We start from the raw sequence: 56212 nt of genomic DNA, 5'->3' as shown, positions 1-56212 counted from the left end.
TGATGGCACCGAGCCGGTGCGCTGAAGTGGCGGGGGAGAAGAAAGATTGGCCGGTTGGACGACGCCTGGAGGCGTCGCCCAACCAATGGCAGGTTGTGGCGGGAAACGGGGCGGGAGAATCAGTCCTGCGGGGTGTCGCGGAGGAATACCAGCTTGTCTGCCGAGGAGGCTTCGGCGTTGTAGCGGTAGCCTTGGTAGTCGAAGTCCTTGAGGCCTTGCGGGTCGGTCAGGCGCTCCTTGATCACGTAGCGGGCCATCAGGCCACGGGCCTTCTTGGCGTAGAAGCTGATGATCTTGTACTGGCCGTTCTTCAGGTCCTTGAATTCGGTGTCGATGATGCGGGCATTGAGGGCCTTGCGCTTCACCGAGCTGAAGTATTCGTTGGAGGCGAGGTTGAGCAGGATGTCGTCGCCCTGTTCGGCCAGCGCTGCGTTGAGCCAGCCGCTGATGCGCTCGCCCCAGAAGGCGTAGAGGTCCTTGCCGCGGGCGTTGGCCAGCTTGGTGCCCATCTCCAGGCGGTAGGGCTGCATCAGGTCCAGCGGGCGTAGCAGGCCGTAGAGGCCGGAGAGCATGCGCAGGTGGCGCTGGGCGAAGTCGAAGTCGGCCTCGGCGAAGCTCTCGGCATCGAGGCCGGTGTAGACGTCGCCCTTGAAGGCGAGCAGGGCCTGCTTGGCGTTCGCCGGGGTGAACTCCGGGTGCCAGCTGCCGTAGCGCGCGGCGTTGAGGCCGGCGAGCTTGTCGGACAGGTGCATCAGCTCGGCGATCTCGTTCGGCGCCAGGGTGCGCAGTTGCTGGATCAGCTCCTGGGCGTGGTCCAGGTGCTGGGGCTGGGTGTGGCGCGGAGTCACCGGCGGGGTTTCATAGTCCAGGGTCTTGGCGGGGGAAATCACCAGCAGCATGAGTCGTCTCCTTCAGGAATGCGGCGATTCTAGGGATTTGCACCGTTGGGCTCCACCTATGGGGACGATTGACGCTGTCAGGTGTTGCCTGGGCGGGCAGGGGGCCTGCCCCGTGAACGCCTTCTATATAGGGCTTCAGCCCACCGCTGCTGGAGCGATTCCCTCGCCCGGTTGCCACACATCACATTCGGCGCCTGGGGCGTTGCGCTATAGTGCGACGCCCGGCGCATCCGCCGGCCCCCTCTCATCCACTTTGACAAGGAGGTCGTAGTGAAGACCCTCTCGCGTATCGCCCTATCCCTGCTGTTGGCTTCCAGCGCCGCCCTGGCCCAAGCCGAACAGCTGCCCATCGAAGTGCTCAGCGCTGTGGTCAAGGACCAGAAGATCGCGGGTGCCGAGGTGCTGGTGCAGAAGAACGGCGCGCAGACCGCCGCCGGCAAGACCAACGCCCAGGGCCAGGTGACCCTGGACAGCGCCTTCGCCGATGATGCCGACGCGCTGCTGATCATCAAGAAGGACGGCTACTCCAACCTGGTCGCCAAGTGCCCGTGCAAGGGCATGACCTACGCGGTAAGCCCGGTGATGCAGGACCTGGACGGCATGCGCGTGGTGCTGAGCTGGGGCGAGACCCCGGCGGACCTGGACTCGCACATCGCCTTCCCCGGCAACCACATCTATTTCGACGCCAAGGAAGGCACCGACGCCGACCTGGACGTGGACGACACCGACAGCTTCGGCCCGGAAACCATCACCCTGCACAAGAAGCGCTTCGGCGAGACCTACGTGTACGCGGTGCATGACTTCACCAATATCAACAACCCGTCCTCCAAGGCGCTGTCCCTCAGCCAGGCCAAGGTCTTCGTCTATGTCGGCCAGTCCCTGGTGCGTACCTACTACGTGCCGAAGGACCAGCGCGGCAACCTGTGGAAGGTGTTCCGCCTTTCCGGCAACGGCGACTTCCAGGACATCAACACCCTCGAAGGCAGCAAGGCCCAGGACGCCAACTACGTGCTCGGCGACATCGAGCCGCTGCTGGGCAATGGCCAGGACGTGGCTGCCCAGGCCGTGACCCAGGCCGCCCAGGGCGATGCCAAGGCACTGAACAAGCAGGGCGAGGCGGCGTACCACGACGGCAAGCTGGACCAGGCCATCGACCTCTACCGCCAGGCCATCGAGCTCAATGCCAACTTCGGCCAGGCGTACAGCAACCTCGGCCTGGCCTACCAGAAGGCCGGCCGCACCGCCGAGGCGATCTGGGCCAACCGCAAGGCCATCGCCCTGGCCAGCGGCGCCAATGCCGCCACCGTGCGCGCGAGCTCCTACTACAACATCGCGCGCATCTATGAAGAGGCCGAGCAGTTCGACGACGCCCTGCGCCACTACCACCTGGCCAAGGAGCAGAAGGCCAACCCGGTGTACGACAAGGCGATCCAACGGGTTCAGGACCGCCACTGATCCACTATCGGTAACCAGCGCGCCCTTCGGGGCGCGTTTTTCATTGGAGTACGCATTCATGTTCAGAGCCATTTCCCTGGGGCTCGTCCTGGCCCTTGGAGCCGGCAAGGCACAGGCCGCCGGCCCCCGTGCGGTCGCCTTGCTCGACCGCAGCACCTGGCCCGCCGCGCTGGACAGCCCGGCACGTTTCGATGACGCCTCGCGGGCGGAGATCCTGGTGTTCGCCCAGACCCTGCTGCAGAGCGAGACGCTGGATGCCGGCGCCTGGCAGCAGCGCCTGGACCTGAAGGCAGCCAACCTCGATGGCATCGAGACCACGCGCAAGCACTTCTGGGCGCGCCTTGTGGATAACTACCGCCTGGCCAGCCAGGGCTGCACCGCCAGCAGCCCCTTCTGCCCGCCAGCGAACGATGAGGCGGCACTGCGCGAGCAGGCGAAGCGCTTCGATGTGGCACCGGATTCGCCCTTCTTCGCCTGGGTCGAGGCGAGCCGGCGCTTCCACCAGATCTACCTGGACGAAGAAATGCGCCTGGCGGCGCTGTTCCCCCGGGTCAGCAGCGAGATCGGAATGTTCTCCGCCCAGGAGCGCAACGGTGAGGAACTGGCGGACCGTCACTTCCTCCTGACCTTCGACGACGGCCCCACGCCGGTGGGTGGCCACAGTGATCGGCTGACCCCCTGGCTGCGGGCCAATGGCGTCAACGGCACCTTCTTTGTCCTCGGCCAGAGCCTGCAGGCGCGCTTGCAGAAGACCTCCGCCAAGGCCCTGGGCGAGCTGTATGCCGGCCAGTGCGTGGCCTCCCATGGCTGGGAGCACAAATCCCACGCCACTTGGGAGCAGTGGCAGGACTCGGTCACCCGCGTGCAGGCGCTGTTGGGCAAGACGCTGCCGGACAACGCCATGCCGCTGTTCCGCCCGCCCTATGGCCAGCGCAAGGCCGACAGCGCCGCCTTCTTCGCCGGGCAGGGGTTGCAGGTGGCGCTGTGGAACATCGACTCCCAGGACTGGAACGCTCGGGTCAGCGGCGATGCGGCCGGCCAGCGCGTGCTCAGCCTGATGCTGCTGTGGCGGCGCGGGGTGATTCTGTTCCACGACATCCACTCCAAGGCGCAGACGGCGGTGCCCTGGTTGCACGCACAGACGAGCGCGGCAGGGCTGACCTGGGAAGACTGTCGGAGCTATCGCTAGGAAGGGCTGACCGGGCGGTCGGAATGCAGGAAGTGAAGCAGGAGGACTTTCGACTTTAGCGATGGCAAGGGATGACGCCAAGGGTTATTCGTCGCATGGAAAAAAAATTGTCCGGGGGGAAAAAAGTTCTTTTTTCTGTCATCCGTATTGGGTTATTAACGAATCAGACCGCCGAATCCTGAAGACAGGTGGCGGCCACAAGGCCCTCACCTGCGCTTCTCGGGCTCCCCTGGCGACCGGCATGACCCGGCCAGAAGGGGACGGTAGTCCTTCCTCGGCGGAGAGCCGTCATGGCATTCCGTCGCCCGGACCGACAAGAAGGTGACCGAGTATGGATGATCACGGACGCGCCCGCCCCACCGCTCCAACCCTCTACGCCCTCGATACGAACGTTCTGATCCACGATCCCAACGCCATTCTCAACTTCGAAGAACACCACGTGGCCATCCCCATGACCGTGCTGGAGGAACTCGACAAGCTGAAGACGGGCAAGCAAGGCGTAGCCGCCGAATGCCGCCAGGCGATTCGGCTGATCGACAAGATCCTGGGCGGTGCCACGCCCGAGCAGGTTGAGCACGGCGTACCTATCCAGCGGGAAAAGAGCGGCCCCTGCGGCTTTCTCTCGATACTCATGAGCAAGAGCGCAGCCCCCATCACCTGGCTGCCGGAAGACCTCAACGACAACAAGATCATCAACCAGTTGGTGGAGCTGAAGACCCGGCGCCCGGGCATGTCCGTGGTGCTGGTGACCAAGGACATCAACATGCGCCTGAAGGCGCGCGCCTGTGGCATCGATTCGGAGGACTACCACACCGACCAGTTGGTCGACGACGTTTCGCTGCTGTCCCGTGGCTACCACACCATGGCCGGCTCCTTCTGGGACCGCGTCAGCAAGGTGGAAACCCGCCAGGACCACGGCCGCGCCTGGCACCGCGTGCAACTCACCGACAACCTGCCGGCCGTCCACGTCAACGAGTTCATCGTCGACGAACAGGGCTTCGTCGGCTGGATCAAGGGCATCAAGGCCGATGAGCTGCTGATCCTCGACCTGCACCAGGAACCCTTGCTGCACCAGGAAGCCTGGGGCCTGCGCCCGCGCGACATCTACCAGGCCCTGGCGCTGTTCGCCCTGCTCGACCCGGACATCCACCTGGTCAACCTCTCGGGTGCGGCGGGCTCCGGCAAGACCATCCTGGCGCTGGCGGCGGCCATCGAGCAGACCATGGTCAGCAAGCGCTACCGGCGCATCATCGCCACCCGCAGCGTGCAGGGGCTGGACCAGGAGATCGGCTTCCTGCCCGGCACCGAGGCCGAGAAGATGGAGCCCTGGCTGGGCGCCATCACCGACAACCTCGAAGCCCTGCACATGGATGACGAGAGTACCCACGGCAGCGTCGACTACATCCTCAGCAAGGTGCCGCTGCAGTTCAAATCCCTCAACTACATACGCGGGCGCAGCTTCCAGCAGAGCCTGATCCTGATCGACGAGTGCCAGAACCTGACGCCGCACCAGATGAAGACCATCATCACCCGTGCCGGCACCGGTTCGAAGGTGATCTGCCTGGGCAACCTGGCGCAGATCGACACCCCTTACCTGTCCGCGCCCAGCTCCGGCCTTACCTACCTCACCGAACGCTTCAAGGACTTCCCCCATGGTGTGCACATCACCCTGCAGGGCGTACCGCGTTCGGTGCTGGCGGAGTACGCCGAAGCCCACATGTGACGAACGGCCGCCGGGCGGAGCGATCCGCCCGGCGAAAGCCCTTCGATAATCCGCGTATTTGTATACAATCTGCTCCCTGCGGACCACTTCATGGTGACCGCCAGAGGAGCTAAGCAGTGTTGACCCATCTCGATTCCCAAGGCCGCGCCAACATGGTCGACGTCACCGAAAAAACGGTGACTTCCCGTGAGGCAACGGCCGAAGCGCGGGTGCGCATGCGCCCGGAAACCCTGGCCATGATCCAGGCCGGCGGCCACCCCAAGGGCGACGTGTTCGCCGTGGCGCGCATCGCCGGCATCCAGGCGGCGAAGAAGACTTCCGACCTGATTCCCCTGTGCCACCCGCTGATGCTCACCAGCGTCAAGGTCGAGCTCGCCGCCGAAGGCGACGACACGGTGCACATCGTCGCCCGCTGCAAGCTGGCCGGGCAGACCGGGGTGGAAATGGAGGCGCTGACCGCCGCCAGCGTCGCCGCCCTGACCCTCTACGACATGTGCAAGGCGGTGGACCGCGGCATGACCATCGAAAGCGTACGCCTGCTGGAAAAGCTCGGCGGCAAGAGCGGCCATTACCAGGCCGGGGAGTGAAGATGATTCGCGTGCAGTATTTCGCCCGTTACCGTGAAGCGCTCGGCCTCGAAGGCGAGCAGCTTGCCTGGGACCCGGCGTTCGCGAAGCTGGATGACCTGCGTCGCCGCCTGCTGGACCGTGGCGGCGTATGGGAAGTGCTCGACGAACAGAACCTGATGTGCGCCCGCAACCAGGAACTGTGCAGCCTCGACGAGGTGCTGGCCGACGGCGACGAAGTGGCCTTCTTCCCCACCGTGACCGGAGGCTGACATGGGCATTCGCGTACAGGCCAAGGCCTTCGACCCCGGCACCGAACTGAACGCTCTGCATGCGGCCAACGTCGGCGTTGGCGCGGTGGTCGGCTTCGTCGGCTATGTGCGCGATTTCAACGAGGGCCAGGATGTATCCGGGATGTTCCTCGAACACTACCCGGGGATGACCGAGAAGGCCCTGGAGAAGATCGCCGAGGAAGCCCGGCAGCGCTGGCCGCTGCTCAAGGTCGACATCCTCCACCGCATCGGCCGCCTGGAACCGGGCGAGCCGATCGTCTTCGTCGGCACCGCCAGCGCCCACCGCCAGGCGGCGTTCGACGCCTGCAACTTCATCATGGACTACCTCAAGACCCGCGCGCCCTTCTGGAAAAAGGAAGATACCGCCGAAGGCCCGCGCTGGGTAGAAGGGCGCTGCAGCGACCAGGCGGCGGCGCAGCGCTGGGAAGACGACAAGTGCAGCTGAGCCGGCGGCTCAGAGCTCGATGTACATCTTCAGCAGGATGGGCGCGAACATCGAGGCCGTGCCCAGGCCCGTGAGCCAGATGCCCCATTCCCGTTCGCGGTTGCTGAAGCCGATGCCGAGCAGGAGGAAGCCCGCGACCAGCAGGGCGATCATGATGTGCACGTTGTCCATGCCGTTCTCCATTCCATCCGGGTCTCTGCTTGCAGACTAGCCGGCACCTGGGCGCACAGGGCTGACCTGGGTCATGCTGCCTGGCAGGCCGGCTTTTGCGGCCCTGGAAATGAGGCGGACGGCAATTGACGATTTGTACGAATAAGTCCAGAGTGGACAAATAAGTACAAAACAGGGCCGCGTCCATGCACGCCAACCTTCGCCGAACACGCTCCATGCGCCCGCCGGAATCGCCCGGCTGCGTTTCTCTGCCCTCCATCAACGCTCACAAGAACCGGCCTGCCGCCCTGGCGGGCCCTGACATGCATCGCGGGAGTCGCACCATGAAGAAAATCGCACTGCTCGGCGGTATCGCCCTGAGCCTCGTGGCATCCAGCCTGTTCGCCGCCGACAAGCCCTTGCGCCTGGGCATCGAGGCGGCCTATCCGCCCTTCGCCTACAAGACACCGGCGGGGCAGATCGAAGGCTTCGACTACGACATCGGCAATGCGCTGTGCGAGGAGATGAAGGTCAAGTGCCAGTGGATCGAGCAGGAGTTCGACGGCCTGATCCCCTCGCTGAAGGTGAAGAAGGTGGATGCGATCCTGTCGTCCATGACCATCACCGACGAGCGCCGCAAGTCGGTGGATTTCACCCACAAGTACTATTACAGCCCCGCGCGCCTGGCGATGAAGAAGGGCAGTGCGGTGAGCGAGGACTTCTCCCAGCTGGTGGGCAAGACCGTCGGCACCCAGCGATCCACCACCACCGACCGCTTCGCCACCGAGGTGCTGGAGCCCAAGGGCGTGAAGGTGGTGCGCTACAGCACCCAGAACGAGATCTACCTGGACCTGCTCTCCGGGCGCCTGGACGCGGTGCTGGCGGATGCCTTCCCGCTCAACGAAGGCTTCCTCAAGACCGAGAACGGCAAGGGCTACGAGTTCGTCGGCCCGGTGCTGAAGGACCCGCAGTACTTCGGCGAGGGCGCCGGGATCGCCGTGCGCAAGGGCGATGCCGAGCTGCGTGACAAGCTGGACGCGGCCATCACTGCCCTGCGCACCAATGGCACCTACCAGAAGATCCAGGCGAAGTACTTCGACTTCGATATCTACGGGGATTGAAGGGGAGCGGGCGGTGCGATGCGCCGCCCGGGTTCCGGCGTGAGGAGCGTCCGTAGGTTGGCGCCGAGCGCAGCGAGGCCCAACGTTTGCCGGTGGGCCCGATCGCGAATGAATGTGCTCCTACGGGGGGCTACGGGGTGGGTCGGTGCGTAGGGTGGAGGTCGCTTTTTACCTCCACCATGCGGAGGTGGGGTTGGCGATTGGCAGCATGGGTTTCGCTGCGCTCTACGCCATCTTACGGGGCACCGGTGTGTGGGTGTGGGTGAATGAATTGGCCCTTACACCTCGTTGTCGGGTTCTTCCTTGAGTTCGCGCAGGTGCTTGTACACGGTGGCGCGGCCCATGTTGAGGACGTTGGCGACGTAGTTGGCGGCGCTCTTGCCCTTGAAGGCGCCTTCGGCGTGCAGGGCCAGGACCAGTTCGCGCTTGTGCTCGCGGCTGAGCAGGTTGAGGCCGAGCTGGCGCTGGCGCATCCAGTTGTGCAGGAAGGTGTTGATGCGCTCCTGCCAGTCGTCGCGGAACAGCGCGTCGGGCTGGGGGATCAGCTTGCCCGGGGCGAGGAACAGGTCCAGGGCCGCCTTGGCGCTTTCGAACAGCGAGATATTCAGGTTGATGCACAGCACCGCCAGCGGCTTGCCCTTGGCGTCCTGCAGCACGGTGCTGACGGAGCGGATCTTCTGCCCGTCCCAGTTGAGCTTCTCGTAGGGGCCGATATTCCGCGCCTCGCCGCCATCCTCGAGCATGTCCTCCAGCGCCGCGTCGTCGCCGATGCAGCGCTTGGAGATGTTGTTGGCGATGTAGGCGACCTTCTGCGTGCGCAGGTCGTGCACCACCACTTCGGCGTGGGGGAAGAACAGGGTGGCGATGCCGTCGGCTATGGCCCGGAAGTTGTCGAATGCCGGATCGGGACGAGGCGTCATGGAAGGCTCCGCAAAGGCTTGGCCGCGCCCCTTTGGCGCGGCCCGGCGAGTGTGGCGCAAAGCGCGCCGGGCGTCACCTGAGGCGGGCCGGGGAGAGCAGCGCTGCAGTCAGGCCAAAGCGGCCCAGGTGCTCCGGCAACGGCTGACGCAGGATCAGGCTGGCGCTGGCCTCGCCCATGGCGGCGGAGGTCTGGATGCCGTAGCCACCCTGGCCGGCGACCCAGAAGAAGCCCGGCGCCTGGTCGTCGTAGCCGGCGACAAGATCACCGTCGGCGAAGAACGAGCGCAGCCCGGCCCAGGTGCGGGCGGGGCGACGGATGCTCATGTGGGTGTGCTCCTCGATCTGGTGGATGCCCATGGCGATGTCCAGCTCTTCGGGTTGCACGTCGTGGGCGTCCACCGGGTCGGCATTGGCCGGCGAGCCCAGCAGCATGCCGGCGTCGGGCTTGAAGTAGAAGGATTCGTCCAGGCTCACCAGCGCCGGCCAGGCATGGCTGTCGACGCCTTCCGGCGCGGCGAAGATGAAGGCCGCGCGGCGTTTCGGCTGCAGGCCCAGGGGGCGCACGCCGGCGAGGGCGGCGAGGCCGTCGCACCAGGCACCGGCGGCGTTCACCAGCACCGGCGCGCTGAACTCGCCCTGACCGGTGGTGACGCGCCACAGGTCGCCCTCGCGAGCGATGGCCTGTACGTCATGGCCGGTGTGCACGGCGCCGCCGTTGCGGCGGATGCCGCGCAGGTAGCCCTGGTGCAGGGCATCGGTGTCGATGTCGGCGGCGCTGGGGTCGAGCATGGCGCCGAAGACCTTCTCGCGGCGCAGCACCGGCACCAGGGCGCAGGCCTGGTCGGCGTCCAGCAGTTGCACCTCGGCGACGCTCTCGCGGGCGCTGTCGAACTGGCGGCGCAGCTCGTCCGGGTCATCGCTGAAGTCCACCACCATCTCGCCACGGGGCGTGAGGATCGGGTGCTCGCTGAAGCCCTGGGGCGGGTTGTCGAAGAAGGCCCGGCTGGCGCCGGTCAGCGCGCGCACCTGGGGCGTGCCGTAGGCGACGGTGTAGAGCGCGGCGGAGCGACCGGTGGAGTGGTAGCCGGCGTGCTCTTCGCGCTCCAGCACCGCGACCTTGCCCTGGCGCGACAGCCAGTAGCCGGTGGAGGCGCCAGCGATGCCCGCGCCGATGATGATGAAGTCCAGCTGGTTCATGCCGACGCCTCGCATTTGAGGTGATAGAGCGCGTTGGCCAGGGCGACGTCTTCGAGGCCGAGGCCGATGGAGCGGAAGAATACCGGGCGGCGATAGTCGGGGCGCTGCGCGCGGTCGGCGAGCAGCTCGGGCAGGTCACCACGCAGGGCCTCCGCGCTCCAGCCATGCTGTTCGGCGGCGATGCGCATCTCGCCGGCGCTGCCGGGGGTGGTGGCGCGGTAGTCGCAGTAGACATCCATCTCCGCCAGGGCTGCCGGAGGCACTTCATGGGCGCGCGGGGCGTTGGTGCTGATGGAAGTGACCAGGGTGGCGTGGCCGAGTTGGCGTGGGTCCAGCACCGGGGTGGCGGCGGAGGTGCAGAGCAGGATCACCTCGGCGTCGGCCAGGGCGGCGTCCTGGCTGGCGCAGACCTCCACACGCGGGTCGAGGGCGCGCAGGGCGTCGGCCCGCTCGCTGTCGGGCTGCAGGCGTGGCGAATACACGCGCACCTGTTGCCAGGGGCGCAGCGCCAGGCAGTGGCGGATATGGGCGCGAGCCACGGCACCGCTGCCGATCACCGCCAGCTGCGTGACCGCTTCCGGGGCCAGGGCATCGACCGCCACGGCGGTGGTGGCGGCGGTGCGCTCGGTGGTCAGGGTGGCGGCATCGCAGAGCATCAGCGGCTGGCCGCTCTGCATGGACATCAGCAGGGTCCAGGCGGTGACCACGGCGCCGTCCGGGCGTGGCAGGTAGGGCGAGGTCTTGACCCCGTAGACCTGCTCGCGGGCGAGTACGCCGAGGTAGTTGATGAAGTCGCCGCCGCCGGGGAATTCCACCAGTTGCTGCGCGGGCTGCACCGCCTCGCCCGTGGCGAGGTCGAGGAACATGCGCCGCAGCGCCGCCTGCACATCGATGCGGGGCAGCAGGCGTTCGGCTTCAGCGGACGTGACGACCAGAGGGGGGACGCTGGACATGGCGGGGCTCCGATATAAACAATTTGTCCATATTGGAATTTATTGTCTTGATCGGCAATAGGCGGGCGACGGGGCGCAAGGAAATGACGCCTGGGTGAACATTCTTTGGGTGGGAGGAGGGTGGCTTGGGGGAAAGGAGAAGCGGTGGGCTGAAGCCCACCCTACTACTGCTCCAAGGGAGCGGAAATGAAAAAGGCGAAGCCCGGGGGCTTCGCCTTTTCTGTGCGCGGCAGCTGCGATCAGTGCTTGCGCGGCACCGACTTGAGCAGCTCGGCGGGCGGGGTTTCGCAGTTGATCTTGCGGCCCAGCAGTTCTTCGATCGGCGGCAGGGCGAAGGCATCGTCCTCGCCGGCAAAGCTGATGGAGGTGCCGCTGGTGCCGGCACGGCCGGTACGGCCGATGCGGTGCACGTAGTCGTCCGGGTCTTCCGGCAGGGTGAAGTTGATCACGTGGCTGATGGCGTCGACGTGGATGCCGCGGCCGGCGACGTCGGTGGCGACCAGTACGCGGATCTTGCCTTCGCGGAAGCCTTCCAGGGTCTTGATGCGCTTGTGCTGGGGCACATCGCCGGACATCTGGGCGGCGCTGATGCCGTCCTTGGTCAGGCGCTCTTCGATGCGGCGCACCTCGTCCTTGCGGTTGGCGAAGACCATCACCCGTTCCCAGTTGTTCTGGGCGACCAGGTTGTAGAGCAGCTTGTACTTGTCGCTGCCGGCAACGGCGTAGACATGCTGCTCGACGGTCTCGCTGGCGACGTTCTCCGGCTCGATCTCGACGATGGCCGGGTCGACGGTCCACTGCTTGGCCAGGTTCATCACGTCGTCGGTGAAGGTGGCGGAGAACAGCAGGGTCTGGCGTTCGCCCTTGTGCGGGGTCTGGCGGATGATCTGGCGGACCTGGGGGATGAAGCCCATGTCGAGCATGCGGTCGGCTTCGTCCAGCACCATCACTTCGACCATGTCCAGGTGCACGTCACCGCGCTGGTTGAAGTCCAGCAGGCGGCCGGGGGTGGCCACGAGGATGTCGCAGAAGCGCGATTCCAGCTGCTTGAGCTGCTTGTCGAAGTCCATGCCGCCGACGAAGCTCATGACGTTCAGGCCGGTGTACTTGGTCAGGGCCTGGGCGTCCTTGGCGATCTGCACCACCAGCTCGCGGGTCGGCGCGATGATCAGCGCACGGGGCTCGCCCATGTAGCGCTCTTTCGGCGGCGGGGTCTGCTGCAGCTGGGTGATGATCGAGATGAGGAAGGCGGCGGTCTTGCCGGTGCCGGTCTGGGCGCGGCCGATGGCGTCCTGGCCCTTGAGGGTGAAGCCCAGTACGCCCGCCTGGATCGGCGTGCAGTAGGGGAAGCCCAGGTCATGGATGGCGTGCATCAGGGTCGGCGACAGCTTGAAGTCGTGGAAGCGGGTCTTGCCTTCCATGGGTTCGACGACGAAGTCTTCCAGCTTCCAGGTGTCTACCGGCTTGGGCGCGCGCTCACGGCGAGGCTTGTCGGACCTGGGTTTGTCGCTGCGGGGTTTCTTCTCGGCGCGGGGGGCCTGCTCGGTAGCAGTGGCGGCAGCAGCAGCGGCGGGTTTCTCAGCCGGGGCGCGCGGCGCCTTCTTGGGCTGGGCGGGGGTTCTCTCGCTAGCGGTGCGAGTCGGGGCCTGGGTGGCCGGGGCAGTCGGGGCGACGCCGGAAATGGGCTCTTCGCCCTTGCCAAAGATTTTCTTGAGTGCTTTGAGCACGGTCATCTCGTCGATTGGTTAAGGAATGAACGGGCGCCAGTGTAAAGCAAGATGTGATCGCGGCGAAGTGCCCTGGCGTTTTGCCGTGGGCAGCCGCTCTGTTCCGGGCGTTGCGCGGGGTAGGAGGGCGCCGCCCCGGTGTCGGGGCGGCGTGGGGCGGGGGTTATTCGCTGGGCAGGCTGGCCAGGAGCAGGCGCTGGACGTTGCCGCCCATGATCTTGGCGATGTCGCCTTCGCTGTAGCCGGCTTCCTGCAGGCCCTGGGTCAGCTGGGCCAGGCCGGTGGTGTCGAAGGGGGCGTGGATGGTGCCGTCGAAGTCCGAGCCCAGGGCCACGTGCTCGACGCCCACCAGGTCGCTGGTGTAGCGGATGGCTTTGACGATGGCCTTGACCGAGGTGTCGCACACGGCGGTTTCCCAGTAGCCGATGCCGATCACCCCGCCGGTGGCGGCGATGCGCTTGACGTGGTCGTCGCTGAGGTTGCGCGGGCCGGGGCAGGTGCCTTCGACGCCGCCATGGGAGACCAGCACCGGGCGCTCGGCCATTTCCAGCACGTCATCGATCAGCGCGCGGGAGGCGTGGGCCAGGTCGATGATCATCTTCTTCTCTTCCAGGTGGGCCACCACGCGGCGGCCGAAGCGGGTGAGGCCGCCCTTTTCCATGCCGTGGGCGGAACCGCCGACTTCGTTATCGAAGAAGTGGGTCAGGCCGGTGATGCGGAAGCCGGCGTCATACAGGCGGTCGACGTTCTCGATCTTGCCTTCCAGCGGGTGCAGGCCTTCGGTGGCGAGGATGGCGGCGACGCGATTGGGGTCTTTCTTCCAGGCGGCGATGAAGGTTTCGAAGTCGGCGCGGGTGCGCACTTGCACCAGCTTGCCGTCGCTGCCCTTGGCGGCTGCGGCGAGTTTTTCGCCCTGGTACAGCGCGCGCTCCAGCAGGCTGGTCCAGGTACGCGGCGGCCAGCGTTGGGCCATGGCGAGCACGGTGATGTTGTCGCTGTCGTCGTCGTTCCTGTCGTAGTTGATGCCGCGCGGGGTCTTGGTGACGGTGGAGAACACCTGCAGGGCGACCTTGCCTTCCAGCAGGCGCGGCAGGTCGCTGTGGCCGAAGTCATGGCGCTCCAGCAGGTCGCGTTGCCAGAGCAGGGCATCGTCGTGGAGGTCGGCGATGAAGAGTTTCTCGTGCAGCTTGTTGGCCGCTTCGCTGGCGATATAGGGCGCTGGGGATTCGACGCTGTTCATCTTCCGGTCGAGGACGCTGGGCAGGCTGAAGAACACCGCCAGGCCGATCACGACCAGTACCAGCAGGATCAGGAGTTTGCGCATTGAGGGAGCATCCGGGCTTCGTTGTTGTAGTGGCCGGGAACTCTAGCAAGGCCGCCGGCTCGCTGCAGCACGGCTCAGCCGTTAAGGCAGTTACGTCCCTGCATCTTGGCCTTATAGAGGGCAGCGTCGGCGCGGGCGATGAGGTCCTGCAGGTCGTCCTTGGGTTGCATCTGGGTCAGGCCGATGGACACCGTGACCCCCGGCAGTATCCCCACCGGTGAATAGAAGGAGGGCACCTGCTCCAGGCTTTGGCGCAGGCGCTCGCCGATGCTGCGCGCTTCCTCCACCGCGATTTCCGGCAGCAGGATGACGAATTCCTCGCCCCCGAAGCGGGCCATGCTGTCCTTCGGCCGCAACTGGTTGCGCAGGGTGTGGGCCACCAGGCAGAGGGCGTAGTCGCCGGCCAGGTGGCCGTGGCGGTCGTTGTAGGCCTTGAAGTGATCGACATCGAGCATCAGCAGGCACATGGGCTGGCCGTTGAAGGCGCAGCGGGTGTTTTCGCGCTCGTAGATATGTTCCAGCCAGCGCCGGTTGTAGAGCCCGGTGAGGGTGTCGACGTTGGCGTTCTGCTCGGTGTCGAGAATGATCCGGTTGCCCGTGCGCACTCGGTCGCAGAGCAGCTCCAGCAGGTTCTGCATCATCTGTGGCGATTGCTGGAACAGCTTCGACAGCGCCTCGCGGTGCAGGCGCAGTACGGTGCTCGGCTGGGTGGCGACCACGTAGGCGGAGGGGTGGTCGTTGTCGATGAAGCTGATTTCACCCGCGCAGTCGCCGGCTTCCAGGGTGGACATCGGCTGGTTGTCGAGGGAGCCCAGGTACACCTGCAACTGGCCGTCGAGCAGCAGGTAGAGGTACTGGTTGCGGTTGAAGGGCGAGAGCAGGATCTCGCCTTTTTCCAGGTCGCAGGCGGCGAACTCCTGCAGGACCTGCTGCAGGCTGTTGGCGGCGACGTTCTGGAACAGTCGCTGGCGTTTGAGCAGCTGCAGATCGGCCTGCCAGTGCGCATTCTTCATGGGCTACATCTGACCTGGATAGCAACTAGGGCAACTTGGGGAGGTGGCATCGCAAAACACTCCATGTCTTTGCGTTGAAAACCGTTATCGACCTTATGCCCGCCCCCAACGGCTTTCAATGCTTGCCGCAAGGTAGGCCGACCAGTGGTTTGGAAAACCATAGCGCGTCACATTCCCGGCCAATGTTGTCGGACAATGTGCATTTCTGCGGAGGTGGTCTCGTTCGAGGCGACGGCGAAGGCCCTGGAACGGGCCTTGCGGGGCGGGTCAGCTCCCGGCGCGAGGCCGGGAGCTGCGCGCCTCAGAGGTGCGGGTGCAGCTCGTAGCGCACGGCGAAACCGGCCAGGCGCTGCTCCAGGTCGGCACGGCGGTTCTCGTGCAGGTCGGGCACCCGGATATGGGCCAGTTGACCGTGGCGGTCGTCGGCACGCACTTCGACGCTCAGCCCCGGTGCCAGCGGCGCCAGCACGTCTTCGAAGACCCGACGGATGGCGTCGTGGCGCAGGGTCGGCTTGAAGGTCTTGCCCACCGCGGTGACCGGCAGCGCGTCGATGATCCACACGTCCTTGGGCACTGCCGCGCGCTCCGGCACATGGGCGCCGGCGTGGGCCAGCAGTTCGGCCTCGCTGGCCTGCATGCCGGGCTTGAGCTGGACGTAGGCCACCGGCAGTTCGCCGGCCTTCTCGTCGGGCTTGCCGACCGCAGCGGCCATGGCTACGGCGGGGTGGCCGTGCAGGGCTTCCTCGATCATCTGCGGGTCGATGTTGTGGCCGCCACGGATGATCAGGTCCTTGCTGCGCCCGGTGAGCCAGATGTAGCCGTCGGCGTCGATGCGGCCCAGGTCGCCGGTGTTGAACCAGTCGCCGTCTACCCAGATGCCGGCGTTCTTGCTGGCCTGCAGGTAGCCCTTGAACACGGTGATGCCGCGCAGGCAGACGTTGCCGATCTCGTTGGCCCGGGCATCGCGGAGGAAGCCGCCTTGCTCGTCCAGCACCTTGATCGCCACGTCGCAGTAGGGCATGCGCAGGCCGATGGAGCCCGGCCGGCGCTCGCCCGCGCTGGGGTTGCCGCAGCTGCCGCAGGTGCCTTCGGTGAGGCCGTAGCCCTCGATCAGGGTGAGGCCGGTCTTGGCCTCGAACTGGCGGATCAGCTCCACCGGCATCGGCGCCGCACCGCACAGGGCGTAGCGCAGGCTGGAGAGGTCGTAGCCCTCGCTGGGCACCTGCAGCAGGCCGGCATAGATAGTGGGCACGCCGCTGAAGAAGCTCACCTTGTAGCGCTCGATGATCGTCCAGAAGTTCTGGATCAGCGCGGTGTTGCGGTAGCCCTGGGGCGTGGCCAGCAGCACCTGGGCGCCGGCGAAGAACGGGGCGAGGCCGGTGACCATCACGCCGTTGACGTGGAACAGCGGCAGGCCGCAGAGGGTCACGTCACGGGGGCCGAGGTTGATGGTGTAGGCGAGGATCATCGCCATCGCCACTTCGTTGCGGTGCGTGTGCGGCGCGAGTTTGGGCGTACCGGTGGTGCCGCCGGTGTGGAAGTAGGAGGCGATGTCGTCGGGGGCGATCACCCGGCCGCTCTCCAGATGGTCGGCGGGGCAGCCGGCGATCAGTTCGTCGAAGTCCAGCACGCCTTCCGGCAGGGCGCCGCGCTGGGCCTTGAGGCCACTGCGCTGGGGCTCGGGCAGGTAGTTGGCGAGGTCGACCGTGACGATGGCCTTGAGGCCCGGCAGCTCATCGCGCAGGGACGCGACCTTGTCCCACAGGTCGGTGCCGGGGAAGGGCGCCAGGGTCACCAGCACTTCGGAATCCGACGCGCGCACCAGTTCGGCGATGTGCTCGGGATCGAGCAGCGGGTTGATGGCGTTGACGATGCCCGCCGCTTCGCCGCCCCACAGGGTGAAGTGGGTGTGCGGCAGGTTGGGCAGCAGGAAGGACACCGCTTTGCCCGGGCGCAGGCCCAGGCGGTGGAAGGCGTTGGCGGTGCGGGTGACCTGGGCCAGCAGCTCGGCGTAGCTCAGCTGCCAGGGGGCCTCGTCGGCGCTGCCCTGCATGAGGAAGGTCATGGCGATGGCGTCCGGCGTGCGCTGGGCGCTCTGGCGGATCAGCGCGTAGGTGCTGTCCGGCATGCCGCGTTGCTGCAGCGAGACCTGTTCGATCAGCTCGATATCGCGCAGGGAGGTAATGGGCGGTACGGGAGTCTGGGTCATGGCCAATTCTTGTTGTGGGTGGGCGGATCAACGGGTCAGCCGAGCGCTCAGCCAGGCGCCTATGTCACGGATTTCCTCCGGCAGCACCTCGTGGCCCATCGGGTAGTCCTGCCACTGCACCGGAACGCCGGCGGCGGCGAGTTTGTCGTGTGCGGCGCGGCCCATGGCCAGCGGCACCACGTCGTCGAAGGTGCCATGCAGGCAGAAAACCGGCAGTTGTAGTTTTGTATCCGGCAGCGCCAGGGTGTCGCCGAAGGTCGGCGCATAGGTGGACAGCGCCAGCACCCCGCCCAGCGGACCTTCCCAGCGCAGCAGGCCGGTGTGCAGCACCACCGCGCCGCCCTGGGAGAAGCCGGCGAGGACGATGCGCGCCGGGTCGATGCCGGCATCGCGCTGGGCTTCGATCAGGGCGATCACGCTTTGCGCCGACTGTTCCAGCTGGGCCTGGTCGATGGCCCGGGCCGGGCTCATGGCGAGGATGTCGTACCAGGAAGGCATGGCGTAGCCGCCATTGATGGTGACGGCGCGCGTGGGGGCCTGGGGCAGGATGAAGCGGGCGCTGTCGAGCACCTCCTGTAGCGCTTCGGCCACCGGCAGGAAGTCGTAGCGGTCCGCCCCCAATCCGTGCAACCAGATGACGCACGCATCGGCCGTCTGTGTGGGCTCCAGAATCAACGGATTACTCATGTGTGGCTCCAGTTCGGGGCGCTCGCACCAAAGTGGTGCTTGCGCGGGGCGATGATGGGGTCTATCAGTGAAAAATATGTCGCACCAATAAAACTTTCCCTATTGACCTGTCGGAAGCGGCGTACAGGCACTGTGCTGGTACGGCCTTTGCTAACCAGCAGCAGACTTACAGACGGCTTGCGCGGCGGTAACACTTCGCAAGTCGCTCAACGGGTTGGGCGTCGATGCAGATCGATACCTTGCAAACGATCGCTGGCACGTTTTCTTCGTGAAGGTGGTCGAAAATCCGTCTCCAGCCCATTCGACCAATGGGCGAGGAAGAGGGCAGCTGGCGCGCGGAGCGGCGCCAACTAGACTTCTTCCTTAGGTCCGATTCCCCGGTTGACCGACGCCTCGCGCGGTTGAACCTGCCTCACGAGGGTACGGCGGCAGGACCGAGACTCCAACACAAAAAAAAGCAACTGGAGGTTTTGATGAAGATGGTGAAATCCACCCTGGCCGTGCTGACTGCGGCAGCTGTTCTCGGTGTCAGCGGCTTCGCTCAGGCGGGCGCCACCCTGGATGCGGTCAAGAAGAAAGGCTACGTGCAGTGCGGCATCAGTGACGGCCTCCCGGGCTTTTCCTACGCCGACTCCAAGGGCGAATACAAAGGTATCGACGTCGACATCTGCCGCGCTGTAGCAGCGGCTGTGTTCGGTGATGCGAGCAAGGTCAAGTTCAGCCCGCTCACCGCCAAGGAGCGCTTCACCGCGCTGCAGTCCGGCGAAGTGGACATCCTCTCCCGCAACACCACCTGGACCAGCTCCCGCGACGCGGCGATGGGCCTGAACTTCACCGGCGTGACCTACTACGACGGCCAGGGCTTCCTGGTGAACAAGAAACTCGGCGTTTCCAGCGCCAAGGAACTCGATGGCGCCACCGTCTGCATCCAGGCCGGTACCACCACCGAGCTGAACCTGGCCGACTACTTCCGCGCCAACGGCCTGAAGTACACCCCCATCACCTATGACACCTCCGACGAGAGCGCCAAGTCGCTGGAATCCGGCCGTTGCGACGTGCTGACCTCCGACCAGTCGCAGCTGTACGCCCAGCGCATCAAGCTGGCCGCGCCGGACGAGTACGTGGTGCTGCCGGAAGTCATCTCCAAGGAACCCCTCGGCCCAGCCGTTCGCCAGGGTGACGAGGAGTGGTTCGACATCGTGCGCTGGAGCCTGTTCGCCCAGCTGAACGCTGAAGAACTCGGCATCGACTCGAAGAATGTCGTGGAAACCGCCAAGTCCACCAAGAACCCGGACGTGGCCCGCCTGCTGGGCGCTGAAGGCGACTTCGGCAAGGATCTGAAGCTGCCGAAAGACTGGGCGGTGCAGATCATCAAGCAAGTCGGCAACTACGCCGAAATCTTCGATCGCAACGTCGGTGCCGGCAGCGAGCTGAAGATCGAGCGCGGTCTCAACGCCCTGTGGAACAAGGGTGGTCTGCAGTACGCACCGCCGGTGCGCTGACCCACCACGCTACCGCCCGCGGATGCGGGCGGTAGCGTCCAGTTCCAACCGACGAGGGCTGTCATGCAGAAAACTTCCCAAGCCCCGCGTGTCCGTGGATCGGTCCTGACCGACCCGCAGACGCGCGCGTGGCTATTCCAGATCATCGCCGTAGTCGCCGTCGTGGCGTTCGGCTGGTTCCTCTTCCACAACACCCAGGTCAACCTGGAAAAGCGCGGGATCATCTCCGGCTTCGGCTTCCTCGACCAGAGCGCCGGCTTCGGCATCTCCCAGCACCTGATCGACTACAAGGAGAGCGACACCTACGGGCGCGTCTTCTTCATCGGCCTGCTCAACACCCTGCTGGTGACCGTGGTCGGCATCATCCTGGCGACCGTTCTCGGCTTCATTCTCGGTGTCGCGCGGCTTTCGCCCAACTGGCTGATTCGCAAGCTGGCGACCGTCTACATCGAGACCTTCCGCAACATCCCGCCGCTGCTGCAGATCTTCTTCTGGTACTTCGCCGTGATGCTGCCCATGCCGGGCCCGCGGCAGAGCATGAGCTTCGGTGACACCTTCTTCATCAACAACCGTGGCCTGTACATGCCGTCGCCCACCATGGCCGACGGCTTCTGGCCCTTCCTGATCGCCGTCGTGGTGGCGCTGGTCGCCAGTGTGCTGGTGTGGCGTTGGGCCCGGGCGCGGCGCCATGCCACCGGCCAGCGCTTCCCGGTACTGCTGAGCACCCTCGCCCTGCTGGTGGTGCTGCCCAGCCTCGCCGCCCTGGTGATGGGCAGCCCCTTCCACTGGGAAGTGCCGCAACTGACCGGCTTCAACTTCCGCGGTGGCTGGGTGGTGATCCCGGAACTGATCGCGTTGATGCTGGCGCTGTCGATCTACACCGCCGCCTTCATCGGCGAGACGGTGCGGGCCGGCATCCAGTCGGTCAGCCACGGCCAGACCGAAGCGGCGCACTCCCTGGGCATTCGCCCCGGGCAGACGCTGCGCCTGGTCATCGTGCCCCAGGCCCTGCGGGTGATCATTCCGCCGCTCACCAGCCAGTACCTGAACCTGGCGAAGAACTCGTCCCTGGCGGCCGGCATCGGCTACCCGGACATGGTCTCGCTGTTCGCCGGTACCACGCTCAACCAGACCGGCCAGGCCATCGAGGTCATGGCCATCACCATGAGCGTCTACCTGGCCATCAGCATCAGCATTTCCCTGCTGATGAACTGGTACAACAAGCGCATCGCGCTGATCGAGCGGTGAGGGCACTGACATGACATCGCATACCTTCAAGCCCGACCAGCCGCCACCCAGCACAGTGGTGGGCCCGGTCGCCTGGCTGCGTCATAACCTGTTCGCCAGCCCGTTGCACGTGGTGCTCACCGCACTGTCGCTGTACCTGCTGTGGCTGATCATCCCGCCCATCCTCAACTGGGCCTTCATCCACGCCACCTGGAGCGGCAGCACCCGCGCCGACTGCACCGGTGAAGGCGCCTGCTGGGTGTTCATCCAGCAACGCTTCGGTCAGTTCATGTATGGCTTCTACCCCAGCGAGCTGCGCTGGCGGGTGGATGTCACCGTGTGGCTGGCGATCATCGGCGTGGCGCCGCTGTTCATCAAACGCACCCCGCACAAGGCCTTCTACGGCATCGGCTTCCTGGTGATCTACCCGCTGGTGGCCTTCTGGCTGCTGCACGGCGGCCTGGGTCTGCAGGAGGTGTCGACCAGCCGCTGGGGCGGCCTGATGCTGACCCTGGTGATCGCCTATGTCGGCATCGTCGGCGCGCTGCCCCTGGGCATCCTGCTGGCGCTGGGACGGCGCTCGAAACTGCCGGCGATCAAGGTCATCTGCGTGACCTTCATCGAGTTCTGGCGTGGCGTACCGCTGATCACCGTGCTGTTCATGTCTTCGGTGATGCTGCCGCTGTTCCTGCCCGAAGGCATGAACCTCGACAAGCTGCTGCGGGCGCTGGTGATGGTGATCTTCTTCGAGGCGGCCTATATCGCCGAAGTGGTCCGTGGCGGCCTGCAGGCCATCCCCAAGGGCCAGTACGAAGCTGCCGCCGGCCTCGGCCTGGGCTACTGGCGCAGCACCGCGCTGGTGATCCTGCCCCAGGCCCTGAAGATGGTCATCCCCGGCATCGTCAACACCTTCATCGCCCTGTTCAAGGACACCAGCCTGGTGATCATCATCGGCCTGTTCGACCTGCTCAACAGCATCAAGCAGGCGACCACCGACCCGAAATGGCTGGGCATGTCCACCGAAGGCTACGTATTCGCCGCCCTGGTCTACTGGATCTTCTGCTTCAGCATGTCGCGCTATTCCATGCGCCTCGAACAGAAGCTGAACACCGGGCACAAGCGTTAGGAGAGAGATTCGAATGAGTGAAGCCATCCAGAAAGACGCCGCTGCGCCGATCATCCAGCTGCAGGGCGTGAACAAGTGGTACGGGCAGTTCCACGTGCTCAAGGACATCAACCTGAACGTCCGGCAGGGCGAGCGCATCGTGCTTTGCGGCCCGTCCGGTTCCGGCAAGTCGACCACCATCCGCTGCATCAACCGCCTGGAGGAACACCAGCAGGGGCGGATCATCGTCGACGGCACCGAGCTGACCAACGACCTCAAGCAGATCGAGGCGATCCGCCGCGAGGTGGGCATGGTGTTCCAGCACTTCAACCTGTTCCCGCACCTCACCGTGCTGCAGAACTGCACCCTGGCACCCATGTGGGTGCGCAAGCTGCCCAAGCGCAAGGCCGAGGAAATCGCCATGCACTACCTGGAGCGCGTGCGCATCCCCGAGCAGGCCAACAAGTTCCCCGGCCAGCTCTCCGGTGGCCAGCAGCAGCGCGTGGCCATCGCCCGTGCCCTGTGCATGAAACCGAAGATCATGCTGTTCGACGAACCCACCTCCGCCCTCGACCCCGAGATGGTGAAGGAAGTGCTCGACACCATGGTCGGCCTGGCCCAGGACGGCATGACCATGCTCTGCGTGACCCACGAGATGGGCTTCGCCCGCACCGTGGCGGACCGGGTGATCTTCATGGACAAGGGCGAGATCGTCGAACAGAACGAACCCAACGCCTTCTTCGACAACCCGCAGAACGAGCGCACCAAGCTGTTCCTCGGGCAGATCCTGCACTGATTGTTAGCGCGATATGAAAAGGGGCCTTCGGGCCCCTTTTTCATTTCTGGTGGGGGGATTTCTGGGGCAAAGCCCAGGCCTGGGTATTGATGGATTTCCGGTAGCACCACTAACCCAGCACGCAGGTGGTGGCGGCTTTCGTAGGGTGGGTAGAGCTTGGCGAAACCCACGCGGTGGAGGCGGCAGCCCGTAGCCCGGACTTCAGTCCGGGAATGCCGGCCACTCCGCTCCCGCGCTGAAGCACGGGCTACAAGGGCATAACGCGGATCACGCCTGCTCCCGCAGGCGCCGGCGGAAGGCTCCCGGCGCTTCGCCGCAGAGCTGCTTGAACAGCTTGGCGAAGGTGGCGCGGTCGCTGTAGCCCACCTGCTGCGCCACCTGCTCCAGGGAGCGGGAGGGGTTGCGCAGGGCGGACTGGGCGGCGGCGATGCGCAGGCGTTGCACGTAGTCGTTCGGGGTCAGGCCGGTGGCGGTGCGGAAGCGCCGCAGCAGGGTGCGGGTCGAACAGTGGGCGCGTTCGGCCAGGCCCTTGAGATCGATGGGCTCGGCGTGGTGGCGCTGCATCCAGGCCAGCAGCGGGCCGAGCTGGGCGTCTCCCGGCACGTCCGGCAGCAGCGGGGTGAAACGTGACTGGCGGCCGCGCTCGCGGTCGAACACCAGGGCCCCGGCCACCCGTTGCGCCAGCCAGTCGCCGCCGTGCCAGGCGATCAGGTGCAGGCACATGTCGAGCCCGGCCTGGGCGCCGCCGGAGCAGAACAGGTTGCCGTCCTCGGTGAGCAGCTCATCGGGTTGCAGGCGCACCTGGGGGAAGCGCTGGCGGAAGGCACCGGCCAGCGCCCAGTGGGTGGTGGCGCGGCGGCCGTCGAGCAGGCCGGCGGCGCCGAGGAGGAAGGCACTGCTGCACAGGCTGGCCACCTGCTGGGTGGCCGGGCGCCGTGCCAGCCAGTGCAAGAGGTCGGGATTGCCCTTGATGCTGCGCTCCACCGCGCTGCCGGTGGCCGGCAGCATCACCAGTTGTGCCTCGGCGGCCAGGGCCAGGTCGCCGTCGACGCGGATGCTGGCCATGCCCAGGTCCACTGGCTGGCCGTCGCGGCTGACCCGCAGCACCTCGAACAGCGCCTCGCCCGCCAGGGTGTTGGCCAGGCGGAAGGCGTCGTCGGCCATGGCCAGGCTGGAGCAGACCGTTTGCGGGCAGACCAGCAGGGCGATACGGATCATCGGCGGTGTCTCGAACAGGAAGGTGGCGATTATTGCCACAAAGATGGCGATGCAGCCAATCGCCGCCGGGCGGAAAGCCGTCGATACTCTCCTCATCCCAATCGCCACGAGCATCGCCATGAGCCATCCCAACGCTGCCCTCATCGAACGCTTCTATCGCGCCTTCCAGGTCCTGGACGCCGAGACCATGGCCGGCTGCTACGCCGCCGACGTGCGCTTCGCCGACCCGGTGTTCACCGACCTGCGCGGTACCGAGGCGGCGGACATGTGGCGCATGCTGGCGAGCCGCGCCCAGGCCTTTTCCCTGACCTTCGACGGCGTCGAGGCCGATGAGCACGAAGGCCGTGCGCGCTGGGTCGCCACCTACCTGTTCAGCCAGACCGGGCGCACCGTGGTCAACCGCATCGAGGCGCGCTTCCGCTTCGACAACGGCCTGATCGTCGAGCATCGCGACAGCTTCGACCTGTGGCGCTGGGCCCGCCAGGCGCTGGGCGCCAAGGGCCTGCTGTTGGGCTGGCTGCCGCCGGTGCAGAACGCCATCCGCCAGCAGGCGGCCCGGGGCCTGGCGGCGTTCCGCGCCCAGCGCTGAAGCGGGCGGGGCGCGGCCCGATCATCGGCGGGTGGCTGCGCCGCGCAATTTTGCCTAAGCTCGCCGGCGACTCTCTTGCCGGTATCCATCATGATCAGGCTGTTCCAGTTTCCCGCCGGGTTCGATGTGCCCAACGCCAGCCCCTTCTGCCTCAAGCTGGAGACCTTCCTGCGCCTGGCGCGCGTGCAGTACCAGGCGCAGACCCTGATGGACCCCCGGCGCGGCCCCAAGGGCAAGCTGCCCTACATCGACTTCGACGGCGAGCTGATCGCCGATACCGCGATCATCCAGCGGGTGCTCACCGAGCGCCTGCAACTCTCCCTGGACGACCACCTCGACGACGCCGGCCGTGGACGCGCCCTGGCCGTCACCCGCGTTTGCGACGAGCACCTCTATTGGCTGCTGGTGTACTTCCGCTGGCTGGAGGAGGAGGGCTGGCAGCAGACCCGCCAGGCCTTCTTCGGCAACCTCGGGCCCGTGGCCCAGCGCCTGATCCCGGCGCTGGTGCGACGCAAGGTCCGCCGTGACCTGCTGGCCCAGGGCCTTGGCCGTCACGATCGCGAAGACCTGCTGGTGTTCGCCCGCGAGGACCTGCAAGGCCTCACCGACTTGCTCGGCACGAATGCCTTCTTCGGCGGCGAGCGCCCCTGCAGCGCCGATGCCTCCGCCTACGGGCTGCTGGCCAATCTGGTGCAGTGCACCCTGGAAACCCCGCTCAACCGCCTCGCCCGCGAGTACCCGCACCTGGTGGATTATTGCCAGCGCATGCGCGAGGTGGCCTGGGCATGAGCGAGGTTCCACCACCACGGCCCTGGTTCGTCTACCTGGTGCGGGCCGCCAACGGCGCGCTCTACTGCGGCATCAGCGACGACCCGCAACGCCGCTTCGCCCAGCACCAGAGCGGCAAGGGCGCGCGCTTCTTCCACTCCAGCCCGGCCCAGGCGCTGGTCTATATCGAAGAGTGCCCGGGCAAGGGCGACGCCCTGCGCCGCGAGCGCGCCATCAAGAACCTGCGCAAGGCCGCCAAGGAAGCGCTGGCCAAGGCGTACATCGCTGCACCATCAGCGCCAGCGGATAGGCCCTGAGCCCGGGGCAGGCCAGCGCCGCCGCTGGCCCGTGGCGGTTTCGGCTACGGGGGACGAAATCACAGCCACGGATTCGTGCGTATCCTGTGTGTTTTCATTGCGCGCCCTATATTTGGTGTGTACGGTACACACTATGCGCATAGGGAGGCCACGATGCGCAGTCGTGAGGTGATAGAGAAGATCAAGGAGGATGGGTGGTACGAGGTGGAGGTGAAAGGCAGTCACCATCAGTTCAAGCACCCGAATAAACCGGGACGGGTCATGGTCCCACACCCCAAGAGCGATCTACCCATAGGGACGGTACGCAGCATCCTGAAACAAGCCGGCCTTCTCTGAGGCCATCGCTTCGCAACACACGGAGTGTAAACACCATGAAATTTCCCCTCGTTCTGCATAAGGACCCTGACTCTGACTACGGCGTAACCGTGCCGGACGTGCCGGGTTGTTTCTCTGCGGGCGCTACCGTGGCGGAAGCCCTGGAGAACGTGAAGGAGGCGCTTGCCCTTCACTTCGAAGGCCTGGTGGCGGATGGCGAGGCACTGCCTCAAGCGCAGCAGATTGACGTCCACATTGGTAACCCCGACTTTGCCGGAGGCGTGTGGGCGGTGGTCGAGTTCGACGTGACGCCCTACCTAGGCAAGGCCGTTCGCTTCAATGCCACCCTGCCGGAGAATCTTCTGCAGCGGATCGATGAGCGTGTGAGTAAGGACGCCCGCTACGCCTCACGGTCCGGCTTTCTCGCCACTGCCGCGTTGCGCGAGCTTTCGGATACCGGTTGACGGTGGCCGAGCCTGGGCGCGCTGCTTCCATTCCAGCCCGGCCCAGACGCTGGCCCGGCGCTACTAAATAGCTGCGGCTGATGGCACGCCATCAGCGCCAGCGGATAGGCCCTGAACCCCAGGGCGGCTAAGCTGCCCAGCCTGAACAAGAACGATACGGAGCCCGCCATGCACGAGTTGATCCTGCACCACTACCCCACATCCCCCTTCGCCGAGAAGGCGCGCCTGCTGCTGGGCTTCAAGCAGCTGTCCTGGCGTTCGGTGCACATCCCGCCGCTGATGCCCAAGCCGGACCTGATGCCCCTCACCGGCGGCTACCGCAAGACCCCGGTGCTGCAGATCGGCGCCGACATCTACTGCGACACCGCGTTGATCGCCCGCCGCCTGGAGGCGGAGAAGGCTGTGCCGGCGTTGATCCCGGCGGGCCAGGAATTCAACGTGGCGAGCTTCTGCCACTGGGTGGATTCGGTGATCTTCCAGCACGCGGTGAGCCTGGTGTTCCAGCCCGAATCCATCGCCGTGCGCTTCGGCAAGCTGCCGCCGGAGGCGATCAAGGCCTTCATCGCCGACCGCGCTGGGCTGTTCAGCGGCGGCACCGCCGCGCGCCTGCCGGCCGAGGTGGCCAAACACAACTGGCCGACCTTCATGGCACGCCTGGAGCAGCAGCTGGGCCGCGAGGAGGGTGACTTCCTCTTCGGCGAGCCGAGCATGGCCGACTTCTCCCTGGCCCATTGCCTGTGGTTCCTCAAGGCCACCCCGGTCACCGCGCCGCTGGTGGACGACTACCCGGCGGTCGCCGCCTGGCTGGGCCGCGTGCTCGGCTTCGGCCATGGCGCCTCCAGCGAGCTGAGCGCCGCCGACGCCATCGAGATCGCCCGCGCCGCCGAACCCGCGCCGCTGCCGGATGAGCCCTTCTTCGACATCAACGGCTTCACCGCCGGGCAGAAGGTGGCCATCGCCGCCACCGACTATGGCGTCGACCCGGTGGAAGGCGAACTGGTGTTCGCCGGCCGCGAGGAGTTGATCCTGCGTCGCGAGGACGAGCGCGCCGGCGTGGTGCATGTGCACTTCCCCCGTGTGGGCTTCCGCATCGAAGCGCGCTGATCCGCAGGCGCACAAAAAAGCCCGGCATTTAGCCGGGCTTTTTCGTTTGCACCTTCGCTCAGTCCTTGCGGCGCTTGAGCTGGTCCTTCAGCTGGGTCGGGACCTGGCGGATGATCAGCATGTCGCGGCCTTCGTCGTATTCGATCTTCGAGCCCAGCAGGTGGGCCTCGAAGCTGATGGACAGGCCCTCGGCGCGGCCGGTGAAGCGCTGGAACTGGCTGAGGGTGCGCTTGTCCGGCGGGATTTCCGGCGACAGGCCGTAATCCTTGTTGCGGATGTGTTCGTAGAAGGCACGGGGGCGGTCTTCGTCGATCAGCCCGGACAGCTCCTGCAGGGTGATCGGCTCGCCCAGCTTGGCCTGGGTGCTGGCGTAGTCCACCAGGGTCTTGGTCTTCTCGCGGGCCTGTTCCTCGGCGAAGTCCTCGTGCTCGACGAAGTCGCTGAAGGCCTTGAGCAGGGTGCGGGTCTCGCTCGGCGCGTCTACGCCTTCCTGGCAGCCGATGAAGTCACGGAAGTAATCCGAGACCTTCTTGCCGTTCTTGCCCTTGATGAAGGAGATGTACTGCTTCGACTGGGCGTTGTTGCGCCACTCGGAGATGTTGATGCGCGCCGCCAGGTGCAGCTGGCCCAGGTCCAGGTGGCGGGCCGGCGCCAGGTCCAGCGCGTCGGTGACGGTGACGCCTTCGCTGTGGTGCAGCAGGGCGATGGCCAGGTAGTCGGTCATGCCTTGCTGGTAATGGGCGAAGAGCACGTGGCCGCCGGTGGAGAGGTTGGACTCTTCCATCAGCTTCTGCAGGTGCGCCACGGCCTCGCGGCTGAAGGCGGTGAAGTCGCGGCCGCCTTCCATGTATTCCTTCAGCCAGCCGCTGAACGGGTAGGCGCCGGATTCCTCGTGGAACAGGCCCCAGGCCTTGCCTTGCTTGGCGTTGTAGCTTTCGTTGAGGTCGGCCAGCAGGTTTTCGATGGCCTTGGATTCGCCCAGCTCGCTGTCGCGTGCGTGGAGCACGGCGGCGCTGCCATCGGGCTTCTTGTCGATGAGGTGGACGATGCAGTGGCGGATCGGCATGGGCGTACCTGTGAAGCTGTGGATAAGGGCGCGCCGGTGGCTCGCCCGATAGGCCGCAGAGTTTACCTCAGCCTCGGCCGGGATGAGGGGCCTTGTGACCCGATCGCTTGTTGCCGAGTCAGTGTCTCCCTAAAGTGACGCCATTTCCGCTGCAATGACCAAGGATGGTTCCGATGTCCGGCCTGATCCTCGATACGCCCTCCCATGCGCTCGATGCCGAGTTGATCCTTTCCCTCGAAGCCCTGGCCGACCGCGGCCTGTTCCTCCAGGCCCATGCCCGGGCTGCCGAGTTCGGCGACTACCGCCACTGGCGCGGAGCGGCCGCCATGGCGCTGGCCTCGCGCCTCGCCGGGCAACTGGGGGCCCCGCGCCTGGGGGATGCCCTGGCCTGGCTCGGCTACCGCCGCTACCCGGAGGCCGCCGAGTCGCGCCTGCGCTATGCCCGCTTCCTGCTCGCCCGCCGTGGCCAGTACCGCGCCTGGGAATTCCTCCAGCGCTTCGCCGACTGGCTGCCCGAAGAGCCCGGGCTGCGCGCCGAGTGGCTGTCGTTCCAGGGGTACCTGCGGGCGTTGCTGCGGGACTTCGGCCGCAGCGCCGAACTGCACGATGCGGCCATGCAACTGGGCACCACCGACCCCTGGTTGCTGGTGGAACGCTCCTACAGCCTGGAGCAGGAAGACCGCTACGCCGAAGCGCTGGACCTCTGCGAGCGCGCCCTGGCGATGCTGCCCGGCTTCCGCTCCGCGACCCTGCAGGCCGCCCAGCTCGAACTGCAGCTGGGGCGCGAAGACGCCGCCCGTGCGCGCCTGCTGGACGGTACCCAGCGGATGGAGAGCGCCGGGCTCTGCGCGCAATTGATCGACCTGCTGATCGAACGGGGCGAACTGGATGAGGCCGAGCGCCTGATCGAGCACTCCCTGGCGCTGGCGCTGCTGTTGGAGAAAGGCATGCGCGGCTGGTACGCCGGCCGTCGCTGCGACATCGCCTGCCTGCGCGGTGACCACGAGCAGGGCCGGACGCTGGCCCAGGAATCCCAGAGCCCCTTCTACACCCTGGTCGCCGAGCGCCTGGCCGAGCCCAAGGGCGGCCGCGTGCTGCTGCCGGTGACCTTCATCCGCCAGCACCACATGACCTGCGTCCCCGCCACCCTGACCGCGCTGTCCACCTACTGGGGTCGCCCGGTGGCGCACCTGGAGGTGGCCGAGGAGATCTGCTACGACGGCACGTCCTACCAGGCCGAGCGTGCCTGGGCCGAGCGCAATGGCTGGCTGGTGCGCGAGTTCACCGTGGACTGGGCCACCAGCCGCGCGCTGATCGACCGGGGCCTGCCCTTCACCCTGTCGCTGCAGTACACCGGCAGCGGCCACCTGCAGGCGGTGGTCGGCTATGACGAGCCCCGTGGCACCGTGCTAATCCGCGACCCCGGCCAGGCGCAGTTCGGCGAGAGCATCGCCGAGGGCCTGTACGAGACCCAGCGCGCCTCCGGGCCCCGTGGCCTGCTCCTGCTGCCGCCCGAGGAAGCCCACCGCCTGGACGGCCTGGAGCTGCCGGAGCATGCGACCTGGGACCTCTACTACCGCCTGGTCAGCGCCCTGGAAGTGCACGACCGCGAAGCCGCCCTGGCCGCCTTCGAGGCCCTTCGCGAGCACGCGCCCGAACACCGCCTGACCCTCCAGGGCCAGCGTGCCCTGGGCTGGTACGACGGCCGCGAGGCCCAGGTGCTGGAGGCCACCGAAGCGCTGCTCGAACGCTTCCCCGATGACGCCAACCTGATCCTTTCCAAGTCCACCTCCCTGGCCCAGTTGCATGCCCGCGAGCAGCAGCTGGACTGGCTCGCCGGCCATTGCCAGGCGCGCTGGAGCGATGCCGGCATCCTGGTGCGCTACACCGGCCTGCTGGTGGAGGACGGCAGCCAGCTGGAAACCGCGCGGCAGTTGCTGGGCCGTGCCCTGCGCCAGGCCCCGGGGCATGCCCAGGCCTGGAACGAGCTGGCCAGCCTGCGCTGGAACGAAGGCAGCCGCGAGCAGGCCTGCGAGCTATACCGCATCGCCGCCTGCCTGCACGACACCAACGAGGGCTACAGCAGCCAGTACTTCCGCGCCCTGCGCTGCCTGGGCCGCACCGAGGCGGGGCTGGAGTTCCTGCGCCAGCGCCAGGTGCGTCTCGGTGCCCTGGCCGCTGGCCCGACCCTGACCCTGTGCGAGTTCATCGAGGAGCTCTCCGACCCGTTGCAGTGCCGGCAGATTCTCGAGCAGGCCGTGGAACGCCGCCCCCAGGACCCGGCCCTGCTGCTCAATCTCGCCGACTTCTACGGCCGCCATGGCGAGTTGGAACTGAACGAGGCGATGCTGCGCCGCGCCGAGCCGGTGAGCCGCCGCGGCACCTGGCTGCGCGCCGCCGTGCTGCACAGCCAGCGCAGCGATGGCGACCTGCAGCGCGCCCTGGCCTGGTGCCGCGAAGCGGTGGAGCTGGACCCGCTGAACATGAGCCTGCACCGCATGCAGGTACAACTGCTGCGCCAGAGCGCCGGTGAAGAGGCGGTGGACGCGTACGTCACCGCACTGGCCGAGCGCTTCCCCCATCACTGCGGCATCGCCGAGCTGGCGGTGGAGCGCGCCCAGCGCCACTCCCTGGAGGATGCCGAAGCGGCCCTGCGGCGCTTGCTGGCTAGCCACCCGGAATACGCCTGGGCGATCCGCGAACTGGCGGTGACCCTGGCGCGCCTGGGCCGCCATGACGAGGCCCTGGAGTTCTGCGAGCTGGCCCGGCGCACCGACCCGCGCAGCTCCAGCAGCTATTCCACCCGGGGCTTCGTGCAGCTCCAGGCTGGCCAGCGCGAGGCCGCCCGTGAGGCCTTCCGTGAGGCGCTGGAGCGCTCTGCCGATAACGATTACGCCGGCAACATGCTGCTGGAAACCTGCACCGACCAGGCCGAAGCCCTGGACAGCCTCGACTTCATCCATCGCCAACTGGTGGCCCAGGTGACCTTTGGCGACGGCTGGCTCGCCTACCCGGACCAGGCGCGCAGGCTGCTGGAACAGCAGGTGTTGCTGGAGCAGTTGAGCGAAGCCCTGCAACAGCGCCCCGACCTCTGGCAGCTGTGGGTGGTGGTCGCCGCCCAGCAGGCCGAGATGGGGCAGGTGGAGCAGGCCGAGACCCTGCTGCAGTCGGCCATCGAACGCTTCCCGCTGATGCCGCGCCTGGCCCTGGAGCGGGCCCAGCTGCAGAGCAGCCAGAAGCAGTACGCCGAGTGCCGCGAGACCCTGCGCGGGAGCTTCCGCATCAACCCGCTGTGGACGCGCAGCGTGCGCCTCTACGTCGAAAGCCTGCTGGACGAGGGCACAGACCTGGAGGAGGCCGAAAGCCTGCTGCGCAGCGTGCTCGCCCGCACCCCCGACAACACCGAACTGCGTGCCTACCTGGGCTATGTGCTGGGCGAGCGCGACAACCCCGCCGAAGGCGCCCTCGAGGCGGAGAAGGTGCTGCGCGAGGAGCCCGGCAACGGCTGGGTCTGGAATCAGCTACGCCGCTACAGCGCTGCCCTGGAAACGCCCGGGCGCCCCCTGGAACTGGCCCGCGAGCTGACGCGCCTGCGCGCCGGCGACCCGGATGCCTGGCTGGCCCTGGCCGAACAGGAGGAAGGCTTCGAGGCCAGGGAGCCGGCCCTGCGCCGCGCCCTGGAGCTGAACCCGCGTCACCGCAGCGCCAACACCCAGCTGGCCGAAGGGCTGCTGGAAGCCCAGCGCTACGACGAATTGCGCCAACTGCTGGCGGCCCCTTGCTGGGGCGGCGGAACGCCCCCCGAGCTGGCGCTGTTCGGCCCCCGTGCCACCCGCCAGGAGCAGGACCTGCCCAGCGCCATGGCCGAGATGCGCCAGCTGCTGGAGCGCCAACCGGCCTTCTTCGAAGGGTGGCGCACCCTGGCCGACTGGCAGGACGACGCCGGCGAATACGCCGCCTATGTGGAGTCGGCCCGGGAGATGGTGCGCCTGGAACCCCGCCAGGCCATCGCCCACGGTTTCCTCGGCCACGCGCTGTGGCTCGACGGCAAGGGCGAAGAGGCGCTGCCGTCCTTCAGCCGCGCCTACCAGCTGGACGCCTGCTACACCTTCGCCGGCCTCCACGAGTTCGACCTGCTGCTCAAGCACGGTACGGGGGAGGCCACGCGCGCGGTGCTGGAGCGGCTGCTGGAGGCATCGAGCCAGCCCGCGGTGCTGATCCGCGCCCTGCGTTTCGCCGTGCCCCGGGGCGATCAGGCGCTCAAACGCCGGGTGCTGGAGCCCCTGTGCCGCGATAGTGGCTGCATCGACGCCTGGGGCGAGGTGCTGAAGATCCTCGAGCGGCCCGAGCAGGACAAGGACCTGCAGGAAACCCTCGACGCCGGTGTCGCCGACGGCTCCCTGCACCATGGCGCGGCGCTGCAATGGCTGCGCCGCGAGGATGCCCGCTGGATGCCCGGCTCGCTGTGGAAGGGCTTCCTGCGCCTGCTGGAGAACGACCCGCAGCACGCCGGCAAGCACGCCATGCTGGAGCTGCTGGCCAACCGCAAGAACGCCAACCGGCTGCTGGTGGATGCCCTCGAAGCCTGTCGCGAGACGATCCGCAGCGATGGCGTGATCTGGGGCATGGCCAGCTACGCGATGGTCAACCAGGAACGCTACGAAATGATGTTCGACTGGCTCGCCGACTGGGAACAGCACCCGGAGGCGCCGGCCTGGGGCCTGGACAACCTGGCGCTGGGCATGCGTGCGCGCAAGCTGGACGCACGTGCGGCGGCGGTGTCGCGGCTGTCCCTGGAGCGCGACCCGCAGAACCACGATGCGATGGTCTGGCTGGGCTTCGATGCCGCCATGGCCGGCGACATGGGCGCCCTGGATGCCTGGCTGGAGCGCTTGCAGGGGGCGGAGCCGCGGCCCTTCTTCCGTTGCATGCAGCACCTGCTGGAAGGCGTCGCCGCTGCGGTTCACGCCGGCGACAGCCAGGTCGCGGTGGCGCACTTCCGCACTGCCCGCGCCGTGGCCAAGGGCAGCGAGCACGGTTCCTACTGGCGCCTGCGTCGGCACCTGGCCAAGGCCCTGGCCTTCGGCCCGGCGACGCCGCGCTGGCTGGCGCCGGTGCGCTACCTGCAACTGCGCTTCTGAGGCCCGTTCAGGCCTCGCTTTCGCGGCTCCTGGCCTTCAGCGCCTGGAGCCGCTCGATCACGTAGCGCAGGTGCACGTGCAGCTCGTACAGCTCGTTGGAGTAGGAGAGCGGCACGTCCACCTTGGCCAGTTGGTCCTCCAGCTCCTCCAGCTTGCCGATCTCGCCGTCCAGCTCCTCGCGCAGGGTGCCGGCGTCCAGCTTGCGGTCGATCTCGCGCAAGTACTTGTACCAGCGGTAGATGCGCGCACGGATGCGCCAGCGGTACACCGGGCCCACGGCCTTGAACAGCGGGAACATCACCACCAGCAGCGGGATCAGCAGGATGATGTAGCGGTCGGCCAGGGAGGCGATGCGGAAGGGCAGGTAGCGCTGCAGGATCGGCAGGCCGTTCTTGTAGTAGTAGGCGGCCTCGTCCAGCGTCGACAGGGTCATCGGCTGGGCGGCGGGGTAGCGCCCGGCGGGGTCGAGCAGGCTGCCGTTCTTCATCACTTCGCGGGCGGCTTCGAGGATCAGCGGGGTCAGCGAGGGGTGGAATTCGTCGTTGGCCACCAGGGTCGCCACCGGGCCCAGGGTGAGGATGTCCCGCGAGGGGCTGTTGCTGGCGAGGTTGAGCAGGCCTTCACCCACGTCGAGCTTGGTCAGGTAGGGCAGGCGCGCACGGTAGGCGGCGCTGCGGCGCAGGCTGACCAGGTCCAGCTCGCTGCGCGTGGCCAGGCGCTGCACCACGGCGTTCTCCGCCGGGCCGACGAAGAAGGCGGCATCCAGCTCGCCGGCGATCAGCGCATCGGCACCTCGGGTGCCGCTGAATTCCTGCCAGTTCTGCGGGTACTGCTCCGGGCCGATCTGGTTGGCCTGCAGCAGGGCCGAGGCGATGGCGCGGGTGCCGCTGTTGGGTGTGCCGATGGCCACCCGCAGCTGCAGCAGGTTGCCCATGCTGTCGATGTCCACGTCCTTGCGTTTGAACAGCCACAGCGGCTCCTGGTACATCACCCCGAGCCCATGCAGGCGCTTGCGTTCGCGCGGCTCCAGGGTCAGCTCCTGGCCGCTCTGCACCAGGGCCATCTGCACCTCGCCGCGTTGCAGCTTGCCGAGGTTGTCCAGGGAGCCGGCGCTGGGCACCAGCTCCAGGGTGAAGCCCTGGCGCGCCAGTTCCTCCTTGAGCTTCTCGCCGAACAGGGCGTAGCCGCCATTGGCGCCGCCGGTGGCCAGGGTGGCGTGCATGGGCGGCGGCGGGGCGACGAAATAGAACACCGCGCCCACCAGCGCGGCGACCACGGGCACAGTCCAGAGGTTGGCCAGCAGCATGATCTTCAGGTCTTTCAGGAACCTTGGCATGGGAATCCTTGGGGCTTGGAGTTGAGGGGAAGGATAGCCACTGACGCAGCGGCGGTTGCCTCCCGGTGCCGGTAAATGACAAGGTGGCCGCCTTCCCGTTCCCCGCGACAAGTGACAGACCCCCATGCGCATCCTGCACAGCTCCGACTGGCATCTCGGCCAGCACTTCATGGGCAAGACCCGCCAGGCCGAACACCAGGCCTTCTGCGCCTGGCTGCTGGAGCAGGTGCAGGAACACCGGGTGGACGCGGTGCTGGTGGCGGGCGATGTGTTCGACACCGGTGCGCCGCCGAGCTACGCCCGCGAGCAGTACAACCGCTTCGTCATCGAGCTGCGCGACGCCGGTGCGCAACTGGTGGTGGTGGGTGGCAACCATGATTCGCCCGCCATGCTCGGCGAGAGCCAGGGCCTGCTGGCGGCCCTGGGCACCCGCGTGGTGCCGGGTGTCGCCGCCGACCCGCAAGAGCAGGTGCTGGTGCTGCGCGGCCCTGATGGCGCGCCGGGCGCGGTGCTTTGCGCCATCCCCTTCGTGCGCGCCCGTGACGTGCTGCAGAGCCAGGCCGGGCAGAGCGCGGCGGACAAGCAGCTGTCCCTGCAGCAGGCCATCCAGGCCCATTACGCGCAGCTGTTCGAACTGGCCGAGCGGCGCCGGGACGAACTGGGCGGCGGGCTGCCGATAATCGCCACCGGTCACCTGACCACGGTCGGCGCCAGTGCCAGCGAGTCGGTGCGGGAAATCTATGTCGGCGCGCTGGAGGCCTTCCCCACCAGCGCCTTCCCGCCTGCCGCCTACATCGCCCTCGGACATATCCACAGGCCGCAGAAGGTCGGTGGCCTGGAGCACATCCGCTACAGCGGCTCGCCCATCCCGCTGTCCTTCGACGAAGCCGGCCAGGCCAAGGAAGTGCTGCTGGTGGAGCTGGACGGGGAGGGCCTGCGCAGCGTCACGCCCTTGCCTGTGCCCTGTTTCCAGCCCCTGGCCAGCGTGCGTGGCTCCCTGGGCGAACTGGGCGGCGCCATTGCCGAGCAGGCCCGCCGGGGCACGCTCGAGCGCCCCGTATGGCTGGAAGTGCAGGTGGGCACCGACGACTACCTGAGCGATCTGCAGGGCCGCGTCGCCGCCCTGTGCGAAGGCTTGCCCGTGGAGGTGCTGCGCCTGCGCCGCGAACGCGCCGGCCTCGCGCCCGGCCTGGTAGGGGAGGCCCGGGAGACCCTGGACGAACTGAGTGCCGAGGACGTGTTCGCGCGCCGCCTGGAGCTGGAGCAACTGGACGAGGACCAGGCCCGGCGCCTGCGGGACCTGCACCGTGGCGTGCTGGAAGAGGTCCGCAGCGAGCGCAACTGAGGCCGGGGCAGATCGCCGCTATCGCCGCCGGACCTGCACGGGCGGGCGGAGAATGCCAGAATGCCGCTCCCATCCCCCGGCGGCTTCTGCATGAAAATCCTCAGCCTGCGCCTGAAGAACCTCAACTCCCTCAAGGGCGAGTGGAAGATCGACTTCACCGGCGAACCCTTCGCCGGCAACGGCCTGTTCGCCATCACCGGCCCCACCGGTGCCGGCAAGACCACGCTGCTGGACGCCATCTGCCTGGCCCTCTACCACCGCACCCCGCGCATGAGCAGCGTCTCGGCCACGGTCAACGAGCTGATGACCCGCCACACCGCCGACTGCCTGGCCGAGGTGGAATTCGAGGTGAAGGGCGTGGGCTACCGTGCCTTCTGGAGCCAGCGCCGCGCCCGCGACAAGGTCGAAGGGGACTTACGGCCACCCAAGGTGGAGCTGGCGCGCATCACCGACGGCGAGATTCTCACCGACAAGATCAACGACAAGCTCAAGCAGACCGAAAGCCTCACCGGGCTGGATTTCGAGCGCTTCACCAAATCCATGCTGCTGGCCCAGGGCGGGTTCGCCGCCTTCCTCGAAGCCAGCGCCAATCAGCGTGCCGAGCTGCTGGAGGAGCTGACCGGCACCGAGGTGTACGGGCTGATCTCCGAGCGCGTCTACCAGCGCACCAAGGAGGCCGAGGCCAGCCTGGGCCAACTGCGTGCACGGGCTGAGGGCGTGGAGCTGCTCAACGCGGAGCAGCGCCAGCAACTGCAAAACGAACTCGCCGAACTCAATGGCCGTGAAAGCAGCCTGCACGGCCAGCAGGAGAGCCTGCAGCGCCAGCGCCAGTGGCGTGAGGCCCTGGCTGGCGCCGAGGCGCGCCAGCTCGCCGCGGTGCAGCAGGGGCAGGACGCCCGGCAGGCGCTGGAGCAGGCCGGGCCGCAACTGCAGCGCCTGGCCGAGAGCGAGCCGGCCGAGCGCCTGCGCCCGCCGCACCGTGACTGGCAGCGCGCCGGGCAGGCCGCTACCGAAGCGGCCGAGGCCCTGGCCCAGGTGCGTGAACAGAAGGCTCAGGCCGCCCGCGAGGTGGCCGATGGCCTGTGGCAGGCGCGGGGCTACAGCCAGCAGCGGCTGGCGGCACTCGCCGCCCGCCGCGATGGGCTGGCCGAGCAACGGGGCCAGATTGAGGCGCTGCTGGCGGCCAACCCGCAACACGGCCTGCTGGGCGAGCGCCTGGGCGCCTGGCGTGAACAGCTCGGTGCGCGCCGACACCTGGCGCAGGCCATCGCCCAGTCGCTGGCCCGCCAGCAGCAGGAACGGCAGGACGCCGAGCAGCTGGCGCAGCGCATCGTCGGCTTCCAGGCGGCATTGGCGGAAAGCGATCAGCACCTGGAGCAGGCCCGCGCCGCCGAAGCCCTGCGCCAGGCTGCCTTGGCCACACTGCTGGCCGGTGATTCCGAAACCGCCCTGCGCGAGCGCTGGCAGCGCCTCAGCGACCAGGGCCACCAACTCGCCCGCCTGCAGCAGCTGGCGGAAAACCGCACGCGCCTGGAACGGCAACTGGCCGATACCCGGGGAGGCATCGACACCGACAGCCGTGCGCAGGCGGAAAAGGTCGCCGTGCGAGACGCCCTGCGCCTGCAGTTCACCGACCTCAAGCAACAGATCCAGGACAAGGAAAAGCTGCTGGAGCAGGAGCAGCGCATCCTCAAGCTGGAGGCCCATCGCGCCGCCTTGCAGCCCGGCGAGGCCTGCCCGCTGTGCGGTTCCCACGAACACCCGGCCATCGCGGCCTATGGCGCGCTGGATGTCTCGGAGACCCAGGCCGCGTTGCAGGCCAAGCGCGCCGAGCAGGACCAGGTGCGCGAACGGGGGGCGGCCCTAAATACCGAGCTGGCCGCGCTGGAAGCGCACCTGCGCCAGCGCCAGCAGGACGAGCAGCGCCTGCAGGATGAATTGCAACAGTTGCAGGCGCAGTGGCAGCAGCACTGCACCGCCCTGGGCCAGCCACTGGTCGATGGCCCGGCGGTGGCAGAGGCCCAGGCGCAGCAACAGGCGGAGCTCGCCGCCCTGCAACGCAGCCTGGGTGAGCTGGATGGCCTCAAGCAGGCCCTCGAAGGCGCCCGTGTCCAGCGCGAGCAGGCGCAGCGCCTGCAACTGGAAGCCGCCCAGGGGCATGCCCTGGCCTTGCAGGAACAGGACACCTTGCGCCGCCGCGAAGCGGAGAACGCGGAGCAACTGGGCCAGCTCCAGGCGCAGCAGGTGCGCCAGGAGTCGGAGCTGGGCGCGGCCCTGGGCGAGCTCGGCTACGCCTTGCCGGAGGACAACGAGCGCTGGCTGTATGAGCGCGACGCCGAGTGGCGCACCTGGCGTGACGCCCAGGCCCTGCAGCAGCGCCTGGAGCGCGACGAGCACCTGCTGCTGGCCGAGCTGCAAACCGCCGAAGGCGCCGCCACGCGCTGGCAGCAGCGCTGGGGCGAGCTGGCGCAGCCCGATGGCGAAGCCCTGGCCGCTGTGGATAACCCCGCCACTACCCTGGAGCAGGCCGAGCAGCGGCTGGCGCAGGCCCAGGAGCGTAGCCAGGCGCTGGGTGGGCGCGAGCACACCCTGGTCGAGCAACTGGAGGCCGCACAGGCCTCGCTCGACGCCCAGCGTGGTGCCTGGGAGCAGGCGTTGGCGCAGAGCCCCTTCGCCGACGAGGTGCAGTACCTGGCCGCGCTGCTGGACGAGGACGCGCGCAACCAGTTGCTGGCCCTCAAGGCCCACCTGGAGAAGGCCTGGACCGAAGCCCAGGCCCTGGAAGCCTCAGCCCGGCAGAGCCTGGCGGAATTGCAGGCGACGCCACAGACCGAGCTGGCCCTGGTGGAGCTGGACGAGCAGCTGCAGGCGCTGCAACTGCAGTTGCGCGAACTGGCCCAGCGCCAGGGCGAGCTGCGCGGGCAACTGAGCGGCGACGAGCAGCGCCGGCAGAACCAGCAGGCGCTGTTCGCCGAAATCGCCGCCCAGGAAGGCGCCTGCGACCTCTGGCAGCGCCTCAACGGCCTGATCGGCTCGGCCGACGGCGCCAAGTACCGCCGCTTCGCCCAGGGGCTGACCCTGGATCACCTGATCCACCTGGCCAACCAGCAGCTGGAGCGCCTGCACGGCCGCTACCAGCTGCGCCGTCGCGCCCTGGGCGAGCTGGAGCTGGAAGTGGTGGACACCTGGCAGGCCGATGTCGCCCGGGACTGCCGCACCCTGTCCGGCGGCGAGAGCTTCCTGGTCAGCCTGGCGCTGGCCCTGGCGCTTTCCGACCTGGTCAGCCACAAGACCAGCATCGATTCGCTGTTCCTCGACGAGGGCTTCGGCACCCTCGACGGCGAAACCCTGGAAGTGGCCCTCGACGCCCTGGATGCGCTCAATGCCAGCGGCAAGATGATCGGCGTGATCAGCCACGTCGAAGCGCTCAAGGAGCGCATCCCGGTGCAGCTCAAGGTGCACAAGGGCGTGGGCATGGGCTACAGCCGCCTGGAGGCGCGCTTCGCCGTCCCATAACTCGGACTTCGGCGCTGAGGTGTTTGTAGTTCGTAGGATGGGTAGAGCGCAGCGAAACCCATGCTGTGATGGGACCGCTGCGCGCTCCTTGGCGACTGAAGTCGCCCCTACAGGTAGCAGAGGCCTGCGTTCACACCTGGCTCTGGTCGAGGAACAGGTGCTCGGCGAGGAAGTCGACGAACACCCGCAGCTTGGCGGGCATCTGCTTGTAGCAGGGCCAGAGGGCGCGGAAGTGGCCGGCGTGCTGGTTGCGGTCTTCGAGCACCGTCTGCAACTGGCCGCTGGCCAGGGCGTCGCGTATGGCGAAGTCGGGCAGGCAGGTGATGCCCATGCCTTCGCTGGCAACGCGGATCAGGGTGTCGGCGTGGTTGCACACCAGGGTGGTGGGCAACTGCGGTTCGCTTTCGCCGGGTGAGAGCAGCAGGGGCCATTTCTGGAGCTTGCCGGTGCTGGGGAACTTGTAGTGCAGGCAGGCGTGTTGCTCCAGGTCGGCCGGCACCCGCGGCGTGCCACGGGTGGCGAAGTACTCGGGCGAGCCCACCAGCTGCAGGTGGAAGGCACCGAGCTGGCGGGCACGCAGGCGCGAGTCCTCGGGGATGCCGCTGCGCACCACCACGTCGAAGCCTTCCTCGATCACGTCCACCAGGCGGTCGCTGAAATCCAGGTCCAGCTCGATGCCGGGGTAGCGGCGCATGAAGGCCGGCAGCACCACGGGGAAGAGGCCCAGCACCAGGGGCAGGCTGACCCGCAGGCGGCCGCTGGGCTCCTGGGTGTTCTGCGACAGCTCGTGCTCGGCCGCCTCCAGCTCACCGAGGATGCGCCGGCAGCGTTCGAGGAACAGCGTGCCTTCCACCGTGAGGTTGATGCTGCGGGTGTTGCGGTGGAACAGGCGCACTCCCAGGTGCTGTTCCAGGCGGGCGATGCCCTTGCCCACCGCCGAGGCGGAGATGCCCAGCACGCGACCGGCGGCGACGAAGCTCTGGCTTTCGGTGACCTGGACGAAGAGGGCGAGGCGGTTGAGGCTTTCCATGGCGCTTCCGATTGCGGACTCAGGCTTCCGTTAAGTGCGGAATACTAGCCTGTTTTTCCGCAATTACCGCCGCCATAACCTGCTCCGACTTTCCTTGCGGAGCTTCCGAAATGACCGATTCATCCCTTTCCGACGGTGCTCGCCGCTGGCTGCTGCTGGCTGCCTGCCTGACGGCGGTGCTGATCCCGCTGTGCTTCACCGGCCCGGCGGTGGTGCTGCCGGCCATCAGCCAGGCCCTGGGCGGTTCGGCGGTGGAGCTCGGCTGGATCACCAATGGCTACATCCTCGCCTATGGCAGCGCGATGATGGCGGCCGGCAGCCTGGCCGACATCCACGGGCGCAAGCGCGTGTGGCTGGTGGGCCTGGCGCTGTTCGCGGCGGTGACCCTGGTGATTCCCTTCGCGCCCACGGTGCTGTGGTTCGACCTGTTGCGCGTGCTCCAGGGCCTGGGTGGTTCCGCCGCCTTCGCCGGGGCCATGGCGGCGCTGGCCCAGGAATTCCACGGCCCGATCCGCACCCGGGTGTTCAGCCTGCTGGGCACCACCTTCGGCCTGGGGCTGGCGTTCGGCCCGTTGCTGGCCGGCCTGCTGAGCGATGGCCTGGGCTGGCGCATGGTGTTCCTGCTGCCGGCCCTGTTCGGCACCGCCGGCGCGCTGCTGGTGGCCGTTTGTGCCCGCGAGAGCCGTGACCCCAATGCCCAGGGGCTGGATTGGCCGGGGGCGATCAGCTTTACCGCGATGCTCACCCTGTTCACCTGCGGCACGCTGCTGGCGCCGGAGCACGGCTGGTCGCACCCGCTGGTGCAGGGCTCGCTGTGGGGCAGCCTGGCGTTGCTGGTGGCCTTCGTGCTGATCGAACGGCGCAGCCCACGGCCGATGCTGGAGCTGGGCCTGTTCCGTCGTGCGCAGTTCGCCGGTGTTCAGTTGCTGGGGGCGTCGCCCGCCTTCGCCTTCGTGGTGCTGATCGTGCTGCTGCCGGGGCGTTTCATCGGTGTGGATGGCCTCAGCGCCGTGCAGACCGGGCAACTGATGATCGCCTTGTCGGCGCCGTTGCTGGTGGTGCCGATGTTGGCGGCCTGGCTGTCGCGCTGGTTCACCGCCGGTGTGCTGTCGGCCCTGGGCCTGGTGCTGAACGCGCTGGGGCTGTTGTGGATGAGCGAGGCGCTGGTGGCCGGGCCGCAGGCACTGGTGCTGCCGATGCTGCTGGTGGGCGTGGGCATCGGCTTGCCCTGGGGCTTGATGGACGGGCTGGCGGTGAGCGTGGTGGAGAAGGAGCGGGCGGGCATGGCCACCGGCATCTTCAACACCGTGCGGGTGTCCGGCGACGGCGTGGCCATCGCCCTGGTCGGCGCGTTGCTGGCCGCACTGATGCTGGTGGCCCTGCCGGCTTCAGCGGTGGCGCCGTCGCAACGGGTCGCCGCCGCCAGCCATGCGGCCCTGGGCGACCTGGCCCAGGCCGCGGCGATGCTGGGTATGGACCGGGCGGCGTTGCTGCCGGGCTATGACGCGGCGTTCCGCACCCTGCTGCAGGTGCTGGCGGCGGTGACCGGGCTGACGGCGGTGCTGGTGTTCGCACTGCTGGGCAGGGTGCGCACCCATGAGCCGGAGGCAGCGGGAGAGGTTCCCTGTGAGGCGTAGCCGTGCGGGTGGAGCACGCTTCATCGGTCCACCGTCGGTGTGGCCGGTAACGCCTACAAGAGCATCGCGAATGAATTCGCTCACAGGGAAGGAGCGGATCAGGCGGGCCAGCGTTCCTTGCGCCAGGCGCGGCGCTGGTTCTTCTGGAGGTAGGTCCAGGCGACGAAGCGGCTTTGCTTCTGGCCCTGGGCCATGTGCACCACGCGGATGTCGGTGGCGCCGAGGGCCTTGAGGCGCTCTTGCAGGGGCGCGACGTTGCCCGCCTTGGACACCAGGGTGCTGAACCAGAACACCTGCTGGCCGAAGGCGGCGCTTTCGTCGGCCATGCGCGCGATGAAGGCCGCTTCGCCGCCTTCGCAATGCAGCTCGTTGGACTGGCCGCCGAAGTTGAGCACCGGCAATGCGCGGCTCGGGTCCTGCTTGCCGAGGTTCTTCCACTTGCGTCGGCTGCCGCTGCGGGCTTCGTCCAGGGAGGCGTGGAAGGGCGGGTTGCACAGGGTGAAGTCGAAGCGTTCGTCGGCTTGCAGCAGGCCCTGGAAAATGTGCTGCGGGTGTTCCTGGCGGCGCAGCTCGATGGCGTCGCCATATTGCGGGTTGGCGGCGAGGATCGCGGCGGCGGAGTCCAGGGACTGCCCGTCGATGTCGGCGCCGACGAAGCGCCAGCCGTAGTCATGGTGGCCGATCAGCGGGTAGATGCAGTTGGCCCCGACGCCGATGTCCAGCCCGCGCAGGCCGGGGCCCTTGGGGATCACGCCGTCATGGGCGGCGCCCAGCAGGTCGGCCAGATGGTGCAGGTAGTCGGCGCGACCGGGGATGGGCGGGCACAGGTAGCCGGCGGGGATGTCCCACTGGCGGATGCCGTAGAACTGCTGCAGCAGCGCGCGGTTGAAGACCTTGACCGCCTCGGGGTTGGCGAAGTCGATGCTTTGCTTGCCGTAGGGGTTGAGGATGACGAAGGCGGCCAGCTCCGGGCTGCCTGCGATCAGCGCGGGGAAGTCGTAGCGGCCCTGGTGGCGGTTGCGCGGGTGCAGCGGCGTCTTGCTCCCCTCGGACGGCTTGGCCGGTGCGGTCTTGCTGGGCGGTTTGCTGGGCATGGCGAGGTCCGGGAACGAAGGGCAGGCGCGCATTATTCACAACCCGCCGGGTTTGGCCAGCCGCCGTCGGGCGGCTGGTCAGAAGGGCAGGAGCCAGGGCACCAGGAGCACGGTGACGGCCATCACCAGCAGGGTGAAGGGCACGCCGACCTTGACGAAGTCGCCGAAGCGGTACTGGCCGGGGCCGAGCACCAGGGTGTTCACCGGTGAGGAGATGGGCGTCATGAAGGCGGCCGAGGCGGCCAGGGCCACGGTCATGGCGAAGGGTTGCGGCGAGACGCCGAGCTGCTGGGCGGTGGCGATGGCCACCGGGGCCATGAGCACGGCGGTGGCGGTGTTGGAGATGAACAGGCCGATCACCGCGGTGAGCACGAACAGCGCGGCGATGACCAGGCGCGGCGTGGCATCGCCCAGCAACGCCACCAGGCCCTGCACGGCGAGGCCGATGCCGCCGGTCTGCTGCAGGGCGTGGGCGAAGGGCAGCATGCCGACGATGAGGATCAGGGTGGGCCAGTGGATGGCGCGGTAGGCGCTGTCCAGGTCGATGCAGCGGAAGGCACCCATCAGCAGGCAGCCCACCAGCGCGGCCATGACGTTGGGCACCAGGCCGCTGACCATCAGCACCACCATCACCGCCAGGCTGAGCAGGGCGTGGGGCGCCTTGTGGGCGGTGGGGGCGACTTCGTCCACCTCGGCGGGCAGGCTGAGCACCAGGAAGTCGCGGCCCTGGGCCTGCAGGCGGTGGATGTCCTTCCATTCGCCGGCCACCAGCAGGGTGTCGGAGCCCTTGAGCTTTTCATCCACCAGCACGCCTTCGAGGGGGCGGCCGTGGCGGCGCAGGCCGACGACGTTGAGGCGGTGGCGGCTGCGGAAGCCCAGTTCCTGGATGGTCTTGCCCGGCAGCTCCGATTCCGGCGGCAGGGCCACTTCGGCCAGGCCCAGCTGGTGGGCGTGCTGGCTGTAGTAGGAGGCGTTGAGGGGCATGGGCTCCAGGCCCAGCGCGTGGTAGGCACCGAGCAGGCCGATGGCGGGGCTGGCGAGGTCCACCAGCAGCACGTCGCCGGGCTCCAGCTGGGTGTTGCCGGTGGCCATCAGCAGCAGGGTGCGGAACTTGCGCTGGCGCTCGACGGCGATGACGTTGATGCCGTATTCGCGGCGCAGCTCCAGCTCGTTGAGGGCCTGGCGCGCCAGGGGCGAATCGGCGCGCACCCGCAGGCGCCGTTCGCGCTCGCTGAGGTGGTAGGCGCCGGCCAGGTCGGCGAGGGTCAGGCGCGGGGCGGCGGTGCTCTGGTCACGGGTGTCGCGGCCGAGCCAGCGGCTGGCGACGAGCATGTAGAGCACACCGAGGACCAGCACGGCGAGGCCGATGGGCGTGGGGCCGAAGAAGCCGAAGCCGTCGAAGCCGGCGCGGCGCAGTTCGCTGTGCACCACCATGTTCGGCGGCGTGGCCACCAGGGTGAGCATGCCGCTGATCAGGCCGGCGAAGGCCAGGGGCATCATCAGCCGCGCCGGGGCGATCTTCAGGCGGGCGGCGACGCCAAGCACTACGGGGATGAAGATGGCGACGATGCCGGTGGAACTCATCACCGAGCCGAGCCCGGCGACGCTGAGCATCAGCAGCACCAGCAGGCGCGTCTCGCTGCTGCCGGCGCGGGCCACCAGCCAGTCGCCCAGGCGGTAGGCGATGCCGGTGCGCACCAGGCCGTCGCCGATGATGAAGAGCGCGGCGATCAGCACCACGCTGGGGTCGCTGAAGCCGGCCAGGGCCTGCTCGGTGGTGAGCACGCCGCTCAGCGCCAGGGCGACCAGGGCCAGCAGGGCGACGGCGTCCATACGCGGGCGGTTGCGCACGAAGAGGGTGACGACCACCAGCAGCAGGCCGAGTACCCAGAGGAGTTGCGGGGTCATGGCGGGGGCTCCTGGATGGGGTGTGGCCGTTGCACCGTAGCCCGGGTTTCAACCGGAGGGGGTTCCCGGGCTGAAGCCCGGGCTACGTCTGTTTACGGGCGTGATTCTGTCAGGGGTAGCCGAGAGTGGCCTTGATCTGTTGCAGGTTGGCGGCGATCCAATGCTTGTCGATGGCGCCCCAGTCGCGGATCACGTAGTGGCCGGCGTTGTTGCGGGCGCCTTCGTCCTGCTGGAACTGGCAATCGATGTCCAGGTCGGCGAGGGCGGCGAGGGTGTCCTGGGCGGTGCGGCGGGGCATGCCGGTGGCGTCCATCAGGGCGGGGACGCTGGCGGCGGTGCCGCTGTCGATCAGCCAGGCGACGTAGAGGCGGCGGTAGAAGCTGGTCTTGGTCTTGCTGGTTTCCATGGGGGCTCCGGGTTCAGGGCGCGCGATGGCGCAGCACGCGGTGGCGGTTGGCGAAGAACAGGCGCAGGAATAGCCGCACCAGCGGGGCGCCGAACAGTGGCTCGACGGTGAGGCGGTCGATCACCTTGGTGCCATTGCCGTCCGCTTCCAGGCGGCGTTCGTGGCGCCACAGGCGCATGCCGGTCATGGGGGATTCTTCGACGAAGCCGACGCCGGGGTTGAGTTCGCGCAGGGTCAGTCGCGAGGTGCCCAGCGGCAGAAAGCCGAACAGCCAGAGGTGGCTGGTGAACAGCGGCTCGCCGGGCTGGAAGGCGAGGTCTTCGAGGTTGCGGACGCCGGCGGGCACGGTCATGCGCAGCCAGGGGCGCATTTCCTCGCGCAGGCGGTCGACGTCGGTGATCCAGCTCCAGGCCTGGCCGGGGCTGACGGCGAGGGTGGATTCGAAGCGCAGTTGGATGGGCATGTCTTCCACGTCCCTATGAAAGAGCAAGGCCCGCCGATTGGCGGGCCTTGTGGGCTTACAGGTTGGCGATCTTCTCGCGCTGCTCGGCCAGCTTGGCCAGGGCCTGTTCGGCTTCGGCCAGCTTGGCGCGCTCCTTGTCGAGCACTTCGGCCGGGGCCTTGGCGACGAAGCCTTCGTTGGCGAGCTTACCGCCGACGCGCTTCACTTCGCCGTCCAGGCGCTGGATTTCCTTGTCCAGGCGGGCTAGCTCGGCTTCCTTGTCGATCAGGCCGGCCATGGGCACCAGCACCTGCAGGTCACCCACCAGGGCGGTGGCGGACATGGGGGCTTCTTCGCCGGCAGCGAGGACGCGGACCGATTCGAACTTGGCCAGCTTGTTCAGCAGCGGGCCGTTGTCGGCGAGGCGGCGCAGGTCTTCATCGCTGGCGTTGGCCAGGACCACGTCGATGCGCTTGGCCATGGAGATCTTCATCTCGCCCCGGATCTGGCGCACGCCGAGCATCAGGGTCTTGACCCATTCGATGTCGTCTTCGGCGGCCGCGTCGATACGGGCTTCGTTGGCCACCGGCCAGGGTTGCAGCATCAGGGTGTCACCGCTGACGCCGGCCTGGGCCTTGATGCGCTGCCAGATCTCTTCGGTGATGAAGGGCATGAACGGGTGGGCCAGGCGCAGGATGACCTCCAGCACGCGCACCAGGGTGCGGCGGGTGCCACGCTGACGCTCGATGGGGGCGTTTTCGTCCCACAGCACCGGCTTGACCAGCTCAAGGTACCAAGAGCAGTACTCGTCCCAGACGAATTCGTAGAGGGCCTGGGCGGCGAGGTCGAAGCGGAAGGCGTCGAGCTGGCGGGTGACTTCGGCTTCGGTGCGCTGCAGCTGGGAGATGATCCAGCGGTCGACCGAGGACAGCTCGACGGCTTCGCCGTTGATGCCGGTGTCCTGGCCGTCGGTGTTCTCGGTGACGAAGTTGGCGGCGTTCCACAGCTTGTTGCAGAAGTTGCGGTAGCCCTCGACGCGGCCCATGTCGAACTTGATGTCGCGGCCGGTGGAGGCCAGCGAGCAGAAGGTGAAGCGCAGGGCGTCGGTGCCGTAGCTGTTGATGCCTTCGGGGAACTCGACCTTGGTCTGCTTGGCGATCTTCTCGGCCAGCTTGGGCTGCATCATGCCGCTGGTGCGTTTCTCCAACAGGGCGTCGAGGGTGATGCCGTCGACGATGTCCAGCGGGTCGAGGACGTTGCCCTTGGACTTGGACATCTTCTGGCCCTGGCCGTCGCGGACCAGGCCGTGGACGTACACGGTCTTGAAGGGGACCTGGGCGCTGCCGTCGTCGTTCTTCACCAGGTGCATGGTGAGCATGATCATCCGGGCGACCCAGAAGAAGATGATGTCGAAGCCGGTGACCAGCACGTCGGTGGGGTGGAAGGTCTTGAGGAAGTCGGTCTGTTCCGGCCAGCCGAGGGTGGAGAAGGTCCACAGGCCCGAGCTGAACCAGGTGTCGAGGACGTCGTCGTCCTGGCGCAGGGCGATGTCACCCAGGTTGTGCTTGGCGCGGACTTCGGCTTCGTCGCGGCCGACGTAGACGTTGCCGGCTTCGTCGTACCAGGCCGGGATGCGGTGGCCCCACCAGAGCTGGCGGCTGATGCACCAGTCCTGGATGTCACGCATCCAGGAGAAGTACATGTTTTCGTACTGCTTGGGCACGAACTGGATGCGACCGTCTTCCACGGCGGCGATGGCGGGTTCGGCCAGGGGCTTGGTGGAGACGTACCACTGGTCGGTCAGCCAGGGTTCGATGACGGTGCCGGAACGGTCGCCCTTGGGCACCTTGAGGGCGTGGTCGTCGATCTTTTCCAGCAGGCCGAGGGCTTCGATGTCGGCGACGATGCGCTTGCGCGCGTCGAAGCGGTCGAGGCCGGCATAGGCGGCGGGCAGGCTGCCGTCGAATTCGCCGTTGACGCTGCCGTCGATGTGGAACACCTGGGCGGTGGCGAGCACGGCGGCGTTCTTGTCGAAGATGTTGATCAGCGGCAGGTCATGGCGCTTGCCGACTTCGTAGTCGTTGAAGTCGTGGGCCGGGGTGATCTTCACGCAGCCGGTGCCGAACTCGGGGTCGCAGTAGTCATCGGCGATGATGGGGATGCGACGGCCGACCAGGGGCAGCTCGACGAACTTGCCGATCAGGGCCTTGTAGCGCTCGTCTTCCGGGTGCACGGCCACGGCGCTGTCGCCGAGCAGGGTTTCCGGACGGGTGGTGGCGACCACCAGGTGGTCCTTGCCGTCGGCGGTCTTCAGGCCGTCGGCCAGCGGGTAGCGCAGGTTCCACAGGTGGCCCTTCTCGTCGTGGCTTTCCACTTCGAGGTCGGAGATGGCGGTGTGGAATTTGGTGTCCCAGTTGACCAGGCGCTTGCCACGGTAGATCAGGCCATCCGCGTGCAGGCGCACGAAGGCTTCCTTGACCGCTTCGGAGAGGCCGTCGTCCATGGTGAAGCGCTCGCGCGACCAGTCGACGGAGGAGCCGAGGCGGCGGATCTGGCGGGTGATGGTGCCGCCGGACTGTTCCTTCCATTCCCAGACCTTGTCGAGGAACTTCTCGCGGCCGAGGTCATGGCGATCGACGCCCTGGGCGGCCAGCTGGCGCTCCACCACCATCTGGGTGGCGATGCCGGCGTGGTCGGTGCCCGGCTGCCACAGGGTGTTGCGACCCTGCATGCGGCGGAAGCGGATTAGCGCATCCATGATGGCGTTGTTGAAGCCATGACCCATGTGCAGGCTGCCGGTGACGTTCGGCGGCGGGATCATGATGGTGTAGGACTCGCCGGAGCCTTGCGGGGCGAAGTAGTTGTTCTTCTCCCAGGTCTGGTACCAGGAGGTTTCGATGGCGTGGGGCTGGTAGGTCTTGTCCATGGTGCGGCGGGACCGTGTCGGCAACTGATCGGAAAGCCGCCGAGTATAGCGGCTGCGGGTACAAGCCCCAAGCGCGGGGCGCGATGGGGCGGCGCGAGGCGCGCGCCGGTCAGCCGCGGCGGGGCGGCTGGGGCAGGAGGCGGGTCAGGCGTGCGCTGAGGCGGCGCTTGAGCTCGGCTTCTATCTGGGGCACGAAATCGTCGATGACGTCTTGCAGGATGAGTTGCGCGGCGGCGCGCAGCTCGGTGTCCAGGCGGCTGAATTCCTGGGCGCTGGCGGCTTCGGCGCTGCGCTGCAGGGCGGACTGGATGGGCGTGGCGCTCGGCTGCTCGACCCGCGCTGCAAGTGCGGGGGCGGGCTGCACGGCCGGAGCCGGGCGCGGGGCGGCGGGTTCGCTGCCCAGCGGGGTGAGCTCGAAGGGCGGCGGTTCGACGATTTCGGAGAGCAGGGGGATGCTGTCCGGGTCGACGGACTCGGTGAGCAGAGGCGGCTCGCTGCTGGTGTGTTCATCGAGCAGGGCGCGGATCGACTCGAGGTCGTCGAGCAGGTGAGCGGGCTTTTGCGGCGGTCTGGAGTTGTCCATGGGGCGTACTTAGAGTTCGACTCGCTTTGGATCATAGCCGCGCTGGCGATAGGTCCGGAAATTCTCACGGCAGGCGGCCAGCAGCGCCGGCTCCTGGTTGACGATCTCGATGATGCGGCTGAAGCGTTCGAGATGCGGCGAGAGGCTGGCGTCGAGGTTGATCAGCAGGCCCTGGGCGGCTTCGGGCTGTTCGTTGGCGCCGATCACCACCGGTGCCTGCGGGTCGTCTTCATGCTGGCTGTGGGGGATGAAGGTTTCGGCCTTGAAGCGCCACATCAGCTCGTCCAGCTCGTTGCCCTGGGCCTTGTCGGCGCAGCGCACGAACACCGGCAGGCCATGGCGCCAGGCCTTGCTCGCCAGCTGGCAGGCGGCGCGCAGGCGGTCCGCCGGGCTGCTGGAAGAAAGGACGTAGAACTCGACGCGGGTCATGGCTGGGTGTTCCTGAGGTGAGGCGGGGGCCCGGCGGCCTGTGCCGCCGGGCGATGCTGCAGTTTACACGCGGTCCAGCAGGTACTGGGTGAGCAGGGGCACCGGACGACCGGTGGCGCCCTTGTCCTTGCCACCGCTGACCCAGGCGGTGCCGGCGATGTCGAGGTGGGCCCAGTGGAACTTCTTGGCGAAGCGCGACAGGAAGCAGCCGGCGGTGATGGTGCCGGCCTTGGGGCCGCCGATGTTGGCGATGTCGGCGAAGGGGCTGTCGAGCTGCTCCTGGTATTCGTCGAACAGCGGCAGCTGCCAGGCGCGGTCGTCGGCGTATTCGCCTGCCTTGAGGATCTGCTTCACCAGGCCGTCGTTGTTGCCCATGAGGCCGGAGACGTTGCTGCCCAGGGCGACGATGCAGGCACCGGTGAGGGTGGCGATGTCGATCACCGCCTGGGGCTTGAAGCGCTCGGCGTAGGTGAGGGTGTCGCACAGCACCAGGCGGCCTTCGGCGTCGGTGTTGAGGATCTCGACGGTCTGGCCGCTCATGGTGGTGACGATGTCACCGGGGCGGGTGGCGCCGCCGCTGGGCATGTTTTCGGCGCAGGCCAGCAGGCCGACGACGTTAATCGGCAGCTGCAGCTCGAGCAGGGCACGGAAGGTGCCGAGCACGCTGGCGGCGCCGCACATGTCGTACTTCATCTCGTCCATGCCGGCGGCGGGCTTGATGCTGATGCCGCCGGTGTCGAAGGTGATGCCCTTGCCTACGAGGGCGTAGGGTTTGTCGTCCTTCTTGCCGCCCTGGTAGTTGAGCACGATCATCCGCGGCGGCTGGTCGCTGCCCTGCGCGACGGCGAGGAAGGCACCGGCGCCGAGCTCCTTGAGCTTCTTCTCGTCCAGTACTTCGACCTTGAGGTTCTTGTGGGCCTTGGCCAGTGCCTTGGCTTCCTCGGCGAGGAAGCTGGGGTGGCAGAGGTTCGGCGGCAGGTTGCCGAGGTCCTTGGTGAAGGCCATGCCGGTGGCGATGGCCTGGGCATGGGCGCTGCCGCGCTCGACGTCGGCGACTTCGGCCTTCTCGGCCAGCAGGGTGATTTTCTTCAGCGCCGGGGCATCGGCCTTGGTGCTTTTGAAGCGGTCGAAGCGGTAGGTGCCGTCGGCCAGGGTTTCCACCAGCAGGCGGGCCTTGCCGTAGGCGTCGCGGCCCTTGACCGCGAGTTCGCCCAGGGCCAGTACGGCGTCGCTGCCGCCAAGGCCCTTGAGCACGCCGTTGACGGCGGCGGCGACCTTGCGGAACTGGCGGTCGCCGAGTTCACGTTCCTTGCCCACGCCCACCAGCAGCACGCGGTCGGCCTTGAGGTTGGGCAGGCTGTGCAGCAGCAGGGTCTGGCCGACCTTGCCGGCGATATCGCCACGCTTGAGCAGGGCGCTGATCGCGCCACCGGTGGCGCCATCCAGTGCGCTGGCGGCGGTGCCCAGTTTGCGGCCTTCGCTGACGGCGACGACCAGGGTGGCGGTTTTCAGGGTTTCGGGACGAGCGCTTTTGACGAGGAATTCCATGACGTATGTCCCCAAGACAAAGAGTCGGGATTGCAGGATATAATGCCGGCCATTTTTCAGTGGTCCGCCGGTTCGGCGGGCTGGCCACAAAGCGGCTAGTTTGAGCGTAGCCGCCTGAGCCTGACAACCCTGGAGTGTCTGGTTTGATTGTCTTCCGTTATCTATCCCGCGAAGTCCTGGTCACCCTGAGCGCCGTAAGTGCGGTGCTGCTGGTGATCATCATGAGTGGTCGCTTCATCAAGTACCTGGCCCAGGCCGCGCAAGGCGTCCTGGACCCGGGCGTGCTGTTCCTGATCATGGGCTTCCGCCTGCCGGGCTTCCTTGAACTGATCCTGCCGCTGGGTTTGTTCCTCGGCTTCCTCCTGGCCTATGGCCGGCTCTACCTGGACAGCGAGATGACCGTGCTCGCCGCCACCGGCATGAGCCAGCAACGGCTGATGGCCTACAGCCTGGCGCCGGCGACCCTGGTGGCGCTGCTGGTGGCCTGGCTGAGCCTGGGCCTGGCGCCCCAGGGCGTGGCCCAGGTGGCGCGCATCCTCAATGAGCAGGACGCGCTGACCGAGTTCGACACCCTGGTGCCGGGCCGCTTCCAGACCATGAAGAACGGCACGCGGGTGACCTATACCGAGAGCCTCTCGGCCGACCGTGGCGAGCTGGGTGGGGTGTTCATCTCCGAGAAGCGCCTGTCGCAGAACAACAAGGAGCGCGGCATCGGCGTGCTGGTGGCGGAGAAGGGCAGCCAGGTTATCCACAAGGATGGCAGCCGCTACCTGATCCTGGAGAACGGCTACCGCTACGACGGTAACCCGGGCAAGGCCGACTACCGCGCCATCAAGTACGAGACCTACGGCATCCTCCTGCCCAAGCCGGAAATCAGCGGCGAGATCGGCGAGCGCGAGGCGATCCCGACCTCCGAGCTGATCGGCAGTGACAACCCGCGCTACCAGGCCGAGCTGCAATGGCGCCTGTCCATTCCGCTGCTGGTGTTCGTGGTGACCCTGCTGGCGGTGCCGCTGTCGCGGGTCAATCCGCGCCAGGGCCGCTTCCTCAAGCTGCTGCCGGCGATCCTTCTTTATATGGCTTACCTGTCCCTGCTGATCGCTGCGCGCGGCCAGCTGGACAAAGGCAAGATCCCCATGGCGCTCGGCCTCTGGTGGGTGCACGGGATGTTCCTGCTGGTGGGCCTGTCATTGCTTTACTGGGAGCCGTTGCGGCTGAAGTGGGCAGCTCGTCGTGATGCCCGTGAGGTGGCCCATGGTTAGGTTGGATCGTTATATCGGCACCAGCGTGTTCTTCGGCATCCTCGCGGTGCTGGGGGTGATAGTCGGGCTGGCGCTGCTGTTCGCCTTCATCGATGAACTGGGCGATGTGGATGGCTCCTACGGTGTGCTGGAAGCGGCCACCTATGTGCTGATGACCACGCCGCGCCGGGTTTACGAGATGCTGCCGATGGCGGCGCTGATCGGCAGCCTGATCGGTCTTGGCGGCCTGGCCAGCAGCAGCGAGCTGACCATCATGCGCGCGGCGGGCGTGTCCATCGGACGCATCGTCTGGGCGGTGATGAAGCCGCTGCTGGTGCTGATGCTAGTGGGCGTGCTGATCGGCGAGTACGTCGCGCCCTGGAGCGAGAACCTGGCACAGGGCAACCGCGCCCTGGCGCAAGGCGGCGGTGAGGCGCAGAGCGCCAAGCGTGGTCTGTGGCACCGTCAGGGTAACCAGTACGTGCATATCAACGCCGTGCAGCCCAATGGCGTGCTCTATGGTGTGACCCGCTACGACTTCGACGGCGAACGCCATATGCAGTCGGCGAGCTTCGCCCGGCGCGCCCTGTACCAGGCCGATCACTGGCAACTGGAAGATGTTTCCACCACCTACTTCCGTGGTGACCACACCGAAGTGGTGGAAGCGGCGAACGAGCGCTGGGACATCGAGCTGAACCCGCAGCTGCTGGGCACTGTGGTGATGGAGCCCGAGGCCCTGTCGATCACCGGCCTGTGGCGCTACACCCATTACCTGGCGGACCAGGGGCTGAACAACGGCCGCTACTGGCTGGCGTTCTGGACCAAGGTGCTGCAGCCGCTGGTCACCGGTGCGCTGGTGCTGATGGCGATCTCCTTCATCTTCGGCCCGCTGCGCTCGGTGACCCTGGGGCAGCGCGTGTTCACTGGCGTGGTGATCGGCTTCGTGGTGCGCATCAGCCAGGACCTGCTTGGCCCGTCCAGTCTGGTGTTCGGCTTCTCGCCGCTGCTGGCGGTGCTGATCCCTGCGGGTATCTGCGCTCTGGCCGGTGCCTGGCTGTTGAGGCGTGCGGGGTAGTTTCCCCGGGCATGAAAAAGCCGGCTGCGAGCCGGCTTTTTCTTGGGCGCGATTCGGGTGGCGCTACTTCTTGTGGATGTTCTTCGGCAGCTGGACGACCTGGCTGTCGGAGTACATGTCGTGCCAGCTGCGTTTCTGCTTGTCGACGATCATCCACAGGAAGCCGAGGCCGAAGCACAGCCAGGAACCGATGGCGACCACGAAGCGCAGCAGGGCCTGCCACAGGCTGATGGCCGAGCCGTCGCGATTCTGGATGCGCACGCCCCAGACCTGCATGCCGAGGGTTTGGCCGCCGCGCATCCAGAACTTGCTGAAGAAGGCGAAGAGGCTGAGGAACAGCAGGCTGGAAAGCACCGGGTCGCCGATCAGTGCGCCCTGTTCGGCCATCTGCCGCAGGCGTTCGCCGCCGAAGATCGCGCGCAGGATCGCCTGCTGATAGAAGAGGGTGACGACCATCATCAGGGCAACGCAGAGAAGGAAGTCGTAGAAGATTGCAGCGAAGCGGCGGATAGGACCCGCGACGGGGAAATCGCCTTCGGGACGCAGTTTCTGGTTCGGCATGGAAAGCCCTTGCAAACGTGGGGTCGCGACATTCTAAGGGCTGGGCTCCATAGAATCACGGGCATAAAAAAACCCCTGATGTTTCCATCAGGGGTTCTTTCAAAGCAGAAGGCTTAGCCCAGGATTTGAACCTGGTCAGCCTGCATGCCTTTTTGACCTTGCACAGCTACGAAGCTGACTTTCTGGCCTTCTTTCAGGCTCTTGAAGCCGTTACCTTCGATAGCGCGGAAGTGCACGAACAGATCCGGACCGCTTTCGGGGGTGATGAAACCAAAACCCTTCTCGTCGTTGAACCACTTAACGGTGCCGTTTTGACGATTCGACATGTCTTATTTCCTTGAAACTAGAGTTGATGACAGCCTCTTGCTTTTCTTAAAGCATAGAGGGCTGGAACTGGTTGCAGAGAGTAAGAGAAGTCGAGCGGGATGTAGCGGATCTGTAGGATCTACTGCACCAGGTCACGATTCAACAGCGACCCATGCAAACACAGTGCGCACACTCTACGCTAACTTTCTTGGAATTGCCAACCCCCCGAAAGGTCAATCCTAGGCGGGGTTTGAGAAGATTTCCAGTACCGATGTACGGCTTCTGAAAAAGGTGTTTCGGCAGGGCTGTTTTGAGGTGTAGCGATGGGCTGCAGCTCGCGAGAAATGCGGGCTTGCTGAAGTCGTGGTGCCCCGGGAGAGACTCGAACTCTCACTCTGTCGCCAGAAACGGATTTTGAATCCGCCGCGTCTACCATTCCGCCACCGGGGCACGATGGCGGCGGAGTATAGGGAGGCGGCCGAGGCGGGTCAATCCGCCCGCGTGGTCAGATTTACGCATTTCCGTTAATATTCGCGCCCCTGCAAGAAGACCCCACCATGCGCGTTGCCGACTTCCATTTCGAGCTCCCCGAGCACCTCATCGCCCGTCATCCGCTGAGCGAGCGGCGTGCCAGCCGCCTGCTGGTGCTCGATGGCCCCACGGGTGAATTGGCCCACAAGGGCTTTGCCGACCTGCTGGGCTATCTGCGCCCCGGCGATCTGATGGTGTTCAACAACACCCGGGTGATCCCGGCGCGCCTGTTTGGCCAGAAGGCATCGGGCGGCAAGCTGGAGATACTGGTGGAGCGCGTGCTGGACAGCCATCGCGTGCTGGCCCATGTGCGTTCGAGCAAGTCGCCCAAGGCGGGCTCGACCATTCTCATCGACGGCGGTGCCGAGGCGACCATGCTGGCGCGCCACGATGCGTTGTTCGAGCTGGGCTTTGCCGAAGACGTGCTGCCGTTGCTGGACCGCCTCGGGCATATGCCGTTGCCTCCTTATATAGACAGGCCGGACGAAGACGCGGACCGTGAGCGCTACCAGACCGTTTATGCCCGCCATGCCGGCGCGGTTGCGGCACCCACGGCCGGGCTGCATTTCGACGAGGCGTTGCTGGAGTCCATCGCTGCGAAGGGTGTCGAAACCGCGTTCGTCACCCTGCACGTGGGGGCCGGCACCTTCCAGCCGGTCCGCGTCGAGCGCATCGAGGAGCACCACATGCACCTCGAGTGGCTGGAGGTTGGCCAGGAAGTGGTTGATGCCGTGGCGGCCTGTCGCGCCCGTGGCGGCCGGGTGATCGCCGTCGGCACCACCAGCGTGCGCTCGCTGGAAAGTGCCGCGCGTGA

The 56212-nt window shown here is 67.1% G+C and carries 48 protein-coding genes and 1 tRNA gene (1 of these 49 running past the window's edge); 24 read left to right on the top strand and 25 right to left on the bottom strand.

Annotated features, from left to right (window positions below):
• Window positions 1-119 precede the first annotated feature (119 nt).
• On the bottom strand, window positions 120-899 hold the full coding sequence (gene yaaA / locus ACXI0U_RS18615; protein WP_043240000.1) for a peroxide stress protein YaaA: 780 nt from the start codon (window positions 897-899) through the stop codon (window positions 120-122).
• Window positions 900-1187: 288 nt separating this feature from the next.
• On the opposite strand from yaaA, the gene ACXI0U_RS18610 reads away from it, so the two are divergent.
• The 6 genes from ACXI0U_RS18610 (at window position 1188) to moaE (ending at window position 6570) form a co-directional block, all read left to right on the top strand.
• Window positions 1188-2354 (top strand): tetratricopeptide repeat protein, encoded by a 1167-nt coding sequence (locus tag ACXI0U_RS18610; RefSeq protein ID WP_043240283.1) that lies wholly within the window; start codon window positions 1188-1190, stop codon window positions 2352-2354.
• A 58-nt stretch (window positions 2355-2412) separates the two neighbouring features.
• On the top strand, window positions 2413-3543 hold the full coding sequence (locus ACXI0U_RS18605; RefSeq protein ID WP_431482638.1) for a polysaccharide deacetylase family protein: 1131 nt from the start codon (window positions 2413-2415) through the stop codon (window positions 3541-3543).
• A 331-nt stretch (window positions 3544-3874) separates the two neighbouring features.
• The gene (locus ACXI0U_RS18600; protein ID WP_021220898.1) at window positions 3875-5266 is read left to right on the top strand and encodes a PhoH family protein; all 1392 of its coding nucleotides are present in this window, start codon (window positions 3875-3877) and stop codon (window positions 5264-5266) included.
• Between the two features lie 116 nt (window positions 5267-5382).
• On the top strand, window positions 5383-5853 hold the full coding sequence (gene moaC / locus ACXI0U_RS18595; RefSeq protein WP_374978856.1) for a cyclic pyranopterin monophosphate synthase MoaC: 471 nt from the start codon (window positions 5383-5385) through the stop codon (window positions 5851-5853).
• A 2-nt stretch (window positions 5854-5855) separates the two neighbouring features.
• Window positions 5856-6104: a MoaD/ThiS family protein gene (locus ACXI0U_RS18590; RefSeq protein WP_479550665.1), complete on the top strand. Its 249-nt coding sequence runs from the start codon at window positions 5856-5858 to the stop codon at window positions 6102-6104.
• A 1-nt stretch (window position 6105) separates the two neighbouring features.
• Window positions 6106-6570, top strand: a complete 465-nt coding sequence (moaE, locus tag ACXI0U_RS18585; RefSeq protein WP_479550664.1) for a molybdopterin synthase catalytic subunit MoaE — start codon at window positions 6106-6108, stop codon at window positions 6568-6570.
• Between the two features lie 9 nt (window positions 6571-6579).
• On the opposite strand, the gene ACXI0U_RS18580 is transcribed toward moaE, so the two are convergent.
• The gene (locus ACXI0U_RS18580) at window positions 6580-6741 is read right to left on the bottom strand and encodes a hypothetical protein (protein ID WP_021220894.1); all 162 of its coding nucleotides are present in this window, start codon (window positions 6739-6741) and stop codon (window positions 6580-6582) included.
• Window positions 6742-7064: 323 nt separating this feature from the next.
• Between ACXI0U_RS18580 and ACXI0U_RS18575 the strand changes: the two genes are divergently transcribed.
• Entirely contained in the window at window positions 7065-7841 is a 777-nt protein-coding gene (locus tag ACXI0U_RS18575; RefSeq protein WP_479550663.1) for an ABC transporter substrate-binding protein, read from the top strand.
• Window positions 7842-8119: 278 nt separating this feature from the next.
• On the opposite strand, the gene ACXI0U_RS18570 is transcribed toward ACXI0U_RS18575, so the two are convergent.
• The 8 genes from ACXI0U_RS18570 to ACXI0U_RS18535 all read right to left on the bottom strand — a co-directional run bounded on the left by ACXI0U_RS18570 (window position 8120) and on the right by ACXI0U_RS18535 (window position 17872).
• Entirely contained in the window at window positions 8120-8761 is a 642-nt protein-coding gene (locus ACXI0U_RS18570; RefSeq protein WP_479550662.1) for a helix-turn-helix transcriptional regulator, read from the bottom strand.
• A gap of 73 nt (window positions 8762-8834) precedes the next feature.
• Complete coding sequence (locus ACXI0U_RS18565) at window positions 8835-9959, bottom strand: NAD(P)/FAD-dependent oxidoreductase (protein WP_479550661.1); 1125 nt, start codon at window positions 9957-9959, stop codon at window positions 8835-8837.
• The gene (locus ACXI0U_RS18560; RefSeq protein WP_479550660.1) at window positions 9956-10912 is read right to left on the bottom strand and encodes an ornithine cyclodeaminase family protein; all 957 of its coding nucleotides are present in this window, start codon (window positions 10910-10912) and stop codon (window positions 9956-9958) included. Before ACXI0U_RS18560 ends, ACXI0U_RS18565 begins: the two co-directional genes overlap by 4 nt.
• Before the next feature lie 239 nt (window positions 10913-11151).
• Window positions 11152-12639 (bottom strand): ATP-dependent RNA helicase RhlB, encoded by a 1488-nt coding sequence (gene rhlB / locus ACXI0U_RS18555; protein ID WP_479550659.1) that lies wholly within the window; start codon window positions 12637-12639, stop codon window positions 11152-11154.
• Between the two features lie 163 nt (window positions 12640-12802).
• Window positions 12803-13963: a dipeptidase gene (locus ACXI0U_RS18550; protein WP_479550658.1), complete on the bottom strand. Its 1161-nt coding sequence runs from the start codon at window positions 13961-13963 to the stop codon at window positions 12803-12805.
• 74 nt (window positions 13964-14037) lie between these two features.
• Complete coding sequence (locus ACXI0U_RS18545) at window positions 14038-14976, bottom strand: GGDEF domain-containing protein (RefSeq protein ID WP_271658924.1); 939 nt, start codon at window positions 14974-14976, stop codon at window positions 14038-14040.
• Window positions 14977-15277: 301 nt separating this feature from the next.
• Entirely contained in the window at window positions 15278-17185 is a 1908-nt protein-coding gene (locus ACXI0U_RS18540; RefSeq protein WP_374978849.1) for an acyl-CoA synthetase, read from the bottom strand.
• A gap of 27 nt (window positions 17186-17212) precedes the next feature.
• Complete coding sequence (locus tag ACXI0U_RS18535; RefSeq protein ID WP_031288254.1) at window positions 17213-17872, bottom strand: alpha/beta hydrolase; 660 nt, start codon at window positions 17870-17872, stop codon at window positions 17213-17215.
• 473 nt (window positions 17873-18345) lie between these two features.
• On the opposite strand from ACXI0U_RS18535, the gene ACXI0U_RS18530 reads away from it, so the two are divergent.
• The 4 genes from ACXI0U_RS18530 (at window position 18346) to ACXI0U_RS18515 (ending at window position 22502) form a co-directional block, all read left to right on the top strand.
• Complete coding sequence (locus ACXI0U_RS18530) at window positions 18346-19374, top strand: amino acid ABC transporter substrate-binding protein (protein WP_021220884.1); 1029 nt, start codon at window positions 18346-18348, stop codon at window positions 19372-19374.
• Window positions 19375-19437: 63 nt separating this feature from the next.
• On the top strand, window positions 19438-20622 hold the full coding sequence (locus ACXI0U_RS18525) for an amino acid ABC transporter permease (protein WP_184487478.1): 1185 nt from the start codon (window positions 19438-19440) through the stop codon (window positions 20620-20622).
• Between the two features lie 10 nt (window positions 20623-20632).
• On the top strand, window positions 20633-21727 hold the full coding sequence (locus tag ACXI0U_RS18520; RefSeq protein ID WP_021220882.1) for an amino acid ABC transporter permease: 1095 nt from the start codon (window positions 20633-20635) through the stop codon (window positions 21725-21727).
• Window positions 21728-21740: 13 nt separating this feature from the next.
• On the top strand, window positions 21741-22502 hold the full coding sequence (locus ACXI0U_RS18515; RefSeq protein ID WP_043240026.1) for an amino acid ABC transporter ATP-binding protein: 762 nt from the start codon (window positions 21741-21743) through the stop codon (window positions 22500-22502).
• A 267-nt stretch (window positions 22503-22769) separates the two neighbouring features.
• Here the strand turns inward: ACXI0U_RS18515 and ACXI0U_RS18510 are convergent, their stop codons facing one another.
• The gene (locus tag ACXI0U_RS18510; RefSeq protein WP_479551106.1) at window positions 22770-23720 is read right to left on the bottom strand and encodes a GlxA family transcriptional regulator; all 951 of its coding nucleotides are present in this window, start codon (window positions 23718-23720) and stop codon (window positions 22770-22772) included.
• Between the two features lie 118 nt (window positions 23721-23838).
• Here ACXI0U_RS18510 and ACXI0U_RS18505 point away from each other — a divergent pair, with 118 nt between their 5' ends.
• The 6 genes from ACXI0U_RS18505 (at window position 23839) to ACXI0U_RS18480 (ending at window position 27277) form a co-directional block, all read left to right on the top strand.
• A complete protein-coding gene (locus tag ACXI0U_RS18505; protein WP_316924915.1) occupies window positions 23839-24309 on the top strand; it encodes a nuclear transport factor 2 family protein in 471 nt (156 codons plus the stop codon).
• Window positions 24310-24399: 90 nt separating this feature from the next.
• Window positions 24400-25098, top strand: a complete 699-nt coding sequence (locus ACXI0U_RS18500; protein WP_316924914.1) for a glutathione S-transferase family protein — start codon at window positions 24400-24402, stop codon at window positions 25096-25098.
• Entirely contained in the window at window positions 25095-25394 is a 300-nt protein-coding gene (locus ACXI0U_RS18495; RefSeq protein WP_021220877.1) for a GIY-YIG nuclease family protein, read from the top strand. The genes ACXI0U_RS18500 and ACXI0U_RS18495 overlap by 4 nt, the downstream gene beginning before the upstream one ends.
• A 153-nt stretch (window positions 25395-25547) precedes the next feature.
• Window positions 25548-25730, top strand: coding sequence for a type II toxin-antitoxin system HicA family toxin (locus ACXI0U_RS18490; RefSeq protein ID WP_479550657.1), 183 nt, complete (start codon window positions 25548-25550; stop codon window positions 25728-25730).
• 35 nt (window positions 25731-25765) lie between these two features.
• Complete coding sequence (locus ACXI0U_RS18485; protein ID WP_479550656.1) at window positions 25766-26173, top strand: type II toxin-antitoxin system HicB family antitoxin; 408 nt, start codon at window positions 25766-25768, stop codon at window positions 26171-26173.
• A 168-nt stretch (window positions 26174-26341) separates the two neighbouring features.
• The gene (locus ACXI0U_RS18480; RefSeq protein WP_435635101.1) at window positions 26342-27277 is read left to right on the top strand and encodes a glutathione S-transferase family protein; all 936 of its coding nucleotides are present in this window, start codon (window positions 26342-26344) and stop codon (window positions 27275-27277) included.
• A 58-nt stretch (window positions 27278-27335) separates the two neighbouring features.
• Here the strand turns inward: ACXI0U_RS18480 and yejK are convergent, their stop codons facing one another.
• Window positions 27336-28343 carry a nucleoid-associated protein YejK gene (yejK, locus tag ACXI0U_RS18475; RefSeq protein ID WP_021220874.1) on the bottom strand — a complete coding sequence of 336 codons (1008 nt, stop codon included), beginning with the start codon at window positions 28341-28343 and terminating at the stop codon, window positions 27336-27338.
• Between the two features lie 173 nt (window positions 28344-28516).
• Between yejK and ACXI0U_RS18470 the strand changes: the two genes are divergently transcribed.
• Window positions 28517-33484: a tetratricopeptide repeat protein gene (locus ACXI0U_RS18470; RefSeq protein ID WP_479550655.1), complete on the top strand. Its 4968-nt coding sequence runs from the start codon at window positions 28517-28519 to the stop codon at window positions 33482-33484.
• A gap of 7 nt (window positions 33485-33491) precedes the next feature.
• On the opposite strand, the gene ACXI0U_RS18465 is transcribed toward ACXI0U_RS18470, so the two are convergent.
• A complete protein-coding gene (locus ACXI0U_RS18465; RefSeq protein ID WP_431482627.1) occupies window positions 33492-34820 on the bottom strand; it encodes a TAXI family TRAP transporter solute-binding subunit in 1329 nt (442 codons plus the stop codon).
• 124 nt (window positions 34821-34944) lie between these two features.
• Between ACXI0U_RS18465 and sbcD the strand changes: the two genes are divergently transcribed.
• Both sbcD and ACXI0U_RS18455 read left to right on the top strand, forming a co-directional pair.
• Window positions 34945-36165, top strand: coding sequence for an exonuclease subunit SbcD (gene sbcD, locus ACXI0U_RS18460; protein WP_479550654.1), 1221 nt, complete (start codon window positions 34945-34947; stop codon window positions 36163-36165).
• A gap of 90 nt (window positions 36166-36255) precedes the next feature.
• The gene (locus tag ACXI0U_RS18455) at window positions 36256-39681 is read left to right on the top strand and encodes an AAA family ATPase (protein ID WP_479551105.1); all 3426 of its coding nucleotides are present in this window, start codon (window positions 36256-36258) and stop codon (window positions 39679-39681) included.
• 130 nt (window positions 39682-39811) lie between these two features.
• On the opposite strand, the gene ACXI0U_RS18450 is transcribed toward ACXI0U_RS18455, so the two are convergent.
• A complete protein-coding gene (locus ACXI0U_RS18450; protein WP_479550653.1) occupies window positions 39812-40711 on the bottom strand; it encodes a LysR family transcriptional regulator in 900 nt (299 codons plus the stop codon).
• Between the two features lie 110 nt (window positions 40712-40821).
• On the opposite strand from ACXI0U_RS18450, the gene ACXI0U_RS18445 reads away from it, so the two are divergent.
• Window positions 40822-42348, top strand: coding sequence for an MFS transporter (locus tag ACXI0U_RS18445; RefSeq protein WP_479550652.1), 1527 nt, complete (start codon window positions 40822-40824; stop codon window positions 42346-42348).
• A gap of 98 nt (window positions 42349-42446) precedes the next feature.
• On the opposite strand, the gene rlmF is transcribed toward ACXI0U_RS18445, so the two are convergent.
• The 8 genes from rlmF to ACXI0U_RS18405 form a co-directional block, all read right to left on the bottom strand.
• Window positions 42447-43442 (bottom strand): 23S rRNA (adenine(1618)-N(6))-methyltransferase RlmF, encoded by a 996-nt coding sequence (rlmF, locus tag ACXI0U_RS18440; RefSeq protein ID WP_479550651.1) that lies wholly within the window; start codon window positions 43440-43442, stop codon window positions 42447-42449.
• Window positions 43443-43520: 78 nt separating this feature from the next.
• Entirely contained in the window at window positions 43521-45350 is a 1830-nt protein-coding gene (locus ACXI0U_RS18435; protein WP_479550650.1) for an SLC13 family permease, read from the bottom strand.
• Between the two features lie 109 nt (window positions 45351-45459).
• Window positions 45460-45756, bottom strand: a complete 297-nt coding sequence (locus ACXI0U_RS18430) for a winged helix-turn-helix domain-containing protein (RefSeq protein ID WP_184487491.1) — start codon at window positions 45754-45756, stop codon at window positions 45460-45462.
• A 13-nt stretch (window positions 45757-45769) separates the two neighbouring features.
• On the bottom strand, window positions 45770-46219 hold the full coding sequence (locus ACXI0U_RS18425) for a hypothetical protein (RefSeq protein ID WP_316924905.1): 450 nt from the start codon (window positions 46217-46219) through the stop codon (window positions 45770-45772).
• Window positions 46220-46274: 55 nt separating this feature from the next.
• Window positions 46275-49124: a valine--tRNA ligase gene (locus tag ACXI0U_RS18420; RefSeq protein ID WP_043240057.1), complete on the bottom strand. Its 2850-nt coding sequence runs from the start codon at window positions 49122-49124 to the stop codon at window positions 46275-46277.
• Window positions 49125-49233: 109 nt separating this feature from the next.
• A complete protein-coding gene (locus ACXI0U_RS18415; protein ID WP_479550649.1) occupies window positions 49234-49707 on the bottom strand; it encodes a DNA polymerase III subunit chi in 474 nt (157 codons plus the stop codon).
• A gap of 9 nt (window positions 49708-49716) precedes the next feature.
• On the bottom strand, window positions 49717-50136 hold the full coding sequence (locus tag ACXI0U_RS18410) for a DNA polymerase III subunit chi (protein WP_184487495.1): 420 nt from the start codon (window positions 50134-50136) through the stop codon (window positions 49717-49719).
• Window positions 50137-50199: 63 nt separating this feature from the next.
• Entirely contained in the window at window positions 50200-51684 is a 1485-nt protein-coding gene (locus ACXI0U_RS18405) for a leucyl aminopeptidase (RefSeq protein WP_021220860.1), read from the bottom strand.
• A gap of 143 nt (window positions 51685-51827) precedes the next feature.
• On the opposite strand from ACXI0U_RS18405, the gene lptF reads away from it, so the two are divergent.
• The gene (lptF, locus tag ACXI0U_RS18400; RefSeq protein WP_043240067.1) at window positions 51828-52946 is read left to right on the top strand and encodes an LPS export ABC transporter permease LptF; all 1119 of its coding nucleotides are present in this window, start codon (window positions 51828-51830) and stop codon (window positions 52944-52946) included.
• Complete coding sequence (lptG, locus tag ACXI0U_RS18395; RefSeq protein WP_374978832.1) at window positions 52939-54000, top strand: LPS export ABC transporter permease LptG; 1062 nt, start codon at window positions 52939-52941, stop codon at window positions 53998-54000. The genes lptF and lptG overlap by 8 nt, the downstream gene beginning before the upstream one ends.
• Before the next feature lie 63 nt (window positions 54001-54063).
• Here lptG and ACXI0U_RS18390 read toward each other — a convergent pair whose 3' ends face one another.
• From ACXI0U_RS18390 to ACXI0U_RS18380, 3 genes are all read right to left on the bottom strand, one after another.
• Window positions 54064-54561 carry an RDD family protein gene (locus ACXI0U_RS18390; RefSeq protein ID WP_043240071.1) on the bottom strand — a complete coding sequence of 166 codons (498 nt, stop codon included), beginning with the start codon at window positions 54559-54561 and terminating at the stop codon, window positions 54064-54066.
• A gap of 113 nt (window positions 54562-54674) precedes the next feature.
• Complete coding sequence (locus ACXI0U_RS18385; RefSeq protein WP_003298189.1) at window positions 54675-54887, bottom strand: cold-shock protein; 213 nt, start codon at window positions 54885-54887, stop codon at window positions 54675-54677.
• Window positions 54888-55231: 344 nt separating this feature from the next.
• A tRNA-Leu gene (locus tag ACXI0U_RS18380) sits at window positions 55232-55317 on the bottom strand.
• Window positions 55318-55424: 107 nt separating this feature from the next.
• Between ACXI0U_RS18380 and queA the strand changes: the two genes are divergently transcribed.
• A protein-coding gene (queA, locus tag ACXI0U_RS18375) for a tRNA preQ1(34) S-adenosylmethionine ribosyltransferase-isomerase QueA (RefSeq protein WP_479550648.1) crosses the window boundary here: on the top strand, window positions 55425-56212 show its 5' portion. It continues 262 nt past the right edge of the window; only the first 788 of its 1050 coding nucleotides appear in the window; its start codon is at window positions 55425-55427; its stop codon lies beyond the right edge, outside the window.

It is taken from the genome of Pseudomonas sp. C9D1 (genome assembly GCF_056491235.1).
The sequence above is the reverse complement of the archived record's forward strand: the minus strand, read 5'-3'. Positions and strand labels throughout refer to the sequence as shown.

What these genes read in the sequence shown, in the direction of transcription:
- ACXI0U_RS18470 (WP_479550655.1), top strand. Translation starts at nt 28,517, where the DNA reads ATGTCCGGCCTGATCCTCGATACGCCCTCCCATGCGCTCGATGCCGAG.
- ACXI0U_RS18450 (WP_479550653.1), bottom strand. Translation starts at nt 40,711, where the DNA reads ATGGAAAGCCTCAACCGCCTCGCCCTCTTCGTCCAGGTCACCGAAAGC.
- ACXI0U_RS18500 (WP_316924914.1), top strand. Translation starts at nt 24,400, where the DNA reads ATGATCAGGCTGTTCCAGTTTCCCGCCGGGTTCGATGTGCCCAACGCC.
- ACXI0U_RS18510 (WP_479551106.1), bottom strand. Translation starts at nt 23,720, where the DNA reads ATGATCCGTATCGCCCTGCTGGTCTGCCCGCAAACGGTCTGCTCCAGC.
- ACXI0U_RS18565 (WP_479550661.1), bottom strand. Translation starts at nt 9,959, where the DNA reads ATGAACCAGCTGGACTTCATCATCATCGGCGCGGGCATCGCTGGCGCC.
- ACXI0U_RS18590 (WP_479550665.1), top strand. Translation starts at nt 5,856, where the DNA reads ATGATTCGCGTGCAGTATTTCGCCCGTTACCGTGAAGCGCTCGGCCTC.
- ACXI0U_RS18580 (WP_021220894.1), bottom strand. Translation starts at nt 6,741, where the DNA reads ATGGACAACGTGCACATCATGATCGCCCTGCTGGTCGCGGGCTTCCTC.
- ACXI0U_RS18490 (WP_479550657.1), top strand. Translation starts at nt 25,548, where the DNA reads ATGCGCAGTCGTGAGGTGATAGAGAAGATCAAGGAGGATGGGTGGTAC.
- ACXI0U_RS18445 (WP_479550652.1), top strand. Translation starts at nt 40,822, where the DNA reads ATGACCGATTCATCCCTTTCCGACGGTGCTCGCCGCTGGCTGCTGCTG.
- ACXI0U_RS18505 (WP_316924915.1), top strand. Translation starts at nt 23,839, where the DNA reads ATGAGCCATCCCAACGCTGCCCTCATCGAACGCTTCTATCGCGCCTTC.
- ACXI0U_RS18405 (WP_021220860.1), bottom strand. Translation starts at nt 51,684, where the DNA reads ATGGAATTCCTCGTCAAAAGCGCTCGTCCCGAAACCCTGAAAACCGCC.
- ACXI0U_RS18435 (WP_479550650.1), bottom strand. Translation starts at nt 45,350, where the DNA reads ATGACCCCGCAACTCCTCTGGGTACTCGGCCTGCTGCTGGTGGTCGTC.
- ACXI0U_RS18530 (WP_021220884.1), top strand. Translation starts at nt 18,346, where the DNA reads ATGAAGATGGTGAAATCCACCCTGGCCGTGCTGACTGCGGCAGCTGTT.
- ACXI0U_RS18385 (WP_003298189.1), bottom strand. Translation starts at nt 54,887, where the DNA reads ATGTCGAATCGTCAAAACGGCACCGTTAAGTGGTTCAACGACGAGAAG.
- sbcD (WP_479550654.1), top strand. Translation starts at nt 34,945, where the DNA reads ATGCGCATCCTGCACAGCTCCGACTGGCATCTCGGCCAGCACTTCATG.
- moaE (WP_479550664.1), top strand. Translation starts at nt 6,106, where the DNA reads ATGGGCATTCGCGTACAGGCCAAGGCCTTCGACCCCGGCACCGAACTG.
- yejK (WP_021220874.1), bottom strand. Translation starts at nt 28,343, where the DNA reads ATGCCGATCCGCCACTGCATCGTCCACCTCATCGACAAGAAGCCCGAT.
- ACXI0U_RS18605 (WP_431482638.1), top strand. Translation starts at nt 2,413, where the DNA reads ATGTTCAGAGCCATTTCCCTGGGGCTCGTCCTGGCCCTTGGAGCCGGC.
- ACXI0U_RS18390 (WP_043240071.1), bottom strand. Translation starts at nt 54,561, where the DNA reads ATGCCGAACCAGAAACTGCGTCCCGAAGGCGATTTCCCCGTCGCGGGT.
- ACXI0U_RS18455 (WP_479551105.1), top strand. Translation starts at nt 36,256, where the DNA reads ATGAAAATCCTCAGCCTGCGCCTGAAGAACCTCAACTCCCTCAAGGGC.
- ACXI0U_RS18560 (WP_479550660.1), bottom strand. Translation starts at nt 10,912, where the DNA reads ATGTCCAGCGTCCCCCCTCTGGTCGTCACGTCCGCTGAAGCCGAACGC.
- ACXI0U_RS18515 (WP_043240026.1), top strand. Translation starts at nt 21,741, where the DNA reads ATGAGTGAAGCCATCCAGAAAGACGCCGCTGCGCCGATCATCCAGCTG.
- rlmF (WP_479550651.1), bottom strand. Translation starts at nt 43,442, where the DNA reads ATGCCCAGCAAACCGCCCAGCAAGACCGCACCGGCCAAGCCGTCCGAG.
- ACXI0U_RS18525 (WP_184487478.1), top strand. Translation starts at nt 19,438, where the DNA reads ATGCAGAAAACTTCCCAAGCCCCGCGTGTCCGTGGATCGGTCCTGACC.
- ACXI0U_RS18540 (WP_374978849.1), bottom strand. Translation starts at nt 17,185, where the DNA reads ATGACCCAGACTCCCGTACCGCCCATTACCTCCCTGCGCGATATCGAG.
- ACXI0U_RS18600 (WP_021220898.1), top strand. Translation starts at nt 3,875, where the DNA reads ATGGATGATCACGGACGCGCCCGCCCCACCGCTCCAACCCTCTACGCC.
- ACXI0U_RS18420 (WP_043240057.1), bottom strand. Translation starts at nt 49,124, where the DNA reads ATGGACAAGACCTACCAGCCCCACGCCATCGAAACCTCCTGGTACCAG.
- ACXI0U_RS18485 (WP_479550656.1), top strand. Translation starts at nt 25,766, where the DNA reads ATGAAATTTCCCCTCGTTCTGCATAAGGACCCTGACTCTGACTACGGC.
- yaaA (WP_043240000.1), bottom strand. Translation starts at nt 899, where the DNA reads ATGCTGCTGGTGATTTCCCCCGCCAAGACCCTGGACTATGAAACCCCG.
- ACXI0U_RS18495 (WP_021220877.1), top strand. Translation starts at nt 25,095, where the DNA reads ATGAGCGAGGTTCCACCACCACGGCCCTGGTTCGTCTACCTGGTGCGG.
- ACXI0U_RS18410 (WP_184487495.1), bottom strand. Translation starts at nt 50,136, where the DNA reads ATGACCCGCGTCGAGTTCTACGTCCTTTCTTCCAGCAGCCCGGCGGAC.
- lptG (WP_374978832.1), top strand. Translation starts at nt 52,939, where the DNA reads ATGGTTAGGTTGGATCGTTATATCGGCACCAGCGTGTTCTTCGGCATC.
- ACXI0U_RS18575 (WP_479550663.1), top strand. Translation starts at nt 7,065, where the DNA reads ATGAAGAAAATCGCACTGCTCGGCGGTATCGCCCTGAGCCTCGTGGCA.
- ACXI0U_RS18465 (WP_431482627.1), bottom strand. Translation starts at nt 34,820, where the DNA reads ATGCCAAGGTTCCTGAAAGACCTGAAGATCATGCTGCTGGCCAACCTC.
- ACXI0U_RS18570 (WP_479550662.1), bottom strand. Translation starts at nt 8,761, where the DNA reads ATGACGCCTCGTCCCGATCCGGCATTCGACAACTTCCGGGCCATAGCC.
- ACXI0U_RS18415 (WP_479550649.1), bottom strand. Translation starts at nt 49,707, where the DNA reads ATGGACAACTCCAGACCGCCGCAAAAGCCCGCTCACCTGCTCGACGAC.
- ACXI0U_RS18425 (WP_316924905.1), bottom strand. Translation starts at nt 46,219, where the DNA reads ATGCCCATCCAACTGCGCTTCGAATCCACCCTCGCCGTCAGCCCCGGC.
- ACXI0U_RS18480 (WP_435635101.1), top strand. Translation starts at nt 26,342, where the DNA reads ATGCACGAGTTGATCCTGCACCACTACCCCACATCCCCCTTCGCCGAG.
- ACXI0U_RS18520 (WP_021220882.1), top strand. Translation starts at nt 20,633, where the DNA reads ATGACATCGCATACCTTCAAGCCCGACCAGCCGCCACCCAGCACAGTG.
- ACXI0U_RS18550 (WP_479550658.1), bottom strand. Translation starts at nt 13,963, where the DNA reads ATGCGCAAACTCCTGATCCTGCTGGTACTGGTCGTGATCGGCCTGGCG.
- ACXI0U_RS18545 (WP_271658924.1), bottom strand. Translation starts at nt 14,976, where the DNA reads ATGAAGAATGCGCACTGGCAGGCCGATCTGCAGCTGCTCAAACGCCAG.
- ACXI0U_RS18535 (WP_031288254.1), bottom strand. Translation starts at nt 17,872, where the DNA reads ATGAGTAATCCGTTGATTCTGGAGCCCACACAGACGGCCGATGCGTGC.
- ACXI0U_RS18430 (WP_184487491.1), bottom strand. Translation starts at nt 45,756, where the DNA reads ATGGAAACCAGCAAGACCAAGACCAGCTTCTACCGCCGCCTCTACGTC.